Origin of the sequence: Streptomyces sp. MBT65 (assembly GCF_016612545.1) — a bacterium.
GTDB lineage: Bacteria > Actinomycetota > Actinomycetes > Streptomycetales > Streptomycetaceae > Streptomyces.
Genome location: NZ_JAENRY010000021.1, coordinates 1 through 49582, shown reverse-complemented (window position 1 = coordinate 49582; position 49582 = coordinate 1). Strand labels below are relative to the sequence as shown.

The window sequence follows — 49582 nt, the reverse complement described above, 5'->3', positions numbered from 1 at the left end:
CAGCAGCACCGCCCCGCCCGCAACATACGGCGTCATGGAGCTGCCCCCCGTCTCGGCCAGCCCCGCCTCCGCAGGCGCCCCCTGCGGCTTCACATCCGGCGCGGGGTCGGCAGGCGGCGCCGAGGCGACCTCGGGTGCCTCACACGTCGCCCGCGCCAGTGTCACCGTCCCCTCCACGTCCGCCACGTTCAGCTTCAACGGGTTGACGGACACCTTGAGTTCTAGCGCGGTGGCGGCGGCCGTACGGGACGTGGTCGACGTCTTGGAGAGGTCGAGGCTGACCGAACCGACCCCCGGTACCTGAACCTCCGTAGGACCACTGGCAGTTACCGTGACCCGCTTGCCAAGTACCGTCACGGACCCCGGCAGATGCGACGTCGCGACCGGCGCCTTCCCCGCCTCGCACGTCGCCCTGGACGTGACCGCGTCGACCTCGATCAGCGACAGCAGCGGCAACCCCGGGACATGGAGCCGGGCATGGGCGAGGTTCGTGTACCCCTCGGCCTTGGTCGCGGAGACCGTCGCCTTCGCCGTGGCGACATCCGCACCGAGCACACTGAACGGCTCCCCACCGTTCACCCCGTCCAACTGGGCCGTGAGCGCGGTCTTCTCGGCACTCTGCGGCGCCTGGACCTCGTTGAGGGAGACCGCGAGCGGAACATCCACGGTCTTGTCGAGCAGGGACACGTCGAGCCCGGTCCGCAGGACGACGGCGCTCGCGCGACCCTGGTCGGTGGTCGCGTGCGCGGACCCCGCGCCGACCAGCGCCACGGGACCGGCGACGAGCGCGGTCGCCGTGGCCACGGTGGCCCAACGGCGTGCGGGCATGCGGAAGTTGGTGCCGTTCAAGGTGTGGGACCCCCAGAAGAGACATGCTTGGGACCCGGTAAGAATTACCCACGACGAGTGAACCGTCAGCGATCCCGCGTCACTTCACCCCATCGTGGGTTTTCCGTGAACGTATTCGAATCGCCCGGCGACTATTCGACCACCAGCCCGTTCAGCACCACCCGCCGCGGCGACGCGAGCACGCGCACATCGGCGCGCGGATCCGAGTCGTAGACGACGAAGTCCGCCGGCGCGCCCTCGTCGAGTCCCGGCCGCCCCAGCCACCGCCGCGCGCCCCACGCGGTCGCCGACAGCGCCTCTACGGCCGGGATACCGGCGGTGACGAGTTCGGCGACCTCGGCGGCGACCAGGCCGTGGGCCAACGACCCGCCCGCGTCGGTCCCGACGTACACCGGGACGCCCGCGTCGTAGGCGGCGCGCACGGTGTCGTAGCGGCGGTCGTAGAGCCGGAGCATGTGGGCGGACCAGGTCGGGTACTTGGTCTCGCCGCCCGCGGCGAGGCGCGGGAAGGTCGCGATGTTCACGAGGGTCGGCACGATCGCGACGCCCCGCGAGGCGAACAGCGGGACGAGGTCCTCGGTGAGGCCGGTGGCGTGCTCGATGCAGTCGATGCCCGCCTCGACCAGGTCGCGCAGCGCGTCCTCGGCGAAGCAGTGCGCGGTGACGCGCGCGCCGAGCCGGTGGGCCTCGGCGATGGCCGCCTCCACCGCGTCACGCGGCCAGCAGGCCGACAGGTCGCCGAGGTCGCGGTCGATCCAGTCGCCGACCAACTTCACCCAGCCGTCGCCGCGTTGGGCCTCCTGCCCGACGTAGGAGACGAGTTCGTCGGGCTCGATCTCGTGGGCGAAGTCGCGGATGTACCGGCGGGTGCGCGCGATGTGCTTCCCGGCACGGATGATCTTCGGGAGGTCCTCGCGGTCGTCGATCCAGCGTGTGTCCGACGGCGAGCCGGCGTCACGCAGCAGCAGGGTCCCGGCCCCGCGGTCGGTGAGCGCCTGCTTCTCGGCGGTCTCCGCGTCGACGGGGCCGTGGGTGCCGAGGCCGACGTGGCAGTGGGCGTCGACCAGGCCGGGGAGCGCCCACCCGTCGACCGTACGGATGTCGCGGGCGTCGACGGGACGGTCGTAGGAGATGCGGCCGTCGATCACCCAGAGTTCGTCGCGGATGTCCTCCGGTCCCACAAGGACCCGGCCCTTTACGTGCAGCACGGCTTGATCGCTCATGGGACGCACGATAGTTCGTCGAGTGCGGGTCCCCTCAAGGGGCGCTGTCCTCGTCCTGCACCTCGGCCATCGCCGGGTCCAGCAGGCGGGACAGGAAGTGGCGGGTCCGTTCGTGCGCGGGGTTGGCGATGACCCGGTCCGGAGTGCCGTCCTCGACGATCACGCCACCGTCCATGAACACCACCCGGTCCGCCACCTCGCGTGCGAACGTCATCTCATGGGTGACGACCATCATCGTCATGCCCTCGTTCGCGAGCATCCGCATCACCGCGAGCACGTCCCCCACCAGCTCCGGGTCGAGCGCCGAGGTCGGTTCGTCGAAGAGCATGACCTCGGGGTCCATCGCCAACGCCCGGGCGATCGCGACGCGTTGCTGCTGGCCGCCGGAGAGGGAGGCGGGGTAGGCGTCGGCCTTCTCCGACAGGCCGACGCGGCGCAGGTTCTCGGCGGCCACCTTCGCCGCCTCCGCCTTGTCGCGGCGCAGGACCCGGCGTTGCGGGAGGGTGAGGTTCTCGGTGACGGACAGGTGCGGGAAGAGGTTGAACTGCTGGAAGACCATGCCGATACGGCGACGCACGGCGTCGATGTCGACATCGGGGTCGGTGACCTCGGTTCCGCCGACGAACACCCGCCCCTGGGTGGGTTCTTCGAGCAGGTTCACACAGCGCAACAGCGTCGACTTGCCGGAGCCGGACGGCCCGATGACGCACACCACCTCCCCCTGTCCGATCTCCAGGTCGATGCCGCGCAGCACCTCGTTCGTGCCGAACGACTTGTGCAGGCCCCGGACTTCGATCTCGGGACTCCCGGACGGGACACTCATCGCACGGCCTCCCCGGTCTTCGTCTCCATGCGGCGCACCACGAAGCTCAGCGGGATGGTGACCAGCAGATAGCACAGGCCCGCCACCAGGATCGGCGTGGAGTTGGCCGTCGTACTGGCCAAGTCCCTTCCGTATTTGGACAGTTCGCGTTCCTCCAGGGTGACGCCGAGGAACAGGACCAGCGAGGAGTCCTTGAAGAGGAGGACGAGTTCGTTGGTCAGCGGCGGCAGGATGATCCGGAACGCCTGCGGGACGACGATCGACACCATGGCCCGCGCCTGCGAGAACCCGAGCGAACGGGCCGCCTCCAACTGCCCCTTGGGCACCGCCTGGATGCCCGCGCGGATCGTCTCCGCCATGTACGCGGCCGACACCAGGCCGAGCGCGAGGGCGACCTTGCCGTAGGTACCGCCGATGATCTCCGTGCCCGGGAAGGCGAGCGGCACGGCGACGCCGACGAAGATGAAGATCAGCAGGGCGGGCAGTCCCCGGAAGATCTCGATGTAGATCCCGGCGAGCCAGCGGTACGGCCCGACCGACGACAGCCGCATCAGCGCGACGACCATGCCGAGGACCAGCCCGAAGACGAAGCCGGAGAGGGTGTAGAGCACCGTGTTCTTCAGCGCCAGCGTGATGACGTCGGGGAACATCTGTTTGGCGATGCTCCACTGCGCGAACTGGTTCTTCAGGCGCCCCCAGTCGGCGGTGACCGCGAAGGCGGTCACCGCGCCGAGGAACACGGCGTACTGAACTCCCCTGGACAGCCTGCGTCGTTGACGGCGCGTCAGGCCATTTGCCCGCGGCTGGAGTTGCAGGTCGGTCATGAGGCCGAGGGCGAGGCGGCCGAGGCGTCGTACGGGCCGATCCACTTCTCGTACAGCTTCTTGTACGTCCCGTCCGCCTTCGCGTCCTTGATGGCCTTGTTGATGGCGGCGAGCAGTTTCGTGTTGCCCTTCTTGACCGTGAAGCCGTACTGCTCACCGGTGTTGAGGTTGTCGACGACCTCGAAGGCGTCGGCGTTGGCCTTGGTCTTCAGCCAGCCCTGTACGACGGGGTAGTCGATGATGACGGCCTGGACCTGGCCGGTGCGCAGGCCGTTGAGGACGGCGTCGGAGGACTCGAAGGAGACGGGGTCGAAGCCCTTGCTCTTCGCGTAGTCCTCGCCGGTGGTCTGCGCCTGCGCGCCGAGCTTCCTGCCCTTGGCCTTCACGTCGGCGAGGGAGGTGATCCCGCTCTTCTTGTCGACGAGGACGGCCTGGGTGGCGTCGAAGTACGGATCGGAGAAGTCGACGTTCTTCTTGCGCTCGGCGGTGATGGTCATGCCGGCGGCGGCCAGGTCGCACTCGTCGGCGTTGAGGAAGGCGCCGGTCTTGAAGTTCTCGAACGGGGTGTCGAGGATCGTCTGCTTCACACCGAGGTTCTTGGCGACCAGGTCGATGAGGGAGACGTCGAAGCCCTGCACCTTGCCGTCGATCTCGGACTGGAAGGGCGGGTACGGGAGGTGCGTGCAGGTGGTGAGCCGACCCGCCTTGACGAGTTCGACGCCGCCGGCGGCGGTCTTCGAACCGCTGCCCCCGCTGTCGCTCGACGTACAGCCGGCCACGAGGACGAGTGCGGCCGTCGCGGTGGTGGCGGCCAGGGTGCGGGCCCGGCGGCCGAGGAGCGTGTTCACGGAGGCCTCCTGTGACGGAACTGTGGCTTCCGATTATTCGGAGGAGCGGGGCGGCCCGCTCGTGGTGAGGTGTCGGCGAGGGGGCCGTACGGGCTAAGAAGTCGCCGGTCGGAGGGGCCCAGGGGCGCCGGTTACCCTCATTCCCATCGACCCCCGCGAGTGAAAGAGCACCGCCGTGACGCACCCCTTCCTCGACCTGGCCCCGCTGAGCGCCGTGCACTTCGCCGCGATCGAGGACCGGGTGGCTCGGCTGCTCGACACCGAACAGGATGTCGTGATCATGCAGGGCGAGGCGTTGCTGCCGCTGGAGGGCGCGATCCGTTCGACGGCGGGGCCGGGCACGGTCGCGCTGAACGTGATCACCGGCCCCTACGGGCAGACCTTCGGGGACTGGCTGCGCGACTGCGGCGCCGAGGTGATCGACCTGGCGGTCCCGTTCCACACGGCGGTGACGGCGGACCGGATCCGAGCGGCCTTCGAGGCGCGCCCGGAGATCGACTTCGTGTCCCTCGTCCACGCGGAGGCGGCGACCGGCAACACGAACCCGGTCGCGGAGATCGGCGAGGTCGTGCGTGCGCACGGCGCGCTCTTCTACCTGGACGCGGTGGCCTCCATCGGCGCGGAGCCGGTGCTGCCGGACGCGTGGGGTGTCGACCTGTGCGTGATCGGCGCGCAGAAGGCGATGGGCGGCCCGGCGGGCGTATCGGCGGTGTCGGTGAGCGCACGGGCCTGGACCCGCATGACCTCGAACCCCGGGGCCCCGCGCCGCTCGTACCTCTCCCTCCTCGACTGGAAGGACCGCTGGACCGACGCCGGCCGCAAGGCGCTGCCGCACGCACCGGCCCAGTTGGAGATGCTCGCTCTGGAGGCGTGCGTGGAGCGGATCGAGTCGGAGGGCCTGGACACGGTGATGCGCCGCCACGCGGTCGCGGCCGCGGCGACCCGGGCGGGCGCACTGGCCCTGGGCGGCGGCCTGGAGCCGTACGTCCACGACGCGTCCGAAGCAGCCCCGGTCGCTACGACCCTCAGGACACCGCCGGGCACCATCGCGTCGGAGCTGGTGGCGAGGGCCCTGGCGTCGGACCCCACCCTGCCGCTGGTGGCGGGAGGCGGTGCCCTGGCCAAGGAGATGATCCGGGTCAACCACTACGGGGTCGATGCGACCGTAACCGTGGTGCAGCGCTGCCTGGCGGCACTGGGCGCGGCGATGGAAAGCACCCACAGCATTACCGACGCCTGATCCTGATGTAATTCCAGGGAATTCAATCGCCGAATTCACCGCCACTTTCACGGGCAGCTTCCCATTCTCTCCTGCCCGCTTTCAGCGCGACCAAACGCAAACAATTCGCGTAGATCTCGTGAGGGTCACATGCTTGTGACCCGTTACACAGGTCGTCCGATTTACGGCTTACCTGCGGGTCAAACCGGTTCATACCTCACGCACATGCACGCGTGATAACACAGCACCGCCTCAGACGTAACCCCATCCCTCCATGCAATTTTGAATTTCCCTCGCTAAATTCAATTCGCATGACTGCCACCCAAGCCGACCTGTACGCAGACCTGCACATCGACCGCCCCACAATGGCCGACGGCGCCGCGCTCTGGCGTATTGCCAAGAACTCGGACGTCCTCGACCTGAACTCGTCGTACAGCTATCTGCTGTGGTGCCGGGACTTCGCCGGTACGTCGGCGGTCGTACGGGACGAGCGCGGGGAACCGGTCGGCTTCGTCACCGGGTACGTGCCGCCGGACCGGCCGGGCACCCTGCTCGTGTGGCAGGTGGCCGTCGACGCCGCGCAGCGCGGCCGCGGGCTGGCCGCCCGACTGCTCGACGGACTCACCGAGCGGGTCGCCGCCGCGTACGGGGTGACCGCGATCGAGACCACGATCTCGCCCGGCAACACCGCCTCCGAGCGCCTCTTCACGTCGTACGCCGAACGGCACGGCGCCACCGTCGAGCGCACGGTCCTGTTCGAGGCCGGTGACTTCCCGGACGGACCGCACGACCCCGAAGTGCTGTACCGGATCGGCCCGTTGAGTCGCTGAGACCCCGGCCGCCGAGAACCCCACCCCCCACCGAGGAGCGATTCGCGTGACCATCACCCAGCCCGATCTCAGCGTCTTCGAGACCCTGGAGTCCGAGGTCCGCAGCTACTGCCGCGGCTGGCCCACCGTCTTCGACCGGGCCCGGGGCAGCCGTATGTACGACGAGGACGGCCACGCCTACCTCGACTTCTTCGCGGGCGCCGGCTCGCTCAACTACGGGCACAACAACCCTGTCCTGAAACGGGCGTTGATCGACTACCTGGAGCGCGACGGCGTCACCCACGGGCTCGACATGTCGACCAGCGCCAAGCGCGCGTTCCTGGAGACCTTCCAGGATCTGGTGCTGCGGCCCCGCGACCTGCCGTACAAGGTGATGTTCCCGGGCCCGACCGGCACCAACGCCGTCGAATCCGCGCTGAAGTTGGCGCGGAAGGTGAAGGGGCGGGAAGCGATCGTCTCCTTCACCAACGCCTTCCACGGCATGTCGCTCGGCTCGCTCGCCGTGACCGGCAACGCCTTCAAGCGGGCCGGTGCCGGCATCCCGCTGGTGCACGGCACGCCGATGCCGTTCGACAACTACTTCGACGGCCAGGTCCCCGACTTCCTGTGGTTCGAGCGGCTGTTGGAGGACCAGGGCTCCGGCCTCAACAAGCCCGCCGCGGTGATCGTCGAGACCGTGCAGGGCGAGGGCGGCATCAACGCCGCCCGCCCCGAATGGCTGCGCGCGCTCGCCGAGTTGTGCGAACGCCAGGACATGCTGCTCATCGTCGACGACATCCAGATGGGCTGCGGGCGCACCGGCGCGTTCTTCTCCTTCGAGGAGTCGGGGATCGTGCCCGACATCGTCACCGTGTCCAAGTCCATCAGCGGCTACGGCCTTCCCATGTCGCTGTGCCTGTTCAGGCCCGAGCTGGACATCTGGGAGCCGGGCGAGCACAACGGCACCTTCCGCGGCAACAACCCGGCGTTCGTCACCGCCACCGCCGCCCTGGAGACGTACTGGTCGGACGGCTCCGCGATGGAGAAGCAGACCCGGACGCGCGGTGAGCAGGTCGAGCAGGGGCTGATCTCCATCACCGAGGAGAACCTCGCCGACATCAAGGAGTACCGGGGCCGCGGACTGGTCTGGGGCATCGAGTTCAAGGACCCCGAGCGCGCCGGACGGATCTGCGCCCGCGCCTTCGAACTCGGCCTGCTCGTCGAGACGTCGGGCCCGCAGGGCGAGGTCGTGAAACTGCTCCCCGCGCTGACCATCACCCCCGAGGAACTGGACGAGGGCCTCAGCATCCTCGCCCGCGCCGTACGGGAAACCGTCTGAACAACCCGACCGGCCCGACCATCTGACACCACGTCAAGGAGGCGTCACCCCACCGTGATTGTCCGTTCGTTCAAGGAACTCGAAGGCACCGACCGGCACATCAAGGCCGCGTCCGGCACCTGGGAGAGCAAGCGCATCGTCCTCGCCAAGGAGCGGGTCGGCTTCTCGGTCCACGAGACCGTCCTGTACGCGGGGACCGAGACGTCGATGTGGTACGCGAACCACATCGAGGCCGTCGTCTGTGTCGAGGGCGAGGCCGAACTCACCGACAACGAGACCGGGATGACGTACACGATCACGCCCGGGACCATGTACCTCCTCGACGGGCACGAGCGGCACACGATGCGGATCAAGGAGGACTTCCGCTGCATCTGTGTCTTCAACCCGCCCGTCACCGGACGGGAGGACCACGACGAGAACGGCGTATATCCGCTGCTGACCGAGCCCGAGGAGGTGTGACGAGCATGACGACCACCGTCACCAGCGTCACCGATCTGTACCCCAGCCGCGGCACCACCGAGGTGTCCGTCCCGCGCAAGGACCCCGTCGTCTGGGGCTCCCCCGACACCCCGGGACCGATCCCGCGGGCCGACCTCCAGTCCTTCGAGCGCGACGGCTTCCTGTCCATGCAGGACCTCCTGCCCGACGCCGAAGTCGACGTCTACCGGCGGGAGTTGGAGCGTCTTGTCGCCGACCCCGCGATCCGGGCCGACGAGCGGTCGATCGTCGAGCCGCAGTCGAAGGAGATCCGCTCCGTCTTCGAGGTGCACCGGATCAGCGAGGTGTTCGCGCGGCTCGTGCGGGACGAGCGGGTCGTCGGGCGGGCCCGGCAGATCCTCGGCTCGGACGTGTACGTCCACCAGTCCCGGATCAACGTGAAGCCCGGCTTCGGCGCGAGCGGCTTCTACTGGCACTCGGACTTCGAGACCTGGCACGCCGAGGACGGTCTGCCGAACATGCGCACCGTGTCCGTGTCGATCGCGCTCACCGAGAACCACGACACCAACGGCGGCCTCATGATCATGCCGGGCTCGCACCGCACGTTCCTCGGCTGCGCGGGCGCGACCCCCGAGGACAACTACCGCCGGTCGCTCCAGATGCAGGACGCGGGCACCCCGTCCGACGAGGCGCTGACCGACATGGCCTCCGCGTACGGCATCAAGTTGTTCACGGGCAGGGCCGGTTCGGCGACCTGGTTCGACTGCAACTGCATGCACGGCTCCGGTGACAACATCACCCCGTTCCCGCGCAGCAACGTCTTCATCGTGTTCAACAGCGTGGAGAACACGGCGGTCGAGCCGTTCGCGGCGCCGGTACGACGGCCGGCGTTCATCGGGGCGAGGGACTTCACCCCGGTGCGGTGACCCGCCCCTTCCGGCCTCAGCCGGCCAGCACGTCCAGGAGCCGGTCGACGTCCTGCGGGGTGTTGTACAGGTGGAAGGCGGCGCGCAGGTTCCCGGCGCGGTCGGAGACCTCGACTCCGGCCGCGCTCAACTCCCCCTGCCGCCGCCCGAGTCCGGGCACCGACACGATCGGTGAGCCCGGGGACGCGACGGGCTGATGCCCGAGGGTGTCGAGGCCCGCACGGAAGCGGTCCGCCAGGCCGAGGTCGTGCGCCCGTACGGCGTCGACGCCCAACTCCTCCAGCAACGCGAGGGAGTTGCGGGCCCCGGCGTAGGAGAAGAGTGCCGGGCTCTCGTCGAACCGGCGGGCGGAGTGGGCGAGTTCGGCGACCGGGCCGTAGCAGCTGTCCCAGGGTGCCTCGCCCGCGACCCAGCCGGCGAAGATCGGGGTGAGGCCGCCGAGGTCCTGAGGTGTGACCAGGAAGGCGACCCCGCGCGGGGAGAAGAGCCACTTGAAGCCGACGGCGGCCACATAGTCGTAGGCGTCCGCGTCGAGGTCGAACCAGCCGACCGCCTGTGACGCGTCGACGTACGTACGCGCCCCGTGTTCGGCCGCGGCCGCCCGGAGCGCGGGCAGGTCGGCGATGCGGCCGTCGGCCGACTGGGCGGCGCTGACCGCGACGAGCGCGGTGCCGGGGCGTACCGACTCGGCGATCCGCTCCAGCGGGACACTGCGCACCTTGAGGTCGGCGCGCATGTGGAAGGGGTTCACCACGGAGCTGAAGTCGGCCTCGGCGGTGAGGACTTCGGCGCCGGGAGGCAGCGCGGAGGCGATCAGTCCGCTGTAGACGGCGACCGACGCCCCGGCCGCCACCCGGTCGACCGGCACCCGGGTGAGGCGGGCGAAGGCGGCGCGGGAGGCCTCGACGTCGTCGAACATGTCGGTCGGTGTGCCGACCGCGGCGGCCTCGACGGCGGTGTGCATCGCGGTGACGGTGCGGGTCGGGAGGAGGCCGGTGCTCGCGGTGTTGAGGTAGGTGTTCTTCGGGGCGAACTCGGCGCGGACGAGGCTCTCGAAGGTCTCCATGGCACCACTCTGCGGTGCCGTGCGAGCCTCGTCCATTGCGCGTTTTCGCGTGAATCCTCTAAGCGATGCTTATGCGTCGCGTGTGACCTGCGGTTTTCAGGCCTGCGGCACCGCGCACCCGTCGGGACCGCACGCCTCCGCGTCGCCGCTGTCGATCAGCTTCAGCGGGGAGTGCTCGCCCCACGCCTGGGTCAGTGCCTGGGCGAAGACCTCGGCGGGCTGGGCGCCGGAGACGCCGTACTTGCGGTCGAGGACGAAGAACGGGACGCCGTTCGCGCCCAGTTCGGCGGCCTCGCGCTCGTCGGCGCGGACGTCGTCGGCGTAGGCGGTCGGGTCGGCGAGCACCTTGCGGGCCTCCTCGGCGTCCAGCCCGACGCCGACGGCCAGCTCGACGAGCCGCTCGTCGCTGTCGAACACGGACCGCTCCTCGGCGAAGTTCGCCTTGTACAGCGCCTGGATCAGCTCGTCCTGGCGGCCCCGCTCCTTGGCGAAGTGGAGCAGGCGGTGCATGTCGAAGGTGTTGCCGTGGTCACGGTCGCGGGTGCGGTAGTCGAGCCCCTCGGCGGCGGCCTGCGCGCCCAGGTTGTCCTCGCCGGCCTGCGCCTGCGCCTCGCTCATGCCGTACTTCTTGGTGAGCATCTTCAGCACGGGCTGGGTGTCGCCCTTGGCGCGGCCCGGGTCCAGCTCGAAGGACCGGTGCACGACCTCGACCCCGTCGCGGTGCGGAAACGCGTCGAGCGCCTTCTCGAAGCGGGCCTTGCCCACGTAGCACCAGGGACAGGCGATGTCCGACCAGATCTCGACGCGCATTCTTCGGCTCTTTCCAGACGTGTACGGCTACGGAGACTCCCTCCGTTTCCCCCGTGAACGCTCCGCCGACCCGCTTCATTCCCCGCCGACGGCCAGCCGCATCCCCAGATGGTGATCACCGTCGTCCGGATCGGCGACCCAGCCCTGACGGACGTAGAAGGCCTGCGCCCGTGCGTTGTCGACATGCACATCGAGTACGGCGGTCCGCCGGGCGTCGGCCCGCCACTGCTCGACGCAGGCCGCGTGCAGGGCCGTACCGAGGCCGGCCCGCCAGCGGTCGGGGTCGACGTGGAACTGGAACAGCGTGACCGTGTCCGCCGGGTCGCCGTCCGCGGTGCGGAAGGAGGCGATGGCGACGATACGGCCGCTCTCGACCGCGCACAGCACATGGGCGTCGGGGCGTTCGATGGAGCCCATCCAGGCGGCGCGCCAGTCGAGGTCGGACGGCGGGAGGCCGTCGGGGTAGTAGGTCGACCGGGCACGGAAGTGCAGGCCGGCGATGGCCTCCGCGTCGGCCGGCAGAGCCGTGCGGATCATCAGGGTGTCGATGGCGCGATCACTCGTCATGCGACCGATGACGTGACCCCCGCCGTTTCGGTTCCCAGCCGGCTGAACTGCGCCCGGTAGGCGCTCGGGGTCAGTCCGGTGCGGCGGACCAGGTGGCCGCGCAGCGAGTCCGCCGTGCCCAGGCCGCAGGCGCGGGCCACCTGGTCCATGGGGAGGGTGGTGGTCTCCAGGAGTTCCTTGGCGCGCTCGACGCGCTGGTGGAGCAGCCATTGGAGCGGGCTCACCGCGCTCTCCGCGTGGAAGCGGCGGGTGAGGGTACGGACGCTCACGCCCGCGTGCCGGGCCAGGTCGGTGAGGGTGAGCGGCTTGTCGAGGTTGCGCATGGCCCAGCCCCGGGTGTCGGCGCAGGCGGTGCCGCGTTCGGGCGGCAGCGGGGTCTGGGTGAACTGGGTCTGGCCGCCCGGGCGTACGGGCGCGACGAGGGCGAGGCGGGCGACCTCGTTGGCGACGGCGGCGCCGTAGTCGGTGCGGATGATGTGCAGGCAGAGGTCGATGCCGGCGGCGTATCCGGAGGAGGTCAGGACCTGGCCGTCCTGGACGTAGAGGACATCGCCGGTGAGGTCGATCTCCGGGTAGCGGCTGCGGAGTTCCTCCGCCTGGTTCCAGTACGTCGTGGCCCGGCGGCCGTCCAGGAGTCCCGCCTCGGCCAGGGCGAACGCGCCGCTGCAGATGGAGGCGATGCGCGTTCCCGCGGCGGCGGCCTCGCGGAGGGCGGCGACCGTGCGCGGATCGGGCGTGTACCGGTGGCCCGTACCGACGACGAGCACCGTGTCCGCGTCCCGCACGACCTCGAGGTCGCGCCGAACGTGCAGGTCGAGGCCGCCCGTGGTGGGGACAGGTCCCGGCTCCGGGGCGCAGATCAGCGTCTCGTAGCCCGGCTCCCCGTCGATCTCGACCCGCTCGAACAGCAGCTCGGGGATGGCGAGGTTGAACATCGAGACGGGGGTCGCCGCGACGACGGCGACCCGACGGGGACGGCTGGACCGGTCCATGGCCAGAACCTCCGGGTGTATGGCGTTCCAGCCACTACTCTACGGCGTCGCGCATCCGCAGCATGGACGCATGACAACCCCGACCCCCACGTCCACCACCCAACTCCCGCCCCTCATCGGCGACTTGAAGAACCCCTCCCCGGCCCTGGTCCTCGTGGCCGCCCTCCTCGGTTTCGCGCTCATCAGCCTCGACGCGTCCGTGGTGAACGTGGCGCTGCCGTCCATCGAGGACGCGTTCGGCGGCGGGATGTCGGGGCTTCAGTGGGTGGTCGACGCGTACACGCTGTCCTTCGCCGCGCTGATGCTGTCCACCGGCGCCTTCGCGGACCGGGCCGGGGCGAGCCGCGCGTACGCGATCGGCCTCGCGGTCTTCACCCTCGCCTCGGCCGCCTGCGGCCTGGCCCCGAACCTGCCCGCGCTGATCGTCGCGCGCGTGGCGCAGGGTGTGGCGGCGGCCGTCGTCCTGCCGGCCTCGCTGTCCCTCGTACGACAGGCCTACGCCGAACCGGCCAAGAGGGCGCGGGCGGTGGCGACCTGGGCGGCCGGGGGCGCGGTGGCGGTGGCCCTCGGTCCGGTGGCGGGCGGTGCGCTGACCACGCTCTGGGACTGGCGGGGCGTCTTCTTCGTCAATCTGCCGCTGGGCGCGGTGGCGCTGTCGCTGCTGCTCCGGGCGCCGCGCTCGGAACGCCGGCCCGCACCGCTGGACCTGCCGGGCCAACTCCTCGCGGTGATCACTTTGACGTCCGTGACCTTCGCGGTGATCGAGGGCGGGGTGACCGGGATCGTCGCGCTGCTCGTCGCGATCCTCGCGGGCGCGCTCTTCGTCCGGGTCGAGCTGCGCCAGTCGCATCCGGTGGTGCCGTTCGGCCTGTTCCGCAGTCGTACGGTGTCCGTGGCGGTCGCCTCGGGCGTCGCGTGCAGTGTCGCTTTCTTCGGCCTGGTCTTCGTCTTCTCGCTCTTCTTCCAGCGGGTGCAGGGCCGTTCGGCGCTGTACGCCGGGCTGATGTTCCTGCCGATGACCGGTCTGATCGGAGTGACGAACCTCGTGTCGGGCAAACTGGCGGCCCGCCACGGCGCCCAACGGCCCATGCTGATCGGCCAGTCGCTCGCCGCGCTGGGCTCACTCGTCCTGCTCTGCGTCGACGAGCGCACGCCCCCGCTCCTGGTGGCCTGGCTCCTCGTCCCGATGGCCCTCGGCTGCGCCCTGACGGTCCCGCCGCTGACCATCGCGATGATGGACGCGGTACCGGCCGAGCGGGCGGGTCTGGCGGCCGGGGTGCTCAACTCGGCGCGGCAGGTGTCGGGTGGGCTGGGGATCGCCGTGTTCGGGGCGCTGGTCTCCGACGGTTTCACGACGGGCCTGCGGGAGAGCCTCGCGATCAGCGCGGCCCTCTTCACGGTGACGGCCTGCCTCAGCTTCCGTCTCTCAGGTCGTCCGGCCAACTCGGCCTGAACTCAAGGTGGTCGTACGTCACGACACACCCCTCCCCCATCGGCGACTGCGTCATGAATCCGACCAGCGCCGCGTCCGTCTCCTTCTCGTCCCCGAGGGTGAAGAGCCGGACGAATATCCAGCGCTCACCGTCCCGGGAGGCGTGGAAGGCGAAGGCACGGCCGGTGCGGCTCACGCGTAGCCATACCGAACTGCCCTCGACCGTGAAGGAGTTGGCGTCGTCCGAATGCCCTCGGGTGACCACCGTGCAGACGGTCGGCACGTCCGGGGAGTACTCCAGACACAACTTGGCCCAGGCCCGCTCACCGACGTGGACGTAGAGCACCCCGGCGTCGAAGGACCCCGCGAACCCGACGGTGACGCGGGCGATGAGCTGGAAGTCACCGTGCGGCGCCCCCAGCAACCGGGGCGCGTCGGAGGCGGGTTCCAGCCCTTCCCCGGTGGGCGGCACGAAGCGATCCTGCCGGGGCCCGGCCCACCCGCTGAGCACACCGTCCTCGTAGGACCAATGCCCGTCGGGCCCGTAGGTGCGGAGGGGAAAGGGCAGTTGGGTGAGTTCCAAGTCCATCCACTCATCATCGCAGGCCAGGAAATTGCTTTCAGGTGTGCGGTCGGCCACAACGGACCGTCGGACGGAAATCCACCGCACCCCCAACGCCGCTACCGCTCCAAGTGCCCGTCATAACGCCGAGGCAGGCCCAGCGGATTGCCGTCGCGCAACTCCAACGGAAGCAACGCTTCAGGAGTGTTCTGGTAAGCCACAGGTCGCAGCCACCGCTCAATCGCCGTACCACCAACAGAAGTCGAGGTGGACGTCGTAGCGGGGTACGGCCCCCCGTGATGCTGCGCCGGCGCCACGGCGACCCCGGTGGGCCACGCGTTCACCAACACCCGCCCGGCCAACGGCGTGAGCTCCGCGAGGATCTCCGCCCCACGTCCCTCCCCGGCCGCTTCCTCCGCCGACAGATGAACCGTCGCCGTAAGATTCCCGGGCAGTCGCGACAGCACGGCCTGCGCCTGCGCGTCGTCGTCGTAGCGTGCCACCACGGTGACCGGCCCGAAGCACTCCTCGAGGAGCAGGTCGTACGCCCCCTCGGACGCGAGCCTCTCCGCCGGCACCGTCAGGAACCCGGGGCTCACCGTGTGCTCGCTGCCCGCGCCGGGCGTCACCGGCGAGTCCACATCGGGGAGTTGAGCCCGCTCGCTGACCCCCGCGAGGAAGTTGTCCCGCATCCTGTGGTCGAGGAGCACCCCGGAGTCCGTGTCACTGACGGCATCGGTGAGCGACTTGACCAGCCCGTCCCCGGCGGAGCCGGACGGCACGAGCACCAGCCCCGGCTTCACACAGAACTGGCCGACGCCCAGGGTCATGGACCCCGCGAGCCCCGTGCCGATCGCCTCGGCACGCTCGGTCGCCGCCGCCTCGGTGACGAACACCGGGTTGAGGGAACCGAGTTCGCCATGGAAGGGGATCGGGACCGGGCGGGCGGCCGCCGCGTCGAAGAGGGCACGACCGCCTCGTACGGAACCGGTGAACCCGGCCGCCGAGACCAACGGGTGCTTGACCAGTTCGACGCCCGCCTCGAAGCCGTGGACCAGGCCGAGGACGCCGTCCGGGATGCCCTGCTCGGCGGCGGCCCGGCGCAGCACCTTCGCGACCAGCTCGGACAGGCCGGGGTGGTCGGGGTGGGCCTTGACGACGACCGGACAGCCGGCGGCCAGCGCGCTCGCGGTGTCGCCGCCGGGGACGGAGAAGGCGAAGGGGAAGTTGGACGCCGAGTAGACGGCGACGACGCCCAGCGGCACCTTGTAGCGGCGCAGGTCCGGGATCGGCGGGGTGGCCGTGTCGTCGGGGTGGTTGATCACCACGTCGAGGAAGGCGCCCTCGTCGACGATGTCCGCGAAGGCCCTCAACTGGTAGCAGGTGCGGGCCAGTTCACCGTTCAGCCGGACCGGGCCGAGCGCGGTCTCCGCGTCGGCGACCTCGACCAACTGGTTCTTGGCCGCTTCGAGCTGGTCGGCGGCGCCGCGCAGGAAGGCCGCGCGGACCGTACCGTCGGCGAGCGAGCCGCGCGCGGCGTGCGCCGCGCGGACGGTGGCGTCCACCTCCTGGGCTGTGGCCTCCACCGCAACCTGTTCCCGCTGCTTCCCGGTTCGGGGGTCGACACTCCAGACTGGTGCTGCTGCCACCGGGGGTCCCTCCACATGTAATGCCGCAGTTCTGGGTCATTCACCAGGCTCGTTCGATATGCTGAACGCTGTCTCTTATGGTGAATATGCTCGTGGAGACGATAACTCAAGGTTCTCGTCGAACGAAGGGGTCAAGGGCGATGTCGGCAGGCGAGACAGGCGGCGGGGCACAGGTCAAGTCCGCGGTGCGGACGGTGGAGCTGCTCGAATACTTCGCGGGCCGGCCCGGTATGCACTCCCTCGCGGCGGTCCAGGAGGCCGTCGGCTACCCCAAGTCCAGCCTCTACATGCTGCTGCGCACACTCGTGGAGCTGGGCTGGGTGGAGACGGACGCGACGGGCACGCGCTACGGCATCGGTGTCCGGGCGCTGCTGGTCGGCACCTCCTACATCGACGGCGACGAGGTCGTGGCGGCGGCCCGCCCCACCCTGGACCGTCTCTCGGACGACACCACGGAGACCATCCACCTCGCCCGCCTCGACGGCACGAACGTGGTCTATCTGGCCACCCGCCAGTCGCAGCACTATCTACGGCCCTTCACCCGCGTCGGCCGCCGCCTCCCGGCGCACTCGACCTCGCTGGGCAAGGCGCTGCTGAGCACCTACTCGGACGAGCAGGTCCGCAAGATGCTCCCGGAGACGCTGCCCGCGCTCACCGAGCACACGATCACCGACCGCGAGAAGCTCATCGAGGAGCTGCACACGGTCCGCGAGCAGGGCTTCGCCGTGGACCGCGAGGAGAACACGCTGGGTCTGCGCTGCTTCGGCGTCGCGATCCCGTACCGCACCCCGGCCCGGGACGCGATCAGCTGCTCGGTGCCGGTGGCCCGGCTGACGCCCGCGCACGAACAGATGGTGAAGGACGCCCTGTTCGACGCCCGCGACCGGCTGACCCTCGCCACCCGGCGACTCTGACCCGTGACGTCACGCATGGAGGTATTCATGGAGGTCGCGCTCCGTCCTGTCCACGACAGCGATCTGCCGGTCTTCTTCCGGCAGACGAACGACCCCGAGTCGCTGCGCATGGCCGCCTTCACCCACAAGGACCCGGCCGACCGGGACGCCTTCGACGCCCACTGGAAGCGCATCCGCGCCCAGGCCGACGTACTGAATCGCACGGTCCTCGTGGACGGCGACGTGGTGGGCAGCGCGGCGGTGTACGGCGAGCCCGGCGAGCGCGAGGTGACGTACTGGATCGACCGCGCCTACTGGGGCAAGGGCATCGCGACGGCCGCACTGCGCGACCTGCTGGCCGAGGAGCCCGAACGCCCGCTGCACGCGCGCGTGGCGGCCGACAACGCGGCGTCCCGGCGCGTACTGGAGAAGTGCGGCTTCGTGGTCACCGGCCACGACCGGGGGTTCGCGAACGCGCGCGGCGAGGAGATCGACGAACTCCTCCTGACGCTGACTTCATGAGCGCTGGATGAGAAAAGCGCCGTAAGGGAACGATTCGTTCCCGCCCGGTCGTCTTCAGAGCGGGATGAACAAGACGATCAGACGCACCTCCGTGTTCGTACTGCTCCTCGTGTTCGCTCTCCTGGTGAGGGCGACCTGGGTGCAGTTCTACGACGGCCGGGCACTCGCGGACGACCAGGACAACCGACGGAACGCGATCAAGACGTACGCGGACCCGCTCGGGAACATCATCGTGGCCGGGAACGCGATCACCGGCTCGGCCCGGACGGAGAGCAGCAGCGACCTCGCGTACAAACGCACGTACACGGACGGCAAGCTGTACGCGGCGGTGACGGGCTATGCCTCGCAGAGTTACGCGCCGACGCAGTTGGAGGGGATCTACGCGGATCTCCTCGACGGCACGGACAGCAGCCTGAACACCGCCATGGACACGGTCACCGGCGAGCGGGCCGCCCCGGGCAACGTGGTGACGACGATCGACCCTGATGTGCAGAAGGCGGCGTACGACGCGCTCGGCGACAAGAAGGGTGCCGCCGTGGCGATCGATCCGACGACCGGCAAGATCCTCGCCGTCGTCTCGACCCCGTCCTACGACCCCTCGACGCTGACCGACGCCGACACCGCCGCGTCCGCGTGGAAGCAGCTCAACGCGGACGCGGACAAGCCGCTGACCAACCGCGCGCTGCGCCAGCCGCTGCCGCCGGGATCGACGTTCAAGCTGGTCGTGGCGGCGGCCGCGCTGGAGGACGGCCTGTACTCGTCGGTGGACCAGAAGACGACGAGCCCCTCGCCGTACACCCTGCCGGGCACGGTCACCCCGCTGAGGAACGAGAGCTCCTCCGCGCCCTGCACCAACGCCTCGATCCGGGTCGCGCTCCAGTACTCGTGCAACACCGTGTTCGCGAAGATGGCCGTCGACCTGGGGCAGGACAAGGTCAGGGCGATGGCCGAGAAGTTCGGCTTCAACGACGACAAGCTGGACATCCCGGTGCGGGCGTACCCGAGCGTGTACCCGTCGAACATGGACAAGTCGTCCACGGCCCTGACCGGCATCGGCCAGTACGACGTGACGGCCACCCCGCTCCAGATGGCCATGGTGTCGGCCGCCATAGCCAACGACGGCAAGCTGGTCTCCCCGCACATGGTGTCGGAGACCACCGACAGCGGCGGCGATGTGGTCCACAACTACGACGACAACACGACGACGCAGCAGATCGTCAGCTCGCGCACCGCCCAGCAACTCCAGTCGGCGATGCAGACGGTCATCACCGAGGGCACCGGCACGAACGCCCGGATCGCCGGCGTCACGGTGGGCGGCAAGACGGGCACGGCCCAGCACGGCGAGAACAACGACCAGTCGCCGTATGCCTGGTTCACGTCCTACGGCAAGTCCGACGACACCGGGAAAGAAGTCGCCGTGGCCGTCGTGGTCGAGCAGTCGGACGCGGCACGGTCGGAGATCAGCGGCAACGGCTTGGCGGCCCCGGTGGCCAAGGCGATGATGAAGGCGGCGCTGAAGAGTTGAGGCGGCGCTGAAGAGTTGGCGAGCGGCCCCGGCCGGGTGGCCGGGGCCGTCGTTCACTTGACGCCCAGGATCTGCTCCACCGGGTCGATGGCGAAGTACACGAGGAACAGCGCGGACACCCCCCAGAGCAGCCAGTTGACCTCCTTCGCCTTGCCGAGCACCGCCTTGATCACGACGAACGAGATGAACCCCGCGCCGATCCCGTCGGTGATCGAGTACGTGAACGGCATCGCGGCGATCGTGAGGAACGCCGGAATCGCGATCTCGTAGTTGTCCCAGTCGATGTGCTTGACATGGGTCATCATCAGGAACCCGACGGCGATCAGCGCGGGCGCGGCGGCCTGCAACGGCACGATCGTCAGCAGCGGCGTAAGGAACAGCGCGAGCCCGAACAGCCCACCGGTGACGAGGTTCGAGAACCCGGTGCGCGACCCCTCGCCGACACCCGAAGCCGACTCGATATAGGCGGTGTTGGAGGACGCCGAACCAATACCACCGGCAACGGCGGCCGCACCGTCGATGAACAGGACGCGGCCGATGTTCGGCACCTGTCCGTCGTCGTCCAGGAGACCGGCCTCCGCGCTGATACCCACGATCGTGCCCATGGCGTCGAAGAAGTCCGACAGGATCAGCGTGAAGATCAGCAGGATCACGGTGATCGCGCTGGTCTCGCCGAACGCGCCGAACAAGCTGAAGTGGCCGATGAGTCCGAAGTCGGGCGCGTCCAGGATCTTGTCCGGCACCTTGGGGGTCATCAGGCCCCAACTCTTGATGTCGGCGGCGGAGTTGATGATGATCGCGAGAACGGTCATCGTGACGATGCTGATCAGGATCGCGCCTTTCACCCTGCGGGCGACCAGCGCGATGGTCAGCAGTACGCCGAGACAGAACACGAGGACCGGCCAGCCGGCGAGATGACCGACGGCACCGAGCTGCACGGGGACCGTGGTCTGCGCGGCGTCCGGGATCCGACTGACGAAGCCCGCGTCGACGAAGCCGATGAACGCGATGAACAGTCCGATGCCGACGCCGATGGCCTGCTTGAGCTGTTGCGGGATCGCGTTCATGATCGCCTCGCGCAGTCCGGTGAGGACCAGCACGCAGATCAGGACGCCCTCGATGACGACGAGGCCCATCGCGTCGGGCCAGCTCATCAGCGGCGCCAACTGGAAGGCGACGACGGCGTTGAGGCCGAGACCGGCCGCGATCGCGAGCGGAAGATTGCCGCCGACGCCCATGATGACCGTCATCACACAGGCCACCAGGGCGGTGGCGGTGACCAGTTGGCCGGTGTCGAGCGAGTGCCCGAACTTGTCCTTGGCGCTGCCGAGGATGATCGGGTTCAGCACGAGGATGTAGGCCATCGTGAAGAACGTGGCGAAGCCGCCGCGTATCTCACGGCCGAAGGTGGATCCCCGTTCGGAGATCTTGAAGAACCGGTCGACACCGTTCGCCGCCGGTGGTTCGGCACTTGGCCGTTCGGCCACCGTCTGGGACTCGGACATGCGGGTACTCCTCGTTGCCTCAATGATCGGTGCGCGGATGCTGGCTGGATTGTTCCCGCGTTGAACCTGTTTCAGGTTTTCCCCGTGTTACGGAATCGGAGCCGACCTGCCGGTCCTCGGTCGACGGGTCAGACAGCGTTCGAAGGTCCGTACCAGAGTGGCCGATTGATCACTGCTACGCTCCGGATCTCATCGGGTTCGCCCCTGAATGATCACGTGTCATCTACATGACACCCACACACCGTAGCGAGGAGAGGTACGCCGTGGGCACAGTCGTCGACGCCGCCGCCTCCGAGGAGTTCCACGCCTTCTTCGAACGCCACTACGCCGAACTGTCCAGGCTCGCCCACCTGTTGACGGGCGAGGCGGACGCCGCCGACGATCTCGCGGCCGACGCGCTGCTCGCGCTCTGGCACCGCTGGGACCGGGTGCGCGCCGCGGACCATCCGGCGGCCTACGCCCGTGGGGTCGTCGCCAATCTGGCCCGCACCCGGATCCGCAGCGCGGTGCGCGAGCGGCGGCGGGTCGCCCTGTTCTGGTCGCAGCGCGAGGAGAAGACCGAGAACCCGGACGTGGCCGGGGTGGTCGACGTCCAAGAGGCCCTGCGCAGACTGCCGTTCCGCAAGCGGGCCTGTGTGGTGCTGCGGCACGCGTTCGATCTGTCGGAGAAGGACACCGCGCTCGCGCTCGGTGTGTCCGTCGGTACGGTTAAGAGCCAGACGTCGAAGGGCATGGCCGAGTTGCAACGTCTGCTCGGCCCGCAGAGCCCCCCGCTGCGGATGCACGCGGTGATGGCGCGCGGCGGCGAGACCGGAGGGAGGAACCGATGAGGCACCAGGACGTGCGCGACGACGAGTTGAGCGCCCGGCTGCACGAGGCGGCCGAGGCGCACGAACCCGACCGGGCGCGCATCCTGGCGCGGCTGGAACGCGGTATGGCCACGCAGTCGCGTCCCGACCACCGGGCCACCCGGCCGCCCGTGTTCGGCTGGGTGCGGGTGGTCAGCGCGACGGCGGCGGTGGCGAGCGTCCTCGCGATCGGCGGCTACGCGGTGGCGTCCGCCGTGAAGAACAACTCCCCCGCCCAGCAGACGGTGTCCGTCTCGCCGACCCCGACGCCCACGCCGTCGCCGGACGCGACAAGCCGTACGCCGGTCAAACCGGTTGCCCCGACGGCGAGTTCGGGTTCCGACAACGCCTCGCAGAGCTCTCCGAAGGCGAGCACCTCGCCGACCGCGAAGTCCCCGACCGCGTCCGCCTCCACGCCTGTGCTGCCGGCCGCGTCCGGTGTCCAGGACGGCCCGCTGTGGTCGGACGGTTCGATCGACCCGGGCAGCAACGACTTCTGGGCGCAGAGCGATGTCACCCTGAAGACGACCAAGCAACTCTCCGCGCTCACCGTCCAGTTGAAGGTCAAGCTGACCGACGGGGTCAGCTCCGCGGGCGCCTGGCGCTCGCTGCCCGAGCAGGACTTCACGCAGACGGTGACGGAGCAGGACGGGTTCCTGGTCTACACCTGGGTGCTCAAGGAGGGCCGTAAGGTCGCGGTCGGCGAGTGGGTCTTCGCCGGGCAGTACAACCATGCGCGCGGCGACCGGGACGCCAAGGACGACGGCTACTCGGCGGCGGGCACGGCGGCCGGCCAACAGCTGTCCGTGAAGGGCGACTTCGCGGCGCAGAAGTCGTAGCGGACAGTCCTAGCCGACGGTCCCGGAAGAAACTCCGGTCGGTCGGCAACCCTTTCTCCGGCGGTGGCGACAAGGAAGCGCAAGGTTCCTCTCGCACGGAGTCATACGGAGCAAGTCGCTTGAGCACGCACAAGAAGCACCTCACCCGCAGGCGGGTGCTCGGGGCCTCCGCGATCGGTGTCGCCGCCACCGGCGCGGCCGTCGCGGGCGGCACCGGTTTCCTCCCGTCCGCGTCCGCCGCCGCCTTCGGACACACGGACGACGGCTCCAACTACGTGATCACCACGGGCGCTTCACTGGTCTTCAAGGTCTCGAAGTCGACCGGTGACATCACGTCCCTGGCCTACAAGGGCAAGGAGTACGAGGGCTACGGCGGCAAGCACTCGCACGTCGAGTCCGGGCTGGGCGCCTCCACGGTCACCGTCAAGCAGTCGGGTTCGACGATCCTGGTGAAGGTGGTCCACGGCCCGATCACCCAGTGGTACGCGGCCCGCAGCGGCGAGAACAACGTCTACCTGTGGACGAACAAGGCGGACGCGTCCTTCACCGCGACGCGCTACATCGTGCGAGTGAAGCCGGGAGTGTTCCCCAACTCCGGCTCCGACGCCTGGAATTCGACCACCGACACGATCATCGAAGCGGGTGACGTCTGGAAGCACCCCGACGGCACGACCCGCTCCAAGCACTACTCGGGCAAGCGGACGATCGACTACGACCACGTCGGCTTCACCACCGGTTCGGTCGGCCTGTACCTGGTCCGCTCCAACCACGAGAAGGCCTCCGGCGGCCCCTTCTACCGCTCCCTGCTGCGCCACTCGAACGAGGGCGGCGCGGGCCTGTACGAGATCCTGCACTACAACGAGGCCCAGACGGAGCCCGAACGCTTCGGCCTCCAGGGCCCGTTCGTGGTGGCGTTCACGGACGGCGGCACGCCCTCGTCCGCGCTCTTCGCGGCGAACCTCGACACCTCGTGGGTGGACTCGCTGGGCATCACGGGCTGGGTCGGCAAGGCGGGGCGCGGGAGAGTGGCGGGCGTCGGTCTGAAGGGCATGGACGCCAAGTACCCCTACACCGTGGGCTTTTCGAACCCGGACGCGCAGTACTGGGCGAAGGCCGCGGCCGGCACCGGTGCGTTCTCCTGCAAGGGGATGCTGCCGGGGACGTACACACTGACCGTCTTCAAGGGCGAACTCGCCGTGCACACCGGGTCGGTGACGGTGACGGCGGGCGGTACGACGTCCTTGCACACCCTGAGCATCACGGGTGACCCGTCCGCTGCGGCGGCGGTGTGGCGCCTGGGCAACTGGGACGGCACACCAGGGGAGTTCAAGAACGCCGGGCTGATGACGTACGCGCATCCGTCCGACGCGCGGGCGGCGAAGTGGACGGGGAACGTGACGATCGGGAGCGGGAGCGAGGCGGCGTCCTTCCCGGCGTACGTGTGGAAGGACGTCAACGACGGCGTCCTGATCTACTTCAAACTGACGGCGGCACAGGCGGCCGTTGCGCACACGCTGCGGGTCGGGGTGACGACGTCGTACATCAACGCGCGTCCCCAAGTCACCGTGAACGACTGGGTGTCGACGATCCCCGCGCCGCCCGCACAACCCTCGACGCGTGATCTGACCACGGGCTCGTACCGAGGGAACAACCACACGTTCGTCTTCAACGTCCCGGCCGGCGCGTGGAGTTCGGACGTCACGAAGGACAATGTGCTGAAGATCAGCGTGGTCAGTGGTTCGACGGGGGCGGGGTTCCTGAGCCCGGGCACGTCGTTCGACTGCGTTGATCTACTGGCTTGAGTTGATCTACTGGCTTGAGCCGACGCTCGCCGGGGCCCTAGGCTCGACGATGTGACTGCCGGGTCGGCCATGGGCCATACACGAGTGGGGCACCCGGCCGCGGCGTGAGCGCGGGGCGGGCCAGAGCCCCGCCTTCTCTCCTTGTCTTCCCTCCCGGCGCCCGCGCACGGCGCTCTCACCGGACTCAAGACAAGGAGCCCCACCCACACATGACGCACGACCTCGACCTGCCGACGACCGTCCAGTTGAACCACACCGCCGTCTACGCCAAGGACCGGCAGCTGTCGGCCGAGTTCCTCGCCGCGATCCTGGGCCTGAAGGTCAGCGCCCCCTTCGGACCCTTCCTGCCGGTCGACCTGGGCAATGGCGTGACCCTCGACTACTACGAGAAGCGTGACGAGCCGATCCAGTCGCAGCACTACGCGTTCCTCGTGCCGGACGAGCAGTTCGACGCCATGATCGCCCGTCTGGAGGTGGTGGGCGTCACCTACTACGCCGACCCCCGCCACACCGAACCCGGCCGGATCAACCGCCTCTTCGGCGGTCGCGGCGCCTACTTCGAGGACCCGAACGGCCACAACATGGAGATCATGACCCGGCCGTACGCCCGGGCGTAGCACGCCGTACGTGGAGGTGACCATCGCGGGGAAAGGCCGGAGGCGCCGCGGGCAGGACACTGTCGAAGGCGTACCGGCTCTTCTCCGCGACCCGGCAGGAAGCCAAGTTGTCGACCTGGTGCAGGAGTTCGAGCCGCTCCAGCCCGTCGGAGGCGAAGGTGTCGAAGGCCCAGCCGGTGAGTGCCTCAAGGGCACGCGGGGCCACTCCTCGCCCGCGGGCGTGCGCGGCGGTCCAATAGCCCACCTCGGCCGCCGACTTACCCGGGACGACCTCCTTGAGGATCACGTTCCCCACCAACCGCCCACGGTCAACCCCGGGTTGCGCTTCCAGCACGGCAAAGCCGAACCACTCTCCCGCCGCCCAGCCCCGCTGCTGGTCCTGCACCCAGCGCGCCCCGTCAACTTCGTTGTCCACGACGGCCGTTGTCCACTGCCGCAGCACAGGATCCCGGCGCACCTCGACGAGTTCGGCAACGTCCTCCAGACGCCAAGGCCGAAGGAGGAGAGCGGGCGCAGCCGACGTAGCGGCAACCTGAAGTACGACGGCGGCATTCACGAACTGATTATGTACGGCGGTGATTTCACCCGAGGCCGGCCGTACCGCTGCCTCGTCATCACACAGTTCGGACACGCAGAGCCCGGACGGACCAGTCGAGCGCCGGGGCAAGACTCTCCGGGGCGGGCCACCCATTGACCACGGCGAGCAACTGCAGATACCGCTCCCGGCGGGGGTCGTTCACGCTCTCCAGCCGAGCCACCAGCCGACGTCGAAGGTCGACGTCGTCGGGTCGGCCGAGGAGGTGCGCATAGTGCACCGTGAAAGCCGAGACGAACGGATCAGCTCGCGGTGAGGAGGGATCGACGCCGGCGTCGAGGGCCGGCCCAACCTGCTCACGGACGACTCCGGCAATATCGCGGCGCGGCCCACTCCTGTCACCTCGGACCTGCAAGGCCACCTGCTCGGCGGCCTGCTCCTCAGCCAACTGCCGCACGGAGGCGCGGAATTCGGGGTCCAGAGACAACTCGGCCAACTCCACCCATGCCTGGACCTGTTCAGCCTCCGGGTCGTCGGGCAGCTCGGGGGTCATAGAGCGCATGACCCCGGCGAATGCAGGGACGGTGCCAAGACCGCCGAAGACGGCATCGAGGAACTCGCCGATCAGACACCGACGTTCGTCCTCGGAAAGCCGGGCAAGCCGATGCATGAATTCCATCTCCTCAGGTGTGGCCCCACGCTCGGCCACCGCCGTCAACACCGCACGACGCAGCCGCAGAACCCGGATCTGCACGGCCAGCGCGTCTGCGTGCGCCGCGGCGACGTCGGGCAACGAGAGCTCACGGTCCACGACCTTGCGGATCGTCGCGAGGTCAAGTCCGAGTTCGCGCAAGGTCCTTACGAGGTCCAGGCGTGCGACGGCGTCGATGCCGTAGAGGCGGTAACCGGCCGGGCTGCGGTCTGCCGGCGCCACGATCCCACGATCGGAGTAGAACCGAACGGTCTTGACCGAGAGCCCACTCCACCGAGCAAGCTCCCCGATCGAGTAGAGCGCGTCGCCTTCCATGCCCTCAGCTTTACGTCTCCCCTTACTGGAGACTCAAGTCCCTGGATCAAGAGATCCGCCCGGCTTCGTGAAGCGCGTCGAAAGCCATCTCATCGACGGCCGAGACCCGGTCCCGATCGCTGTAGCAGAGCCACGCCTTCTCGGCGATCTCCCTCGACGGAGTCAATCCACCGCGGTGACCGCCCGGGAGGTGGAAGAGATCTCTGCCGTGACTACGCGTCACCAATACCCGGTCGTCCCGGACCAGGACCCACGCCACCTTCTCCGGCACACCGTTGCCATCCGCCATGGCTCGGGACCGTATCGGAGGGCACGGTCCACGTCAGCACCGTCCGTGGATGGTTCCTGTTCCGTACGGTGTGCCGCTGTCTGGGTGCTCGTGGGGCAGCGGGGCCCTCGTGAACTGGGTGCATCGCTCGTTGCACGCGCCGATCTCCTGGTAGTTGCGGCGGGCGTTTCGAAGGCTCAGACCCTGGTTGGGGCCTCCTCGGACCTCTTCCGCATCGTGCTCGTCCTGGCCGTCGTCCTCCCAGAAACAGACCTGGCAGATCTCGTAGGCTCCGCGCTCGGTCAGAGTGATGAAGCCGCAGCAAGGACAGCGGTACGGTCCGTTCGTGGCGTCGCCTCGGACATTGATGAAGGTCATGGCCTACATCCTTGTGTCTAGGCCCGGTCCACATGTGGACCGGCACTTGGACGACTCCCCACCACGTGAAGCCGAAGGTCGGCCCCTCCCTCGGGGAACTCCTTCGCGGCTGCCTCCAGCGCCACTTCGACGGCCGCGTTGTAGGCCGCCTTGATCCGGGCTTCGCCCACCGTGGAGTTGGGGGTCTGGAGGTCGAAGTCCAACGTGATCGTCAGGTGCTTCGGCGCGGGGTCCTGTGCCGTGGGTCTCTCCCCTTGGTGACGTACGGAATCGTCAGTATGGGGGCGAAGTCCGCGCCGAGGCAGGTCAGTTCATCGTCGCCCCGATCACCGAAGACCCCGTCGTCAAGAACGTCGTCGACGGCAACACCCCACTCGACGACCGCGCCCCGTACGCCGTCGTCGCGTCCACGGACTTGAACGACGGAGTGGCGACCCCGCCGTCCCAGTTGTTCGCCGCCGACACCGTGCGCGAACCGAGCTTGTCCAAGCCCCCCTTGTTGCCCACCGCAAGGTTCCGGGCCAGCCGGGACTTGCTCGCCGCGAAGAAGAAGCCCGCCTCCGTGTTGGCGTACGCGGTGTTGCGGTTGAGGATGATCGCGCCGGTGTTGGAGTTCTCGGTGAAGCCGTTGAGGGTGTTGTCCCAGGCCGCGTTGTCGTTGACGACGTGGGCAACCGCGACGCCTCCGCCGCCCAGCTTGAAGCCGTTGCCGTTGCCCTCGAATGCGGAGTCGTTCCAGCGGTTCTTGCCGTTGCCGAACGCCCAGGAGTGCTCGATGGTGACCGGCGAGGAGAACTGCCACAGGTCGAGGCCGTCGTCCGAGTTGTTGTAGAGGCGGGCGCCGGTGACCTTGTTGCCGGTGCCGGAGCCGAACTTGATGGCGATGCCGTCCGCGTTCTGGCCGTGCCCGGAGGCGTCGTAGTTGCCGTAACTGTCCAGGTTCTGCACGAGGTTGTTCGTCGTGCCGTCGCCGCGCAGGGTGAAGCCGGAGTCGCCGTTGTTCGCCGTCACCAGGTTCTTGAAGATGCCGCCGACCGACGACGTGGCCACGAAGCCCTGGGCCGGGGAGTTCTGGAAAGTGAGGTTCTGGACGGTCCAGTAGTCGCCGTAGATACCGGCCAGCCACTGACCCGCGGGGAGTTTCGAACCGTCGATCCTCACCTTCTCCGAGCCGTACGCCTCCAGCGTGATCCGGGCCGAACTCGTGCCGTTCGCCGTGGACTTGAGGGTCGCGGCCGGGGTGTAGGTGCCCGCGCGGACCTGGATGACGGTGCCGGCGGTGGCGTTCGCGACGGCCGACTCCAGTTGGGCGGTGGTGGAGACGGTGATCGTGGCCGAAGCGGCTTGCGCGCCACCGCTGTTGAGGCCGAGGTAGACGCCGCCCGCCCCCGCGGCGACGGCCACCGCGGCGGCGATCGAGAGGGTGCGGGTTCTGCGGTGGCGTCCGGTGCTCGTGCGCACGGCGTTGGTTCCTTTCCTGGATGACGAGGACGAAACGGGCCGGAGGGGCCGCCCCGGCCCGTTTCTGATTCCTGGTCGCCGCCGTGGCCGGAAAGGGTTGCCACGCAGGCGGAGAAAACCTAGCTGACGAAGTACGTCGGGTTCGGGATCTTGTAGGTCTTGTCGGCGTAGCCCCCGTCGAGGTCCGAGTACTGGTCGCCGAAGTTGGCGATGATGTTGTACCCGAGGTCCTCGATGTGCTTCCGGGTACCGGACTTGTACTGGACGGTGGTGCAGGTCCAGGTACCCGGAGTGGCGCAAGCGCTCAGGTACGACGGCGGGTTGTCCGCGTCCTTCAGGAACATGTGGGCGGCGTCGAGGTTGACGTCCGCGCCGACCTTCTTCAGGTTGTCGACCGCGTAGGTGCGCTGCGACTCCTTCAGACCCGAGTTGTAGAAGACCGTGACGCCCTTGGACGCGGCGTACTTGACCAGCTCGGGGGTGCCGAAGACCTCCGGGCGGTTGGCCAGGGCCACGTACGCGGCCCAAGTGGCCGAGCTGTAGCCGTAGTTGTTCTTCTTCTCGTAGTCGAGGCTGAGCAGCAGCGTGTCGTCGATGTCGAAGACGACCGCGGGCTTGACGCCCTTGTGGTGCTTGCGGACGGCCTCGTCGATGTACCGCTTCGCCGACGCGTCGATGCGCGCCAGGTCCTTGGCGTACGGGCTGGTCGCCGAGGCCTGGTACACGCCGTTGCTGTCGAGCGTGGTGCCGTAGTAGGTGTCGATGTCCTTCGACAACAGGCCGATGTTGTAAGGCTCGTGCGTCGAGTTCGCGGTCGACTGACCGGCGGTGGCGACGCCCGTGCCGTACAGGGCGGCACCGGCGACGACACAGGCGGCGCCGAGGGCGGCCGCTCTAAGGGACTTCCGCATGGAATCTCCGGATCTGGTTCTGATGGGTGATGCACCAGGTCAGGGACTGTCTACGCGCATCACACCGTGGAGGCGAGAGCCTTTATCCGATCGATACATAACCCACAGGGTGGGGAATTACCCACCCTTGGGGCCCACTTGACCTTCCCTTGGTCGGATTCCCCTGCCGTCGTGGACGCAGTTGCGAATGGGGGAACGCTCGATGGGTGACGGCAAGGACCCGGCCAAGGTCCTCGACATCAAGACCGCCGATCTGAAGCGGGCGGCACCGGACCTCCAGACGGCGGCAGTTGATCTGGGCAAGGCGCTGACCACGCTCGTGGAGTCCCTCGACGGGCTGGGCGAGCCCTGGGAGAACGACATGGTGGACGGCCATGTCGACAACGACGAGTTGATCGCCGGGATGTTCACCGAAGTGAAGGTCACGAAGGCGGACGGTGCCGGTGAGCGTTGAGGACGAGGCCCGGAAGATCCTGCTGCATCTGGGGCTTTGGTGGCCGGAGGCCGACTCCGGGAAGCTGCGGTCGGCGGCGACCGCCTGGCGCACCTTCGCGGACGCCGTGATCGAGGCGTTCGGGAAATTCTGGCCCCGAAGTGCGGCATCGATCTGTCCAACGCGACCCCGCACAGCGGCCGTTTCCCCAGTCGGCCAAGCCGGACGAGATCCTGGTGCGGCGCAAGGATGACGGAACCGTGACGGCCTACGCTGTCTACGACGATCAAGGCCTTCCCAACAAGCGGGTCGACGTGGATCCGAGTTCCAAGCCGCACGGTGGGGTGCCGGCACCCCATGTGCTGGAGACGTCGAAGAACGTGAATCCCAAGACCGGTCAGGTGTTCCTCACCTGGAACAAGATGCCCCGGGCCGCCCGGCCCGACGAGCTTCCTCAGTGAGCGAGAAGAAGAACCCCATGGACCCCCAGAGCATCCCGGACGTCAGGGAGTGGACGGCAGCGATAGGCGGTGGCACCGACTATCTGGACTATCTCTCGCAAGAGGCGGGCCTGGGTGAATGGGCCGCGTTCTCCCGTGTATTCATGCCGCGATTCGTGGAGGTGGACGGCTGCGTGCTGTGGGACCGCGTCTACGAGCCCGACAACTTCCGCGCCTGGCAAGAGCAGTTGGGGGGCGACGCGACGTCGGTCGAGGCCATGCTGAATCAGCTGCGGCTGTGGCTCTACATCGATATCCCGGACGACCACGAATCCGAGGCCGGTGCACTCGCGTTGGCCGAGGACATCGGGGCCTCATGGCGGCGCTCCCTGACCGACGCCTTCCCGGACCGCGCCTTCGAGGTCGCCGCGACCGATTCGGAGGACGGCCCGATCGTGAGCTTCGTGACGGTCCGGTGAGGACGTGGGCCCAGCCCGAGACACCCGAACTGGGCCCCCGCACTGGTCAGTTCATCGTCGCCCCGATCGTCGTGCTTCCGGTGGTCAGGAACGTCGTCGCCGGCAGCGTGCCGCTCGACGAGCGCGCGTTGTACGTCGTCGACGCGTCCGTGGAGACGAAGGACGGGGTGGAGATGCCGGAGTCCCAGTTGTTGCCGGCCGAGGTGACCGCGGAGCCCTTGCTGACCGAGCCGCCGCCGTTGCTCACCGCGAGGTTCTTGCCGAGTTTCGCGGAGCTGGTGGCGAAGTAGTAGCCCCACTTGCTGTTGGCGTACGCGGTGGTGCGGTTGATCACGAGGGCACCGGTGTTGGAGTTCTCGGTGAAGCCGTTGCCCGCGTTGCCCCACGCGGCCGAGTTGTTGATGACGTGCGCGACGACCTCGCCGTCACCGCCCAGCTTGTAGCCGTTGCCGTCACCCGCGAACGCCGAGTCGGACCAGCGGTTGACGCCGTTGCCGAAGGACCAGGTGTGCTCGACGGTGACGGGCGTGGAGAAGGACCAGAAGTCGATCCCGTCGTCCGAGTTGTTGTACAGCCGTGCGCCGGTGACGAGGTTCCCGCTGCCGGAGCCGAACTTGATGGCGACGCCGTCCGCGTTCTCGCCATGTGTCGCGGCGTCGTAATTGCCGTACGAGTCAAGGTTCTTGACCGTGTTGTTGACGGTGCCGTCGCCGGTGAGCGTGAAGCCGGAGTCGCCGCCGTTGATGGTCTTGACGTTGTTCCAGTTGGTGCCGGTGCAGGACTGGCAGACGACCGCGCTGTCCGGGGAGTTCTGGAAGGTCAGGTTGGAGACGTTCCAGTAGTCCGCCGTCAGCTTGAAGATCCAGGACCCCGACGACAGTGACGAACCGTCGATCTTGACCGTCTCCGAGCCGTACGCGGTGAGCGTGACCGGCGAGGACGACGTGCCGTTCGTCGTGGACTGGAGGGTGGCCGTCGGGTAGTACGTGCCGCCGCGCACCTGAATGACCGTGCCGGCGGTGGCACTTGAGATCGCGCTGGTCAGTTCGGCGGTCGTGTCGACGACGACCGTGGCGGCCTGCGCCTGGGTGGGGAGCACGGCCAGCCCGGCGCCGAACGCCAGGGCCGTGCCGAGAGTGAGAGCGGTACGACGAGACATAGGAGTGCGGTCCTTTCCTCGTACGGGTGCGAACAGGGGGACTTCAGGGACACCAGTCGCCGAGATAGGTCGCGGGGGTGTGCAACGCGGCCTCGGCGGCGGTGAGTTGGGACCGGTTCTCCGGGACGGTGATCACGGAGCCCGGGCCTGTGTTGCGGTATTCGTGGAAGCGCATCGACTGCCAGGGGTAGGCGTCGCGCATGTTGATGTAAGGCGCGACCGGGTCGATGCCGGGCCCGATCCGCGTGTCCCGTATGACGAGGGACGGCCAGGCCGTCGTCTCGTACGACGGGACCCACGGCCGGGCCAGCTTGTACGCGGCGTCCTCGGCGCCGGAGGTGATCCGCGAGCGGACCGCGAGGATGCCGTGCGGGTTGGCACGGGCTGTGGACGGGGCGAAGACCATGCCCTTGGGTGTGAAGGCCACGTCCCGTTGGAGGGTGTGGAAGTGGCAGTCCGTGAAGACGGCGGTGGCCCGCCCGAAGACGAAGTCGACGTCTCCCTCGATGTAGCAGTGGGTGAAGTACTGCCGGTCGAAGGCGTCCAGCGCCGAGGTGTCGACGAAGAGGGTGTCCTGGTGGGCCAGCAACCGGACGTGCGAGAACCGCGAGCGGTCACCCGTCACATACGCGGCCACGGCCTGCGTCCCGGTGATCTCCGGATGGTCCGCGCGCAGCCAGTCGTTGGCGAGGGTCAGGTTCCGTACGGTCAGCCGGGGCGCCGCCGAGGTGAAGGTCGCGGAGCCCGCCGTACCGTACGTCCCCGAACCGTCCGGTCTCTGCGTCCCGTTGGCGTTGTCGTGGACGATGACGACGTCTCGTGGATCGCGCCCACCGCCGCGCAGGGTCAACTCGCCTTTGTCCGTCGGCACGTTGACGACCTCACGATACGTCCCCGGGTGCACGACTATCATCCAGCCGTTGCCGTCCACCGCGTCCACGGCCGCCTGGACCGAGTCTCCGGGCCGCACGTGCAGGACCCGCCGCCGGTCGAGACCGAAGGCCGGTGCCGCGCCGGCGGACACGAGGCCTCCGACGATCCCCGTCAGGAGTGTGCGTCTGCGCAGGGTCATCTCCGCCCCGGCTTCCAGTCGCCGAGACAGGCCTCGGGCGTCGCCGACTCGGCCTGCTCCGGGGTGAGTTGGGGCCTGTTCTCCGGGACGCTGATCGCGGCACCCGGGCCCGTGTTCCGGTACTCCGCGAACCGCTGGCTCTGCCAGGGATAGGTGTCGGACATGTTGGTGTACGGCACCACCGCGTCGATCCCCGCGCCCAGCGCGGTGTCCCGCACGGTGAGCATCGGATGCGCGGTGGTGTCCGAGCCGGGCACCCAGGGCCGGGCCAACTTGTAGTAGCCGCGCGGGGCTTGGCTGCTCACCCGGCTGCGGGTCACCAGGTATCCGCGCGGATTGGCGACCGCCGTGGAGGGCGCGAAGACGAAGCCGTACGGTGCCGTCGCCAGGTCGGCGCGGTCGAGCGTCCGGAAGTGGCAGTGGTCGTAGACGGCGGTCGCCCGTCCGAAGACGAAGTCGACGTCCCCCTCGACGTAGCAGCGCGCGTAGTACTGGCGGGCGAAGACACCGAGGGCCAACGAGTCGGCGTACAGGGTGTCTTGGTGCCCCAGGAAGTGGCAGTCGAAGAACGCGGACCGGTCGCCCTGCACCTTGATCGCGACCGCCTGCGTGCCGGTGATGTCGGGGTGGTCGGCGCGCAGCCAGTCGTTGGCGAAGGTGATCCGGCGAGCCGTGAAACCGTCGGTGCGGATCAGCGTCGTGGCCGAGCCGGAGGTGCCGTAGGTGCCCGAACCGTCGGGTTTCCGGGTGCCGTTGGCGTTGTCGTAGACGATGACGACGGCACGCGGGTTCTCGGAGGCGCCGAGCCATGTCATCTCGCTTGCCGCGTCGGAGAGTTGACCGGTCGCCGGGTCGGTGACGCCGGCGGTGACCGTCTCCCGGTAGACGCCGGGCGCGATGACCAGGGTGTACCCGGCGCCGGTCGCGGCGGTGACGGCGGCCTGGACGGTGGTGAAGTCGCCCCGGCCACGCGGGTCGACGTACAGGGTGAGCGGGGTGAGACGCGCGGCAGGTGAACCGTAGCGGCCGAACGGGCGGGACTGTGTGGCGGCCGAGGCCGGGCCGGAAGCGAGACCGAGCGCGGCGCCCGCCGCGAGGAACCCCCGTCTGGACAGGGGACGTTGGAGGTGCTCGTGCAAGGGCATGCGGGTGCTCCTGATGACGAGATGGCGAGGTGACGAGGTGACGAGGGGTCAGCGCAGGCGGCCCGCACCGGCGTTGCGGTCGACGATGAACGGCACGGCCCTCGCGGGGTCGGTCTTCGTGCGCAGGGTGGGTGTCCAGCCCGCACCGGACTGGAGGATCTCGGTGGGCACACCGGCGTTGTGGACGGCGATCAGGTCGGTGAGGGTGCCGTTGACGTAGTTGTCGTCGGCGGTGAGCGGCGCCTCGGACCACTTCTTGAGGACGGTCGCCTCGGAGATGCCCGCCGGGACCGTGAACGCGTTGTGCTCCGCGACGAGTTGGGACTCCTTGCCGATGCCGTAGCTGTAGCCGTATCCGGGTTCGGCGACGAAGTGGTTGTTGTAGGAGTCGACCTGTCCGAACCGGACGCGGGGCGCGCGCTCGACCAGGTTGGAGAACAGGTTGTGGTGGAGCGTGACCTTCAGATGTCCCCGGTCGACAGCGGCAGTTGACGCGCTGTCGCTGTTGCCGATGAGGATCGTCTTGTCGTGGTCGGTGAAGACGTTCCAGGAGGCGGTGACGTAGTCGGCGCCCTTGACGATGTCGAGTTCGCCGTCGTGCTGCTCGAAGATCCGCCCGTAGTAGGTGGGCAGTGAGCTGTCCGGGTGCTCGCCGTCGGTGAACGTGTTGTGGTCCAGCCACACATGGGTGGAGCCGTAGATGACGGCGCTGTCGTACTCGGAGTTCCAGTTGCCGGTGGCGGTGTCGGTCGGGTCCCACTGCGGGAAGCAGTCGAGCGGGCTCTCGAAGGCGAGGTTGCGGATGATGACGTTGTCGACGGCGGTGATCTGGAGGCTGGCGCCCTTGAACCCGGCGTTCCTGCCGATGCCGACGATGGTGGTGTTGGCGGGGACGGCCGCCTTGATGACCTTGTTCTGGTTGGCGGCCGACACCCGGCGCAGGCCCTCGGGGCTGTCGGCGGGCTCGTTGTCGAGGTTCTGGTCGTAGCCCCAGACGGCGGGGTCGTAGGTGGCGAGGTACTGGGCGAAGTCGTAGCCGGGCGTGGCGAAGGAGTCGCAGCCCTCGGCGTTGGCGTCGATGGTCCCCTTGATTCTGATGATCTTCGGGGCGGTGCCGCCGGCGGCCAACGCGGCCTTGAAATCAGCCCAGTTGGTGACGGTGTAGACGTGATCGTGGGTGGCGGCGGCGCCCCCGCTGGTGCCGGTGCCGTACGACGCCCAGCCGTTCCCCGCGCCGAGGGTCTCGCGGGCGAGGCTGCGGGTGTGGGCCTGGGCGGTGGTGCCGGTGAGGGCGAGCGCGAGTGCCGTGCACCCCACGAGCGAAGCAATGACGCGTACATGACACATAGATATGCGCACTGTGCGGTTCTCCTTGCTCAGCGGAGGTCCGAGGCGTCCGTCGCCTCGGGCCAGGTGATCCAGGACGGGGGAATGTCGTCGCGCAGCCGGACGACGTCACGCGGCGCGAGCACCCGGGTGCGCAGCAACTCCCGCACCACGAGCCGCGCCACGGCGATCGCACCGGGCGGATTGAAGTGCGTGTTGTCCTGCTCGGTGTCGGTCCAGTTGAAGTAGACCTTCGTCTCCTCGACCCCGAGCCGCTGCCACAACGCCAGCGACAACGCCTCGATGTCGAGCAACGCGACCCGCTCCTGCTGGGCGAGCGCGCGCATCGCGGCCGGGTAATCGCCGTGGGTCGGCAGGGAGTTGCCGTCGGCGTCGAACCTGCGGCGCTCGACGGGGGTGGCGAGCACGGGCCGGGCACCACGGCTGCGAGCCCCTTCGAGGTAAAGGCGCAGATAGTCCTGGTACGTCGTCCAGGGCTCGGTGTAGCGGGTGGGATCGGCGACCTTCTCGTCGTTGTGCGCGAACTGGACGAGGAGGAGGTCGCCGGGCCGAATGGCGGAGAGAATGACATCCAGCCGACCTTCGTCGACGAAACTCTTCGAACTCCGGCCGTTCACGGCATGGTTGGCGACTCTCACTCCCCTCCGCAGGAAGAAGGGGAGCGCCATTCCCCATCCGGTCTCGGGTGCTTCGGTGGAGTACTTCTGGGCGGCGGTGGAATCACCGGCGATATAGAGAGTGCGATCTCGCCGACCACCCCGTAAGGGAACGGCGGCAAGTGCACCTAACGCGACTTGCCGCCGGGTAAGAGACACGACTGGCTCACCTCTCGTCTTCTTGGGGCGGGGGGGGACTGCACGCCCAGCCACAACGAACCCGCAGTCCCCCACCAACCGAAACCACCCGATCTCAGTGGTTCTTCTTCCAATCCGCCTGCGCCGCGTTCAACTGGTCGGCAAGCGTGTCCAGAAACTCCTTCGCCGTCATCTTTCCGAGCAACAGCTTCTGGAAGTTGGGCTCGTTGTCGGCCTTGGAGATCGTGTTCCAGTCGGGCAGGTAGTACGGCAGCTGCACGATCTTCGTGGACGCCCCGTTCAACGCCGCCGCGGCCAACTGCGTCGGCTCGGACTTCTGAATCCACGCCGCGCTCGCCGCGTCCGTGTTCGCCGGAACCTGCCCCGCCGACTCGTTGTACTTGGAGTTCTCCGCCGCGGAGACCGCGAACTCGATGAACTTCCAGGCCGCGTCCTTGTTCTTGCTGGACTTGAACAGACTCAGCCCGTCAACGGGGTTGGAGATCTGCACCCGCGTGCCGTCGTCCTGCGTCGGATTGGGAATGCCCTTGAACTTGTCCGCACCCAGCGCCTTCAGGTGATCCTGATAGGACCCGAGGTTGTGACTGAGCATCCCGATCGTGCCGCTGTCCCACTGCGCGACCATCTTGGTGAAGTCGTTGTTGAGGTCGGCGGACGGTGTGTCCTTCTTGAACAGGCTCACGTACTTCGCCAACGCGGCAACGTTCTTCGGGTCGTTGACCGTCGTCTTGTCGCCGTTCCAGAAGGACGTGATCCCGGTCTGCCCGTACACCGCGTCGAGGGCCGGCGCGATGGACCCCTCACCCCCGCGAATGGTGAAGCCGAACTTGTTCTTCGCCTTGTCGGTGAGTTTGTCGGCGGCGGCGTAGAACTTCGACCAGGTGGTCGGCGCGTCCAGACCCGCCGCCTTGAACAGGTCGGTTCGGTACCACAGCGTGCCGTTGTTCGCGGAGGTCGGGATCTGATACAGCGTGTCCCCGCCACCGGCGGACTTGCTGACGTCGAGCAGGTTCTGGCTCAACTTGCCGTTCAGGGAACTGGACTTGAGCCGGCTGTCCAGCGGCTCCAACGCCCCCTGCACCGCGACCTCGGCGAGCACCGCGGTCCCCACGCCGCCGACGTCGGGCAGCCCGCCGCCCTGGATCGCGGTGTCGTACTTGGACTGGGCGCTGGCCGCCGGTATCCCGACGTACTTGACCTTGATGGTGGGGTTCTTCTTCTCGAAGTCCGCGATGATCTGCTTCCAGATGTCGGTGCGGACACCGCCGTTGTTGTCCCAGAACGTGATCGTGCCCTTGCCGGAGCCCTCGTCGCCCTTGTCCCCCGCCGCGCCACTGCCGCCGTCGCCGCAGGCGGTGGCGGTCAGCGCGAGCACGGAGCCCAGGGCGACGGCCATCGCGGCACGCCGGCTTCTGCGGATGCTGGTCTTCATAGGTCGGCTCTCTTCTTGTGGATCCAGCGGGGTCATGAGGGCGCGAGGCATTGGCAAGCGCTTGCTACGGAGGTGCGTCATTGCGACTCCCAACAGGCGTACGGGCAGGGCGAGTTAGCAGGACGAGTTACTGAACGGAACTGATCCGGAACCGCGTGAACACGGCCGCGCCGGCGTGTCCCGGACCGGCGGGCGCGAGCGCGAAGAGCCCGAGCAGGGCACCGACCCAGCGCCAGGGGGTGGCGGCGAACACCCGCCCGGTCGGACGCGGCCCGCCCCCGACGTCGTAGAAGAAGCGGCAGCGCGCGCCCGCGCCGATCTCTGTCCGCAGCCGGACGCGGGCGTCGGGGGCGAGGCAGGACTCGCCCGCGTCCCGTTCGCGCTCGGCGGTGGGCTCGGCGAAACGGTGGACGAAACGGACCTCGCCGTCGGTGCCCCGCTGGAGTCCGATCCAGCTGTAGGCGTCGCCCAGCACGGCGAGCCCGGCCCGCGCCCCCAACTCCTCGCTGTGCAGCCGTAGTTCGACCTCGACCGCGACGGGGGTGCCGGGCAGTCGCTGGGTGAGGAGGTTCGGGAGTCGGCGCAGGTCGTGGGCGTCGGGCGTGCGGGCGCAGGTCAGACGCAGCCCGTCGCCCGAGTGGTGGGTGGCCCAGCCGTCCTCGGGGTTCGCCGTCCACTGCCACTGGCGACCGTACCGTCCGCCGGGGAAGTCGTCGTCGGTGGCGGGCGCTGCGGGCGGCTGCGGCGGGAGATCCGGTTTCCGGTGTACGGCCACGGGGGCGCCCTCGTCGCCGATGACCGGCCAGCCGTCGTCGCCCCAGCGCATGGGCTGGAGGTGGACCAACCGGCCGTAGGCGCCCCGCTGTTGGAAGTGCAGGAACCAGTCCTCGCCGGACGGGGTGCGCACCCATGCGCCCTGGTGGGGGCCGTTGACGTCGGTGTCCTTCTGCTCCAGGACGACCTTCTCCTCGTAGGGGCCGAAGAAGCCGCGTGAGCGGAACGCGCCCTGCCAGCCGGTCCCGACTCCCCCGGCGGGCGCCAGGATCCAGAACCAGCCGTCGTGTTGGTGGACCTTGGGGCCCTCCAGGGTGAACCAGCCGGGGAGGCGGTCCGCGTCGACGATCACCTTGCCGTCGTCGAGGAGGGTCGTGCCGTCGGGGTGCATACGGTGGCCGGTGAGGCGGTTGTTGATGCCCGCGCGGGACTTGGCCCAGGCGTGGACGAGGTAGGCCTCGTCGTCGTTCTCCTCGTCCCACAGGGGGCACGGGTCGATGAGGCCCTTGCCCTCCTTGAGGAGATGGGGACGGGTCCAAGGGCCCCTGATCTCGGGGGCGTTGATCTGGAAGATGCCCTGGTCGGGGTCACCCCAGAAGATCCAGAAGCGTTCGTCGTGGTACCGGAGCGCGGGGGCCCAGACGCCGCAGTCGTGCCGGGGGGTCCTGAACTCCCGTGCCGGTTCCAGGCGTTGGAGGGCGTGGCCGATCAGGGTCCAGTTGACCAGGTCGCGGGAGTGCAGCAGCGGCAGGCCCGGTACGCGGCCGAAGCTGGACGCGGTGAGGTAGAAGTCGTCGCCGACGCGGATGACGTCCGGGTCGGACCAGTCGGCGTTCAGGACGGGGTTCGTGTACGTCTCGGACGTCACTGGCTGACCGCCTTCCGCACGAGCGCCGCGGCCTCGGCCCGGTCCAGGCGGCCGTCGGCCACGACGGTGACGATCCGTCGTACGGCCGTGTCTCCGGGCGGGATCGGCAGCCGCTCGTCCGACGCCAACGACGCGCCCACGCCCGGGTATTCGGCGGTGCGGACGAACCACGGGTCCTGGCGGGTGCGGTCGGTGGCCCCGGCGAAGACCAGCGTCCAGCCGGTGCCGGCGAGGGCGAGCCAGTCGGCGCAAGTGCCGTGGACGACGTGTTCGCCTTCGCGGTCGGCGGTGAAGACGTGCGGGGTGTCGGCCTCTTTGCGCGCCCGCCAGAAGAAGCCGCCGTACGCGGCTCCGGGGCGGCCGTTGGTGGCGGGGCTGCCGATCGACAGGGGGTCGGGCGTCACGTTGGTGAGCGAGAAGGTGAAGTCCAACGCCCAGGCGGTGTCGGTGAGTTCGGTGGCCGCGACCGTACGGCGTTCGCGGAGCAGCTCGGCGCCGGAGGCCACCCAGCGGAGTTCCTCGACGAAGCCGTCGGGGTCGCGGAGCTGGAAGGCGGAGTGGCGTTGGGCGCCGTGGTTGTCCAGTTCCGTGGGGCCCTGGCCCTGGACGTAGGTGCGGCCGCCCCAGAAGTTGTGCCCCTCGACGTCGGGAACGGCGACACCGACGCCGAGGTGGTGGGTGTGGTCGACGGGGCTGAGTTCGGTGACCGCCGTACCGGACAGGGTGGTCACGGGGTGCAGATAGGGACGTGGGGAGAGCCGGTCGGACAGCTCGGGCCGGGTGACGTACCGGGCGACCGGGCGGCCCGCGACGCGGAGCACCGGCGTGTCATGGGTGATCATCAAGGGCTCACCTCTTTCGGTGGGGCCCAGGGGGCGCCCAGCTCGGAGTAGAGGGCGAGGGTGTCGGCCGCCGCCGTGACCAGCGCGTCGATGCCCGGGACCACCCGGCGGTTCTCGGTCGGGATCAAGTGCCATGCATCGGTGGGGAGTTGGGCCGGGTCGGGGGCCTCGCGGATCGCCTCGACCACCTTCATGAAGGCGCCCGTCGCGTCCGGTTCGACCAACAGCGCCTCGCCGTCGGCGAGATGGGCGACCAGGTTCTCCAACAGGTCCGTGCTGCCGTACTCGAACTCCTCGGGGCCGTGGCCCGCCCGCTGGAGCAGTGCGCGGTCCTGCTTGTACCAGTAGGTGATCCGGCCTTCGCTGCCGTGCACCAGCACATAGGGCTCGCCGGGGTGTTCGGCGCAGAGCGTCACGGCGACGGTGACCGGGCGGCCCTGGACGGTGGTGACGCGGACGCAGGAGGTGTCGTCGGACTCGATGTCGTTGGCCCGGACGAGTTCGGTCTCGATACGGGTGACGTCCTCGGCGCGGGTCGTGCCGTTGAGGGCGAGGGCGGTGGCGACGGCGTGCGCGAGGGGGTTCGTCAGCGCGCCGTCGATCACGTCGACGCCGTTCAGGCGCCGCTTGCCGGCCCAGGGGGCGCGCCGGTAGTACGCCTCGTCGCGGGCCCAGGCACCGGCCCCGCCGACCCCGGTCAGGGTGCCGATGGCGCCCTCGGCGATCAGCTTCCGGATCGCGGGCACGGCGTGCGAGCCGAGCGACTGGAACCCGATCTGGCAGGCCACTCCGGCCGCGGCGACGCCGTCGGCCATCCGGCGGAACTCGGCGTACGACGGCGCGGGCGGCTTCTCCAGAAGCAGGTGCACGCCTCGCTTCGCGGCGGCCAGGGCGAGGTCCGTGTGGGTCGGGATCGGTGTGCAGACCACGGCGACCCGGGCGTCGGTGGCGTCGAGGAGTTCCCCGAAGTCCGGTGACTGGGCGGGGAGTTCGCCGCCGAACTCCTCCTCGGTCAGCGGGGTCAGCTCGCAGATGCCGACAAGGCGTACGAGGCCCTTGTCCTGGAGCCGGCGGATGTTCTCGACGTGCCAGCGGCCATGCCCACGGGCGCCTGCGAGGACGACCGGGACGGGCAGGGGAACGGGCACGGGGGCTGTCGTGGCGGCGGGCGCGGGGGCCGTCGTAGCCACGGATGCGGGGGCGGTCGTAGGGCCGGTCTTGGATGTCATGGGAGTCTCCCTGCGTCGACGATCTTCGCCAGCAGGGTAAGCGGTTGCCTCATCCCTTCACCGCCCCCGCGCTGAAGCCGGTGATCAGCCACTTCTGGATGAAGGCGAACACGATCACCACGGGTACGGCCGCGACGATGCCGCCGGCGGCGAGCGCGCCGAGGTCGACGCTGTCCGCGCCCATCAGGGTGTTGAGGCCGACCGGGATGGTCTGCTTGCTCTGGTCGGAGAGGAACATCAGGGCGAAGAGGAAGTGGTTCCAGGCGTGCACGAAGGCGAAGGAGCCGACGGCGATCAGTCCGGGCCGCAGCAGCGGGAGGACGACGATGCGGAACGCGGTGAGGCGGTTGCAGCCGTCGACCCAGGCGGCCTCCTCCAGGGACTGCGGGACGTTCCGGATGAAGCCGCTGATCAGGATCATCGACAGCGGGAGCTGGAAGACGGTCTCCGCGATGATGACGCTGCCGAGCGAGTTGATCATCTGGAGCTTGGCGAAGATCTGGAACAGCGGGACCAACAGCAGGGCGCCCGGCACGAATTGGGAGCAGAGCAGGGCCAGCATGAAGACGCGTTTGATCCTGAACTCGAAGCGGGCGAGCGCGTAGCCGCCGGCCAGGGCGACGACCGTGGTGAGGATCAGGGTGGCGACGCCGACGTAGACGCTGTTCTGGAAGTAGACGCCGAAGCTGCGTTCGGTCCACACCTTCTGGAAGTGGTCGAAGGTCATCGGCCAGGGCACCAGGGAGGTCGAGCCGGCCGGGCGGAACGCGAAGAGCAGGATCCAGTAGAAGGGGATCAGGGTGAAGACGAGGTAGATGCCGAGGGGGACGTAGATCTGCCAGCGCGGGACCTCGTCCCAGGCGCGGCGGACCTTGCGCGGCTGGTGCGGCGCGGCCGTTTCCCGCTCGCGGGCCGGGGCGATCTCGGTGATCACTTGTCGCCGCCTCCGAACTTGCTCAGCCGCAGATAGATGATCGAGAAGAAGAGGAGAATGACGAACGCGACGGTGGTGAGGGCCGACGCGTAGCCGAAGTTGTGGGCCTCGACGCTGGTGTTGGCGACGTAGAGCGGGAGCGTGGTCGTCTCGCCGGCCGGGCCGCCGCCGGTCAGGGTGTAGAGGAGGTCGACGTTGTTGAACTCCCACACCGCGCGCAGCAGCGTGGACAGCACGATCGCGTCCTTGAGGTGCGGCAGGGTGATGTTCAGGAACTGCTGGAAGCGGCTCGCGCCGTCCACCTCGGCGGCCTCGTAGAGGTCCTTCGAGACGGACTGGAGGTCGGCGAGGATGAGGATCGCGAAGAAGGGGACGCCTCGCCAGAGGTCCGCAACAACCGCTGCGGAGAAGACCGTTGAGGGGTCGGAGAGCCAACTCGTGCCGTACTGGCCGATTCCCATGTCGGCGAGGTAACGGGTCACGCCCGTCTGGGAGTTGTAGAGCAGTACCCAGATCGCGGAGGTCAGGACGCCCGACACGGCCCAGGGGGAGAAGACCAGCGCGCGGCCGATGGAGCGGCCCACGAAGGTCTGGTTGACGATGAGCGCGAGGGCCAGTCCGAAGAGGAGTTGGAGGCCCACCTCTACGACGACCCACTTGGCGCTGAAGGTCAACGTGTCCCAGAACTGCGGGTCGTTGGTGAACGCGTGGGTGAAGTTGTCCAGGCCCGCGAAGCCGTTGCGCCAGGGTTTGGTGGGGTTGTAGTTCTGCAGGCTGTAGTAGAAGACGCTGATGACCGGGTAGGCGATGAAGCCCAGCATGAGCAGCCCGGCCGGGGCGATCAGCAGGTACGGGAGCCTGCGCGGGGTCGCGGAGGCACGGCGCCGCCGGGGTGGCGCGGGCGGTTTCGCCACGGCTGCGGCTTGGGCCATGACTGTTCTCCGTTCGCTTGCGGTGGGTCGTGTACGGGGTGAAGCGCGGGGGTGAAGCGCTTTCCCCTTGGGCGTGGTGCGGCGCTGTGCGTTGCGAGGGGGGCTAACCCGCGTACGGGTCCGGCACCTGGCCCGGCCGGGCCAGGAACTCGAAGTCGCAGCCGGTGTCGGCCTGGGTGATCTGTGCGTTGTAGAGCACGCCGTAGCCGCGCTCGTAGCGTGCGGGCGGCGGGGTCCACTCCGCCCTGCGGCGCGCCAACTCCTCGTCGTCCACGTTGAGTTGGAGGGTGCGTGCCTCGACGTCCAGGGTGATGGTGTCCCCGGTGCGGACGAGGGCGAGCGGTCCGCCGATGTACGACTCGGGTGCGATGTGCAGCACGCACGCGCCGTAACTCGTGCCGCTCATCCGGGCGTCGGAGATGCGGACCATGTCCCGGACGCCCTGCTTGAGGAGGTGGTCGGGGATCGGGAGCATGCCGTACTCGGGCATGCCGGGACCGCCCTTGGGGCCCGCGTTGCGCAGCACCAGCACGCTGTCGGCGGTGATGTCCAACTCCGGGTCGTTGATGGTGCGTTGCATGGTCCGGTAGTCGTCGAAGACGACCGCGGGGCCGGTGTGCTTGAGCAGGTGCGGTTCGGCGGCGATGTGCTTGATGACGGCGCCGTCGGGGCAGAGGTTGCCGCGCAGGACGGCGACCCCGCCCTCGGGCGCGACCGGGTTGTCGCGCGGTCGTATGACGTCGTCGTTGTGCACCCGCGCACCGGCGAGCTGCTCGCGGAGGGTGTCGTACGAGACCGTCGGGCGGTCCAGGTGGAGCAGGTCCGTGATCCGGGAGAGGAAGCCGGGCAGGCCGCCGGCGAAGTGGAAGTCCTCCATGAGGTACGTCCGTCCGCCGGGCCGTACGTTCGCCAGGACCGGGACCGTGCGGGCGATGCGGTCGAAGTCGTCGAGCGTGAGGTGGACGCCCGCGCGGCCGGCCATGGCGATGAGGTGGATCACGGCGTTGGTGGAGCCGCCGAGGCCGAGGACGGTGGTGACGGCGTCCTCGAAGGCGTCCTGGGTGAGGATCGACGAGAGAACACGCCCCTTGTGGACTTGTTCAACGATCCTCATGCCGGATTGCGCGGCCATCCGATCGTGCCCCGAGTCCACGGCAGGGATGCTGGACGCGCCCGGCACGGTCGCCCCGAGCGCCTCGGCCGCCGCCGTCAGCGTGGACGCCGTCCCCATGGTCATGCAGTGGCCGGGCGAGCGCGCCAGGCCGCTCTCCAGCTCGGTCATCTCGCAGTCGCCGATGAGGCCGGCGCGCTTGTCGTCCCAGTACTTCCACATGTCGGTGCCGGAGCCGAGGATCTCGTTGCGCCAGTGGCCCGGCAGCATCGGCCCGGCGGGGACGAAGACGGTGGGCAGGTCGACGCTCGCGGCACCCATGAGCAGCGCGGGGGTCGACTTGTCGCAGCCGCCCATCAGGACGGCGCCGTCGACGGGGTACGACCGCAGCAGTTCCTCGGTCTCCATCGCGAGGAGGTTGCGGTAGAGCATCGGGGTCGGCTTCTGGAAGGTCTCGCTGAGCGTGGAGACCGGGAACTCCAGCGGGAAGCCGCCTGCCTGCCACACGCCCCGTTTGACCGCCTGGGCGCGGTCACGGAGGTGCACATGACAGGGATTGATGTCCGACCAGGTGTTGAGGATCGCGATGACGGGCTTGCCGAGGTGCTCCTCGGGGAGATAGCCGAGCTGGCGGGTGCGGGCCCGGTGGCTGAAGGAGCGCAGCCCGTCAGTGCCGTACCACTGGTGGCTTCTGAGCTCTTCCGGTGCCTTCATACGGACCATCCGGCGGCTATCGCGGCGACCTCGGCGCGCTCGCTCTCGGGCAGGGGCTTGCTGGGGGGCCGTACGTCACGGCGGCACAGGCCGAGGGACGCAAGCGCTTCCTTGACGATCGTGACGTTGTTCGCGGAGCCGTTCGCGGCCCTCAGCTCCTCGAATCGGCGGATCTGTTCCCATACCTTCATCGCCCCCGGAAAGTCGCCCGATCGAAGCGCTTCGATCATGTTCAGCGAGACGGACGGGGCGACGTTCACGAGTCCTGAGGTGAAGCCGGTGGCGCCCGCCGAGAAGTAGGAGGGCGCGTACGGTTCGGCCAACCCGGCCACCCACACGAAGCGTTCGAGCCCCGCGTCCCGCGCGAAGGCGGCGAAGCGGGCCGCGTCCGGGACGGCGTACTTGACGCCGATGACGTTCGGGCAGTCGTCGGCGAGTTCCGCGAGGCGGGCGCCGAGGAGCTGGGCGTTGCGGATGTACGGGACGACTCCCAGGTCGGGCACGGCCTCGGCGATCGCGCGGTGGTAGTCGACCCAGCCGCCCTGTGAGACATAGGGATGGACGGGCTGATGGATCATCACCATCTGGGCGCCGTGCTCGCGGGCGTGCCGGGCCGAGGCGATGGCGGTGGGCACGTCGTGGCCGACGCCGACGAGGACGGTGGCCCTCCCGCCCGTCTCGTCGAGGGTCAACTCCGTGACGAGCTGCCGTTCTTGAGGCGTGAGGGTGTAGAACTCGCCGGTGTTCCCGTTCGGCGTGACGATGCCGATCCCGCCGTCGAGCAGTCGGCGCAGCAGGGCCCGGTGGGTGTCCTGGTCGACGCCGCCGTCCGCGGCGAACGGGGTCACCGGGATCGCCACCACGTCGGCCAGGGCGGCCCGTTGGGCCTCGAACGTCGCCGTCATGCCCGACCGTCCTCTCCGGGGGTCTCCGGCTCGGTGCCGGGCCCCTGTCCCAACTCGGTGCCGGGGAAGGCACGTTGCACGAACGACGCGATGTGGGCGTGCAGCGCGGTGGCCGCGCCGTCGGCGTCGCCGTCGAGGGCGAGCCGCAGGATCTCCCGGTGTTCGCCGGCCTCCCGCTCCCAGGAGGGGGAGGCCGCCCAGGCGACGGCGGAGACGAGGGCGGCCTGGTCGCGGACCTCGTCGAGCATCCGGCCGAGCAGCGGGTTGCCGCACGGCAGGTACAGCGCGCGGTGGAACTCCCGGTTGGCGAGGGAGCGTTCGGCGGTGTCGGTGGCCTCGTCGGCGCGGGTCAGGGCGTCGCGCGCGGCGTCCAGGGAGGCACGGCGACGGACGGCACGCCGGAGCGCCTCGGGTTCGAGGAGCAGCCGGACGTCGTACACCTCGCGCGCCATGTCCGCGTCCACCATGCGCACCGTGACGCCCTTGTACTGGTTCATCACGACGAGCCCGGTACCGGCCAGGGTCTTGAGCGCCTCGCGCACCGGGGTCTTGGACACCCCGAACTGTGCGGCGAGTTCGGTCTCGACCAGTGGCTGACCCGGCGTCAACTGCCCGGTGAGGATGCGGCGTTTGATCTCCTCCTGCACATACTGCGTGCGGGACGGGATCGGCGTGGGCACAGAGGTCATGCGCGCCTCTCGGATGTCACGTGGCTGCGGGGCGCGGACCGGATCCCACCCGTCCGGCCCGCTCGTCCGGCTCTCGTGTATCCGATCTCGCGTATCGCGTCTCATATATGACGTACGAAGTACGACGCGTTGAAGGTAGGAGCGGCCCAGTGTTTCGTCAATGCTTCTGACAGAAGAACCAGAAAGCGCTTCACATGACCGCGCTTCACATGGTCTTGGTGACACCTTCGAGCGCGGCCGAGGTCCGGCCGGGGAAGATCGCGGCGGCGCGCTCCAGCGCCGCTTCCCTGGTGAGGGTGGGTCCCACATGGGTGATGAGGAGTTCGCGCGCGCCCTTGGCGCAGGCGCCGGCGTCCTCTGGCGTGAGATGCACCTGGCGTTCGCCTTCGCGATGCCGGTCGATGTCGGCCTCGCACAGGAACACGTCGGCGCCGCCCGCGAGTTCGGACAGTGCCTCGCAGGGTCCGCTGTCCCCGGAGTAGCCGAGGACACTCCCCTGGCACTCGGCGCGCAGCCCGTACGCCTCGACGTCGTGGACGACGGCGCGTGCGGTGAGGCGGAGGTTCCAGTGCCGGACGGCGTGGCCGTCGTAGAGCGGGCGGAAGTCGAAGACGCCGCTCAGGAAGCGGACGTCCGGCTGCCCGAAGAAGCCGGCGAGTCGGCGGGCGCAGTCCTGCGGCGCGTAGAGCGGGATCGGGTCGGCCGGGGTCATCCCGCCGAAGGCGAACGCGTAGGCCGCCGCGAGGAGATCGGCGCTGTGGTCGGCGTGCAGATGTGAGATCCAGATCGCGGTGAGCCGCGCCGGGTCCGTGTGCCGCTGCAACTCCGCGAACGTCCCGGTGCCCGCGTCCACCCACACCTCGGCGCCGCCGCCGCGCAGCAGGTACCCGGAGCAGGGGCGGCCGGGGCGCGGGTGCGGGGAGGCGGTGCCGAGGACGGTCAGACTGAGGGGCATGGTGGGGAAGAGTACGGATCCGGGGCCCTCGGCACTCACATTTCAGGGCGTTCCGTGGTGCCCGGCCTCGGACCGCCCGCGCCTGGGCACCGCGGTCAGTACCCTGACGCGGTGATGGCCGACTCTCTCCTGTCGAGGGCGATGACCGGTGTCGTCGACCCGCCGTTGCTTCCGCTGCCTGATCGGGTGGTCGAGCTGCTGTCGGAGCTGGGCAGCCCGCCGCGGCTGGCGGCTCATCTGCGGGCTGTCCACGACGTCGCCCGCCAGCTGGTCGACTGGGTCGAACTGCGCTGCCCCGCCGTGCGGTTCGAGCGCGAGGCGGTGCTCTTCGGGGCGGCGACGCACGACGTGGGGAAGACGCTGCACGTCTCCGAGCTGTCCGGGCCGGGGGCGGCGCACGAAGAAGCGGGACGGGCTCTTCTGCAACGCCACGGCGTCAGCCCGGAGTTGGCCCGCTTCGCCGCGACGCACGCGTCGTGGGGGCGCCAACAGGTGGGCCTGGAGGACCTGTTGGTGAGCCTCGCCGACAAGGTGTGGAAGAACAAGCGGGTTCCCGAGCTGGAGGATCTCGTCGTGGCCCGGCTGACCGAGGCGAGCGGCCGGGCGGTCTGGGAGGAGTTCATGGCGCTCGACGAGGCCCTCGCCGGTATCGGTGAGGGGGCGGACGAGCGGCTGGCGTTCCAGGCGTCGTTCCCGGTTCACGGCTGAGAGAGCCCGGTCCACGCCTGAGGCGCCGGGTCCACGGCTGAGAGCGCCAGGCTACGGCTGAGGGCACCGGTCCACGGCTGAGGGCGCCCGATCCACGCCGGAGGGCGCCGGGTCTACGGCTTCCAGCCCGGGTCCCGTCCGCTGAGCCCCACCGCCCGGTCCAGCAGGGGCGCGTCCGTCGGTACCGGGACGACCGGTCCGAAGATGCCCCCGCCCCCGGTCGGGCCCTCGGCCGCCGCCAGCAGGAAGGTGTACGACGTCTGCAGCGCGGCCGGGTCGGGCTCGTAGGGCTGGCCGGTGGCCACGGCCAAGTCCCAGCCGTGGATGACCAGTTCGTCGGCGACAACGGCGGCGGCGACCGCGCCGGGGAGGTCGATGCCGCCCGCGCGGGTCATGCCGGTCCAGGCGGCCGGGTCGCGCCAGGCCTCGGCGAGTCCGTCGAGCACCTTGGGGAAGTCCTCGCGCCAGCCGGGGCCGATGTCGGAGGCGCCGGTGTCCGGTGCGGTGTCCGTCATGACGCCCAGGTCCTTGCGCGCGGCGTCACGGAAGGCGACGGACAGGCCGAGCAGATGCCCCAGCATGTTGCGTACGGCGGTACCGGGGCACGGGGTCACCTCCCTGAGCTGCTCGTCGGTGACGCCCTCGACGAGACGGGCGACGACGCGGGTCTGCGGGCCGAGGTCCAGGATGCTGTCGGTCATGCGCTTTCCTTCCGGGGTGCGGTCTCCACTCGTGGGGTAGACCGGCGGGGGCCCCGAAACTCATCGCTCGGCGGCTTCAGCGGGGGGGGCGCTGCTGGGAGTGGGCGCGATCCTCCGGCGTCGCTCGCTCTGGACGCGTCCTCGTGCTGGTCACCGTCCTCGCCTCCGGACACGTACGCGTCACCGCCTCCCTCACCGTCCTCGCCCTCCGGACCCGCACGCGTCACCGCCTCCGGACTCGCACCCGCGCCCGTCGCCGCCTACGTCCCCGGACCCGCGTACATCCCCGACCCCACACCCACACCCGCTCTACGTCCCCGAACCGCCTCCGCTTCCGTCCCCGACCCGGCTCCGTCTCCGACCCGACCCGGCTCCGTCTCCGGCTCCGTCT

Annotated in this window: 52 protein-coding genes; 17 read left to right on the top strand and 35 right to left on the bottom strand. The window is 69.1% G+C overall.

Annotation, left to right across the window (positions count from 1 at the left end; all coding sequences use genetic code 11):
- The 5 genes from JHN63_RS07700 to JHN63_RS07680 all read right to left on the bottom strand — a co-directional run.
- A partial coding sequence (locus JHN63_RS07700) for an SCO1860 family LAETG-anchored protein (RefSeq protein WP_200678198.1) occupies positions 1-849 on the bottom strand: 849 nt, incomplete at its 3' end.
- Positions 850-980: 131 nt separating this feature from the next.
- On the bottom strand, positions 981-2072 hold the full coding sequence (locus tag JHN63_RS07695) for an amidohydrolase family protein (protein ID WP_200678196.1): 1092 nt from the start codon (positions 2070-2072) through the stop codon (positions 981-983).
- A 34-nt stretch (positions 2073-2106) separates the two neighbouring features.
- Entirely contained in the window at positions 2107-2895 is a 789-nt protein-coding gene (locus tag JHN63_RS07690) for an amino acid ABC transporter ATP-binding protein (protein WP_200678190.1), read from the bottom strand.
- A complete protein-coding gene (locus JHN63_RS07685) occupies positions 2892-3719 on the bottom strand; it encodes an amino acid ABC transporter permease (RefSeq protein ID WP_200678206.1) in 828 nt (275 codons plus the stop codon). Before JHN63_RS07685 ends, JHN63_RS07690 begins: the two co-directional genes overlap by 4 nt.
- Entirely contained in the window at positions 3716-4567 is an 852-nt protein-coding gene (locus JHN63_RS07680) for a transporter substrate-binding domain-containing protein (protein ID WP_200678189.1), read from the bottom strand. Before JHN63_RS07680 ends, JHN63_RS07685 begins: the two co-directional genes overlap by 4 nt.
- A gap of 175 nt (positions 4568-4742) precedes the next feature.
- Between JHN63_RS07680 and JHN63_RS07675 the strand changes: the two genes are divergently transcribed.
- The 5 genes from JHN63_RS07675 (at position 4743) to thpD (ending at position 9298) form a co-directional block, all read left to right on the top strand.
- Positions 4743-5807 (top strand): aminotransferase class V-fold PLP-dependent enzyme, encoded by a 1065-nt coding sequence (locus tag JHN63_RS07675; RefSeq protein WP_200678188.1) that lies wholly within the window; start codon positions 4743-4745, stop codon positions 5805-5807.
- A 290-nt stretch (positions 5808-6097) separates the two neighbouring features.
- The gene (gene ectA, locus JHN63_RS07670; protein ID WP_200678187.1) at positions 6098-6616 is read left to right on the top strand and encodes a diaminobutyrate acetyltransferase; all 519 of its coding nucleotides are present in this window, start codon (positions 6098-6100) and stop codon (positions 6614-6616) included.
- 46 nt (positions 6617-6662) lie between these two features.
- Positions 6663-7934: a diaminobutyrate--2-oxoglutarate transaminase gene (ectB, locus tag JHN63_RS07665; RefSeq protein ID WP_200678186.1), complete on the top strand. Its 1272-nt coding sequence runs from the start codon at positions 6663-6665 to the stop codon at positions 7932-7934.
- Positions 7935-7988: 54 nt separating this feature from the next.
- Positions 7989-8393: an ectoine synthase gene (locus JHN63_RS07660; protein ID WP_200678185.1), complete on the top strand. Its 405-nt coding sequence runs from the start codon at positions 7989-7991 to the stop codon at positions 8391-8393.
- A gap of 5 nt (positions 8394-8398) precedes the next feature.
- Entirely contained in the window at positions 8399-9298 is a 900-nt protein-coding gene (thpD, locus tag JHN63_RS07655) for an ectoine hydroxylase (RefSeq protein WP_200678183.1), read from the top strand.
- Between the two features lie 16 nt (positions 9299-9314).
- On the opposite strand, the gene JHN63_RS07650 is transcribed toward thpD, so the two are convergent.
- The 4 genes from JHN63_RS07650 to JHN63_RS07635 all read right to left on the bottom strand — a co-directional run bounded on the left by JHN63_RS07650 (position 9315) and on the right by JHN63_RS07635 (position 12733).
- A complete protein-coding gene (locus JHN63_RS07650; RefSeq protein ID WP_234476267.1) occupies positions 9315-10364 on the bottom strand; it encodes an aminotransferase class V-fold PLP-dependent enzyme in 1050 nt (349 codons plus the stop codon).
- A gap of 96 nt (positions 10365-10460) precedes the next feature.
- On the bottom strand, positions 10461-11174 hold the full coding sequence (locus tag JHN63_RS07645) for a DsbA family oxidoreductase (RefSeq protein WP_200678179.1): 714 nt from the start codon (positions 11172-11174) through the stop codon (positions 10461-10463).
- A gap of 75 nt (positions 11175-11249) precedes the next feature.
- Entirely contained in the window at positions 11250-11741 is a 492-nt protein-coding gene (locus tag JHN63_RS07640) for a GNAT family N-acetyltransferase (RefSeq protein WP_200678178.1), read from the bottom strand.
- Positions 11738-12733 carry a GlxA family transcriptional regulator gene (locus tag JHN63_RS07635; protein ID WP_200678177.1) on the bottom strand — a complete coding sequence of 332 codons (996 nt, stop codon included), beginning with the start codon at positions 12731-12733 and terminating at the stop codon, positions 11738-11740. The genes JHN63_RS07640 and JHN63_RS07635 overlap by 4 nt, the downstream gene beginning before the upstream one ends.
- Positions 12734-12803: 70 nt before the next feature.
- Here JHN63_RS07635 and JHN63_RS07630 point away from each other — a divergent pair, with 70 nt between their 5' ends.
- Complete coding sequence (locus JHN63_RS07630; RefSeq protein WP_200678176.1) at positions 12804-14186, top strand: MFS transporter; 1383 nt, start codon at positions 12804-12806, stop codon at positions 14184-14186.
- On the opposite strand, the gene JHN63_RS07625 is transcribed toward JHN63_RS07630, so the two are convergent.
- Both JHN63_RS07625 and JHN63_RS07620 read right to left on the bottom strand, forming a co-directional pair.
- A complete protein-coding gene (locus tag JHN63_RS07625) occupies positions 14146-14754 on the bottom strand; it encodes a DUF1349 domain-containing protein (RefSeq protein WP_200678175.1) in 609 nt (202 codons plus the stop codon). The genes JHN63_RS07630 and JHN63_RS07625 overlap by 41 nt on opposite strands.
- A gap of 92 nt (positions 14755-14846) precedes the next feature.
- Positions 14847-16376, bottom strand: a complete 1530-nt coding sequence (locus JHN63_RS07620) for an aldehyde dehydrogenase (NADP(+)) (RefSeq protein ID WP_200678174.1) — start codon at positions 16374-16376, stop codon at positions 14847-14849.
- 140 nt (positions 16377-16516) lie between these two features.
- On the opposite strand from JHN63_RS07620, the gene JHN63_RS07615 reads away from it, so the two are divergent.
- From JHN63_RS07615 to JHN63_RS07605, 3 genes are all read left to right on the top strand, one after another.
- Positions 16517-17290: an IclR family transcriptional regulator gene (locus tag JHN63_RS07615; protein ID WP_200678173.1), complete on the top strand. Its 774-nt coding sequence runs from the start codon at positions 16517-16519 to the stop codon at positions 17288-17290.
- A 27-nt stretch (positions 17291-17317) separates the two neighbouring features.
- Complete coding sequence (locus JHN63_RS07610) at positions 17318-17791, top strand: GNAT family N-acetyltransferase (RefSeq protein ID WP_200678171.1); 474 nt, start codon at positions 17318-17320, stop codon at positions 17789-17791.
- A 64-nt stretch (positions 17792-17855) separates the two neighbouring features.
- A complete protein-coding gene (locus tag JHN63_RS07605; RefSeq protein ID WP_200678169.1) occupies positions 17856-19316 on the top strand; it encodes a penicillin-binding protein 2 in 1461 nt (486 codons plus the stop codon).
- Between the two features lie 53 nt (positions 19317-19369).
- Here the strand turns inward: JHN63_RS07605 and JHN63_RS07600 are convergent, their stop codons facing one another.
- Positions 19370-20821: an NCS2 family permease gene (locus JHN63_RS07600; protein WP_200678167.1), complete on the bottom strand. Its 1452-nt coding sequence runs from the start codon at positions 20819-20821 to the stop codon at positions 19370-19372.
- A gap of 263 nt (positions 20822-21084) precedes the next feature.
- Between JHN63_RS07600 and JHN63_RS07595 the strand changes: the two genes are divergently transcribed.
- From JHN63_RS07595 to JHN63_RS07580, 4 genes are all read left to right on the top strand, one after another.
- Positions 21085-21651: a SigE family RNA polymerase sigma factor gene (locus tag JHN63_RS07595; RefSeq protein WP_200678165.1), complete on the top strand. Its 567-nt coding sequence runs from the start codon at positions 21085-21087 to the stop codon at positions 21649-21651.
- The gene (locus JHN63_RS07590) at positions 21648-22508 is read left to right on the top strand and encodes a hypothetical protein (protein ID WP_200678164.1); all 861 of its coding nucleotides are present in this window, start codon (positions 21648-21650) and stop codon (positions 22506-22508) included. Before JHN63_RS07595 ends, JHN63_RS07590 begins: the two co-directional genes overlap by 4 nt.
- 119 nt (positions 22509-22627) lie before the next feature.
- Positions 22628-24310, top strand: coding sequence for a rhamnogalacturonan lyase B N-terminal domain-containing protein (locus JHN63_RS07585; RefSeq protein ID WP_200678163.1), 1683 nt, complete (start codon positions 22628-22630; stop codon positions 24308-24310).
- Between the two features lie 209 nt (positions 24311-24519).
- Entirely contained in the window at positions 24520-24927 is a 408-nt protein-coding gene (locus JHN63_RS07580) for a VOC family protein (RefSeq protein ID WP_200678162.1), read from the top strand.
- On the opposite strand, the gene JHN63_RS07575 is transcribed toward JHN63_RS07580, so the two are convergent.
- The 7 genes from JHN63_RS07575 to JHN63_RS07545 form a co-directional block, all read right to left on the bottom strand.
- A complete protein-coding gene (locus JHN63_RS07575; RefSeq protein WP_307781842.1) occupies positions 24899-25483 on the bottom strand; it encodes a GNAT family N-acetyltransferase in 585 nt (194 codons plus the stop codon). The genes JHN63_RS07580 and JHN63_RS07575 overlap by 29 nt on opposite strands.
- 58 nt (positions 25484-25541) lie before the next feature.
- A complete protein-coding gene (locus tag JHN63_RS07570; protein ID WP_200678160.1) occupies positions 25542-26489 on the bottom strand; it encodes a MerR family transcriptional regulator in 948 nt (315 codons plus the stop codon).
- A gap of 46 nt (positions 26490-26535) precedes the next feature.
- Positions 26536-26778, bottom strand: coding sequence for a hypothetical protein (locus tag JHN63_RS07565; RefSeq protein WP_200678159.1), 243 nt, complete (start codon positions 26776-26778; stop codon positions 26536-26538).
- A 33-nt stretch (positions 26779-26811) separates the two neighbouring features.
- A complete protein-coding gene (locus JHN63_RS07560) occupies positions 26812-27135 on the bottom strand; it encodes a CPCC family cysteine-rich protein (RefSeq protein WP_200678157.1) in 324 nt (107 codons plus the stop codon).
- 17 nt (positions 27136-27152) lie between these two features.
- The gene (locus tag JHN63_RS07555) at positions 27153-27338 is read right to left on the bottom strand and encodes a hypothetical protein (RefSeq protein ID WP_200678155.1); all 186 of its coding nucleotides are present in this window, start codon (positions 27336-27338) and stop codon (positions 27153-27155) included.
- 103 nt (positions 27339-27441) lie between these two features.
- Positions 27442-28596, bottom strand: coding sequence for a right-handed parallel beta-helix repeat-containing protein (locus JHN63_RS07550; RefSeq protein WP_200678153.1), 1155 nt, complete (start codon positions 28594-28596; stop codon positions 27442-27444).
- Positions 28597-28715: 119 nt separating this feature from the next.
- Positions 28716-29507 carry an HAD family acid phosphatase gene (locus tag JHN63_RS07545; protein WP_200678151.1) on the bottom strand — a complete coding sequence of 264 codons (792 nt, stop codon included), beginning with the start codon at positions 29505-29507 and terminating at the stop codon, positions 28716-28718.
- 202 nt (positions 29508-29709) lie between these two features.
- On the opposite strand from JHN63_RS07545, the gene JHN63_RS07540 reads away from it, so the two are divergent.
- The 3 genes from JHN63_RS07540 (at position 29710) to JHN63_RS07530 (ending at position 30859) form a co-directional block, all read left to right on the top strand.
- The gene (locus JHN63_RS07540) at positions 29710-29961 is read left to right on the top strand and encodes a hypothetical protein (protein ID WP_200678149.1); all 252 of its coding nucleotides are present in this window, start codon (positions 29710-29712) and stop codon (positions 29959-29961) included.
- 140 nt (positions 29962-30101) lie between these two features.
- A complete protein-coding gene (locus JHN63_RS07535; RefSeq protein WP_200678148.1) occupies positions 30102-30401 on the top strand; it encodes a polymorphic toxin type 24 domain-containing protein in 300 nt (99 codons plus the stop codon).
- A 17-nt stretch (positions 30402-30418) separates the two neighbouring features.
- Positions 30419-30859: a hypothetical protein gene (locus JHN63_RS07530; RefSeq protein WP_200678147.1), complete on the top strand. Its 441-nt coding sequence runs from the start codon at positions 30419-30421 to the stop codon at positions 30857-30859.
- A gap of 46 nt (positions 30860-30905) precedes the next feature.
- On the opposite strand, the gene JHN63_RS07525 is transcribed toward JHN63_RS07530, so the two are convergent.
- From JHN63_RS07525 to JHN63_RS07455, 15 genes are all read right to left on the bottom strand, one after another.
- A complete protein-coding gene (locus JHN63_RS07525; RefSeq protein ID WP_200678146.1) occupies positions 30906-32018 on the bottom strand; it encodes a chondroitinase-B domain-containing protein in 1113 nt (370 codons plus the stop codon).
- A gap of 43 nt (positions 32019-32061) precedes the next feature.
- On the bottom strand, positions 32062-33084 hold the full coding sequence (locus JHN63_RS07520) for a pectinesterase family protein (protein ID WP_200678204.1): 1023 nt from the start codon (positions 33082-33084) through the stop codon (positions 32062-32064).
- Positions 33085-33086: 2 nt separating this feature from the next.
- Positions 33087-34235, bottom strand: a complete 1149-nt coding sequence (locus tag JHN63_RS07515; protein ID WP_200678145.1) for a pectinesterase family protein — start codon at positions 34233-34235, stop codon at positions 33087-33089.
- A 48-nt stretch (positions 34236-34283) separates the two neighbouring features.
- Positions 34284-35582 carry a polysaccharide lyase family 1 protein gene (locus JHN63_RS07510; RefSeq protein ID WP_200678202.1) on the bottom strand — a complete coding sequence of 433 codons (1299 nt, stop codon included), beginning with the start codon at positions 35580-35582 and terminating at the stop codon, positions 34284-34286.
- 29 nt (positions 35583-35611) lie between these two features.
- Complete coding sequence (locus JHN63_RS07505) at positions 35612-36397, bottom strand: rhamnogalacturonan acetylesterase (protein ID WP_200678144.1); 786 nt, start codon at positions 36395-36397, stop codon at positions 35612-35614.
- A 94-nt stretch (positions 36398-36491) separates the two neighbouring features.
- Complete coding sequence (locus JHN63_RS07500) at positions 36492-37829, bottom strand: sugar ABC transporter substrate-binding protein (RefSeq protein WP_200678143.1); 1338 nt, start codon at positions 37827-37829, stop codon at positions 36492-36494.
- Between the two features lie 127 nt (positions 37830-37956).
- Entirely contained in the window at positions 37957-39471 is a 1515-nt protein-coding gene (locus JHN63_RS07495; protein WP_200678141.1) for a glycoside hydrolase 43 family protein, read from the bottom strand.
- The gene (locus tag JHN63_RS07490) at positions 39468-40313 is read right to left on the bottom strand and encodes a PmoA family protein (RefSeq protein ID WP_200678139.1); all 846 of its coding nucleotides are present in this window, start codon (positions 40311-40313) and stop codon (positions 39468-39470) included. Before JHN63_RS07490 ends, JHN63_RS07495 begins: the two co-directional genes overlap by 4 nt.
- Positions 40313-41542, bottom strand: a complete 1230-nt coding sequence (locus JHN63_RS07485) for a Gfo/Idh/MocA family protein (protein WP_234476266.1) — start codon at positions 41540-41542, stop codon at positions 40313-40315. The genes JHN63_RS07490 and JHN63_RS07485 overlap by 1 nt, the downstream gene beginning before the upstream one ends.
- A 49-nt stretch (positions 41543-41591) precedes the next feature.
- Positions 41592-42476, bottom strand: coding sequence for a carbohydrate ABC transporter permease (locus tag JHN63_RS07480; protein ID WP_200678137.1), 885 nt, complete (start codon positions 42474-42476; stop codon positions 41592-41594).
- Positions 42473-43408: a carbohydrate ABC transporter permease gene (locus tag JHN63_RS07475; protein WP_200678135.1), complete on the bottom strand. Its 936-nt coding sequence runs from the start codon at positions 43406-43408 to the stop codon at positions 42473-42475. The genes JHN63_RS07480 and JHN63_RS07475 overlap by 4 nt, the downstream gene beginning before the upstream one ends.
- A 103-nt stretch (positions 43409-43511) precedes the next feature.
- Positions 43512-45242 carry an L-arabinonate dehydratase gene (gene araD / locus JHN63_RS07470; protein WP_200678133.1) on the bottom strand — a complete coding sequence of 577 codons (1731 nt, stop codon included), beginning with the start codon at positions 45240-45242 and terminating at the stop codon, positions 43512-43514.
- On the bottom strand, positions 45230-46138 hold the full coding sequence (locus JHN63_RS07465; RefSeq protein ID WP_200678131.1) for a dihydrodipicolinate synthase family protein: 909 nt from the start codon (positions 46136-46138) through the stop codon (positions 45230-45232). Before JHN63_RS07465 ends, araD begins: the two co-directional genes overlap by 13 nt.
- Complete coding sequence (locus JHN63_RS07460) at positions 46135-46827, bottom strand: GntR family transcriptional regulator (RefSeq protein WP_200678129.1); 693 nt, start codon at positions 46825-46827, stop codon at positions 46135-46137. The genes JHN63_RS07465 and JHN63_RS07460 overlap by 4 nt, the downstream gene beginning before the upstream one ends.
- Positions 46828-47032: 205 nt before the next feature.
- On the bottom strand, positions 47033-47782 hold the full coding sequence (locus tag JHN63_RS07455) for an MBL fold metallo-hydrolase (protein WP_200678127.1): 750 nt from the start codon (positions 47780-47782) through the stop codon (positions 47033-47035).
- A gap of 114 nt (positions 47783-47896) precedes the next feature.
- On the opposite strand from JHN63_RS07455, the gene JHN63_RS07450 reads away from it, so the two are divergent.
- On the top strand, positions 47897-48490 hold the full coding sequence (locus JHN63_RS07450; protein WP_200678125.1) for an HD domain-containing protein: 594 nt from the start codon (positions 47897-47899) through the stop codon (positions 48488-48490).
- Positions 48491-48603: 113 nt separating this feature from the next.
- Here the strand turns inward: JHN63_RS07450 and JHN63_RS07445 are convergent, their stop codons facing one another.
- Positions 48604-49191 carry a TIGR03086 family metal-binding protein gene (locus JHN63_RS07445; RefSeq protein ID WP_200678123.1) on the bottom strand — a complete coding sequence of 196 codons (588 nt, stop codon included), beginning with the start codon at positions 49189-49191 and terminating at the stop codon, positions 48604-48606.
- Between the last annotated feature and the right edge of the window lie 391 nt (positions 49192-49582).

Coding starts and splice junctions, on each gene's coding strand:
- JHN63_RS07690 (WP_200678190.1), bottom strand. CDS start 2,895: ATGAGTGTCCCGTCCGGGAGTCCCGAGATCGAAGTCCGGGGCCTGCAC.
- JHN63_RS07695 (WP_200678196.1), bottom strand. CDS start 2,072: ATGAGCGATCAAGCCGTGCTGCACGTAAAGGGCCGGGTCCTTGTGGGA.
- JHN63_RS07455 (WP_200678127.1), bottom strand. CDS start 47,782: ATGCCCCTCAGTCTGACCGTCCTCGGCACCGCCTCCCCGCACCCGCGC.
- JHN63_RS07610 (WP_200678171.1), top strand. CDS start 17,318: ATGGAGGTCGCGCTCCGTCCTGTCCACGACAGCGATCTGCCGGTCTTC.
- JHN63_RS07580 (WP_200678162.1), top strand. CDS start 24,520: ATGACGCACGACCTCGACCTGCCGACGACCGTCCAGTTGAACCACACC.
- JHN63_RS07510 (WP_200678202.1), bottom strand. CDS start 35,582: ATGTGTCATGTACGCGTCATTGCTTCGCTCGTGGGGTGCACGGCACTC.
- JHN63_RS07445 (WP_200678123.1), bottom strand. CDS start 49,191: ATGACCGACAGCATCCTGGACCTCGGCCCGCAGACCCGCGTCGTCGCC.
- JHN63_RS07490 (WP_200678139.1), bottom strand. CDS start 40,313: ATGATCACCCATGACACGCCGGTGCTCCGCGTCGCGGGCCGCCCGGTC.
- JHN63_RS07570 (WP_200678160.1), bottom strand. CDS start 26,489: ATGGAAGGCGACGCGCTCTACTCGATCGGGGAGCTTGCTCGGTGGAGT.
- JHN63_RS07500 (WP_200678143.1), bottom strand. CDS start 37,829: ATGAAGACCAGCATCCGCAGAAGCCGGCGTGCCGCGATGGCCGTCGCC.
- JHN63_RS07525 (WP_200678146.1), bottom strand. CDS start 32,018: ATGTCTCGTCGTACCGCTCTCACTCTCGGCACGGCCCTGGCGTTCGGC.
- JHN63_RS07645 (WP_200678179.1), bottom strand. CDS start 11,174: ATGCGCGTCGAGATCTGGTCGGACATCGCCTGTCCCTGGTGCTACGTG.
- JHN63_RS07475 (WP_200678135.1), bottom strand. CDS start 43,408: ATGGCCCAAGCCGCAGCCGTGGCGAAACCGCCCGCGCCACCCCGGCGG.
- JHN63_RS07560 (WP_200678157.1), bottom strand. CDS start 27,135: ATGACCTTCATCAATGTCCGAGGCGACGCCACGAACGGACCGTACCGC.
- JHN63_RS07515 (WP_200678145.1), bottom strand. CDS start 34,235: ATGCCCTTGCACGAGCACCTCCAACGTCCCCTGTCCAGACGGGGGTTC.
- JHN63_RS07635 (WP_200678177.1), bottom strand. CDS start 12,733: ATGGACCGGTCCAGCCGTCCCCGTCGGGTCGCCGTCGTCGCGGCGACC.
- JHN63_RS07540 (WP_200678149.1), top strand. CDS start 29,710: ATGGGTGACGGCAAGGACCCGGCCAAGGTCCTCGACATCAAGACCGCC.
- araD (WP_200678133.1), bottom strand. CDS start 45,242: ATGGTCCGTATGAAGGCACCGGAAGAGCTCAGAAGCCACCAGTGGTAC.
- thpD (WP_200678183.1), top strand. CDS start 8,399: ATGACGACCACCGTCACCAGCGTCACCGATCTGTACCCCAGCCGCGGC.
- ectA (WP_200678187.1), top strand. CDS start 6,098: ATGACTGCCACCCAAGCCGACCTGTACGCAGACCTGCACATCGACCGC.
- JHN63_RS07530 (WP_200678147.1), top strand. CDS start 30,419: ATGGACCCCCAGAGCATCCCGGACGTCAGGGAGTGGACGGCAGCGATA.
- JHN63_RS07450 (WP_200678125.1), top strand. CDS start 47,897: ATGGCCGACTCTCTCCTGTCGAGGGCGATGACCGGTGTCGTCGACCCG.
- JHN63_RS07625 (WP_200678175.1), bottom strand. CDS start 14,754: ATGGACTTGGAACTCACCCAACTGCCCTTTCCCCTCCGCACCTACGGG.
- JHN63_RS07485 (WP_234476266.1), bottom strand. CDS start 41,542: ATGACATCCAAGACCGGCCCTACGACCGCCCCCGCATCCGTGGCTACG.
- JHN63_RS07605 (WP_200678169.1), top strand. CDS start 17,856: ATGAACAAGACGATCAGACGCACCTCCGTGTTCGTACTGCTCCTCGTG.
- JHN63_RS07460 (WP_200678129.1), bottom strand. CDS start 46,827: ATGACCTCTGTGCCCACGCCGATCCCGTCCCGCACGCAGTATGTGCAG.
- JHN63_RS07640 (WP_200678178.1), bottom strand. CDS start 11,741: ATGACGAGTGATCGCGCCATCGACACCCTGATGATCCGCACGGCTCTG.
- JHN63_RS07685 (WP_200678206.1), bottom strand. CDS start 3,719: ATGACCGACCTGCAACTCCAGCCGCGGGCAAATGGCCTGACGCGCCGT.
- JHN63_RS07600 (WP_200678167.1), bottom strand. CDS start 20,821: ATGTCCGAGTCCCAGACGGTGGCCGAACGGCCAAGTGCCGAACCACCG.
- JHN63_RS07565 (WP_200678159.1), bottom strand. CDS start 26,778: ATGGCGGATGGCAACGGTGTGCCGGAGAAGGTGGCGTGGGTCCTGGTC.
- JHN63_RS07465 (WP_200678131.1), bottom strand. CDS start 46,138: ATGACGGCGACGTTCGAGGCCCAACGGGCCGCCCTGGCCGACGTGGTG.
- JHN63_RS07545 (WP_200678151.1), bottom strand. CDS start 29,507: ATGCGGAAGTCCCTTAGAGCGGCCGCCCTCGGCGCCGCCTGTGTCGTC.
- JHN63_RS07590 (WP_200678164.1), top strand. CDS start 21,648: ATGAGGCACCAGGACGTGCGCGACGACGAGTTGAGCGCCCGGCTGCAC.
- JHN63_RS07615 (WP_200678173.1), top strand. CDS start 16,517: ATGTCGGCAGGCGAGACAGGCGGCGGGGCACAGGTCAAGTCCGCGGTG.
- JHN63_RS07630 (WP_200678176.1), top strand. CDS start 12,804: ATGACAACCCCGACCCCCACGTCCACCACCCAACTCCCGCCCCTCATC.
- JHN63_RS07650 (WP_234476267.1), bottom strand. CDS start 10,364: ATGGAGACCTTCGAGAGCCTCGTCCGCGCCGAGTTCGCCCCGAAGAAC.